A 57671-nucleotide genomic window follows, 5' to 3' on the forward strand; every position below is an offset into this window, starting at 1 on the left:
CTGCGCAACCTCGACGCCGAGACCGGCGAGCAGGAGTGCAGCTCCGACCGATGAAGCGTAGGCCCCGGCTCGCGACTTACTCTCGGACTTGCGCGTCATCGGTGCAGCGGCGCCTTACGGCGCCGCGACGGCGAGGTTGACGAACTTCTCGCGCGACATCCTGCCGAGCAGCGAGGCGAGCTCGTCCCGGCCCATCGCCTTGTCGAACTGGAGACGGAACATGCCGCCCTTGGCATCGCCGATGATCGAAGCCTGGTAGCTGTCGAGCAGCGCGGTGATGTCGGCGACGCGCGCCTCGGGCGTGAAGCGCACCAGCGCGCGCGCAGGTGGAGCTCCAAGCTCACGCGTGATCGGCGCGCCGACCGACAGCGAAGCGGTCTCGAAGGTCGCGGGCTGGGTCTTCATCAGCACGGCGCCAATGATGCCGGCCTGGAGCAGCAGCGCGATGGCACCCAGGCTCGCCGACCAGGCCAGCGTACGCGGCGACAGGCTCGAGAAGAAGGTCGCGATGCGCGCCGAGAGCGGCAGCGAACCGACCGGCCGCGCCGGCTCGGCGTCGATCGCGGCGAACAGCTTCTGCATCGCCCGCGCCGACGGAGCCCCTAAGCTCTCGTTCAGATGGATGGTCTCTTCGTACTCGCCGCGGATCGCGGCATATTGCTTTGCGAGCGCCGGATCACGCGCCAGCGCTTCCTCGACGCGGCGAGCGTCACGCGCGTTCAGCGTGCCGGCGGCGTGCCAGGGCAGCAGCAGTTCAATTTCACTGGGCTCTTGCTCCAGCATCTTTTTGCTCAATGCCATCATGGCCAGCCTCGCTCAACGCCGGCTGCCTTCAGCAGTTCGGCCAGTTTCTTGCGCGCATAGAACAAGCGCGTCTTAACAGTGTTCTCTGGAATACCGACGATTTCGGCCACTTCTTCCACGGATTTCTCGTGGTAGTAGACGAGATCGACGATTTCCCGGTGGTCCGGCGAGAGGCCCGTCAGACACTCCCGCAACGCTTCACTGGTATCCTTTTTCTGCACCGCGATTTCCGGATCGTCAGACGAATCCTCGATCGCGTTGGCAGCTTCGTCGTCCAACCCAACGTCCTTCCTGCGCCGGAGCGCAGACAGGGCCTTGAATCGGGTGATTGCCAGCAGCCAGGTGGAAACGGCGGATCGACCCTCGAACTTGCCGGCTTGACGCCAGACGTCGAGAAACACCTCGCTGATGAGGTCTTCCGCCGCCTGCTCGTCCCGCACGAGCCTTAGCCCGAACCTGTAGACCCTGACATGGTGCCGCCCGTACAGCACCTGCATGGCGAGCCGGTCACCTTGAGCGATCCTGGCGATGAGGACCTCGTCCGAAGCCGCCTGTGTCACGCTCAATGCCCGTCTCGCAAAGTTGGTCGGGTCGGCGCGGCGGACGGTTCGACGGGCGGGGCGAAATTCTTCAGCCTACCGCAGTCACACGGGGGTCTGTGTGATCTACCCCACATACGCGAATTTTCCTTTTGCCACCCGCGGCGGTTGGCCGGCTCGCTCGATAACGGTAACATAGTAATGAAGCATTCCCTGCGCAATGCCGTCCGGCGCGGACGGCCCGAGATGATGGAACCATAGCAGCCCTGCACGACGTATGTCTCACCAAGCCCTGCTTTGGCTCGACCCCGTCGCCAACGATGCCTAATCGCCGGCAAATTTCCCCGCCGGCCGCTGTCACCCTGTCGCGCGCTGCACCGTTTGGATTCGATTTCGAAGGATACCAAACCTAAAGGCTTGCCGCGTAGATTTTTGGGCTGGACATCCACCCTTGGCGGGACAATGGGCACGGCCGCGACGACCTTACCGGAGAGGAATGCCGCTGAGGTCGCGGATCTCGTTCTCATGCCCGACGCGGCTGCGCCCGAGGTGCGAGCGCGCCGGGTCCGGCAACGCCGGCAGATGTATGTCGGCCAGGTCGCAAGCTACTCGCTCGGCGCCTTCGTGCTGCTGATCTATGCCCATGACGGCGTCGTCCCGATGAACGTTCCGTCGCTGTTCTGGGTCGGCGGCCTGATGATCATCGGCATCTTCGTCGTGATGTCGGAAGCCGGCGTCGGCGACAGGCACAGCGACCATTATCTCACCGTCTTCCAGATCTCGGCGCACATGGCGCTGCAGTTCATCTTCCTGGTGTCGGTGCCGACCCTCGGCATCGCCTTCATCAGCGTGCTGTTCCTGATCTTCGCCTTCGGCACGCTGCGCATGACCTCGGCGCAGGCGATGTTCACCTGGGCGATCGCGACGACCTGCCTCGCGGCCGTCTTCCTCGCCTCCGACCTGCCGATCGGCATGCCAGTCGCCACGAAGCTCCAGCGGGCCGCCTCGATGCTGTGCTTCGTCCTGGTGATCGGCCAGTGCGCCTTCCTCGGCCTGTTCGGCGCCACACTGCGAAAGGTCCTGTACCGGCGCAGCATCGAGCTGAAGGCCGCCTATCAGCGCATCGAGGAGCTCGCCGAGCTCGACGAGCTCACCGGCTCCTACAACCGCCGCTGCATCATGCGGCTGCTCGATGCAGAGGTCGAAAAGTCGCAGCAGGCGTCCGCACCTTGCGCCATCGCGCTGATCGACCTCGACTGGTTCAAGCGCATCAACGACGCCCACGGCCACCCCGTCGGCGACGAGGTGCTGCGCACCTTCGCCATCACCATTTTTGCAAATATCCGCCCGGCCGACTTTTTCGGCCGCTATGGCGGCGAGGAATTTCTGCTGCTGCTGCCGGGCACCGACGGCGGCGCGGCGGGGCGCATGCTCGAGCGGCTGCGCGGCATCGTCGCCGATCTCGACTGGAGCGCATTTTCCCCCGGCATGCGGGTGACGATTTCCGCGGGCGTCGTGACGCTGCGCGACAACGATACTGCCGACACGTTTCTCGCACGCGCCGACAGCGCGCTTTATTCCGCCAAGGCGCAAGGGCGCAACCGTATTGCAACGAGCTGACTAATCCATTTTTTCCTGGCTGCACAGAAGCCGCAGCCGGACCGAACGCTCCAGGACAGGGCCATGAGATCGAAATCCGAAAAACCATCCGAGAACCTGCTTGAGGAATTGCAGACCGCGCTCTCGCACGGCACCGTCGCGCGCCGGGTCGAGGCCCTGCGCCGCGTCACTGATCTCTTCATTAACAATGCGGTGGATTATTCCGACGAGCACATCAGGGTGTTCGACGACGTGTTCCAGTGCCTGATCGAGCAGATCGAGGCCTCGGCGAGAACGCTGCTCGCCAACCGTCTCGCGCCGATCGCGGCTGCGCCGCCCAAGATCATCCGCACCCTCGCGCTCGACGAGGTGATCGAGGTCTCCGGACCCGTGCTCACGAAATCGGAACGGCTGGACGAAGCGACCCTGATCGAGATCGCGCGCACCAGGGGCCAGGCGCATCTCAAGGCGATCTCGCTGCGGCGGGTGCTGTCGGAAGCGCTCACCGACGTGCTGGTGGCGCGCGGCAACGAAGACGTCGTGCAATCGACCGTCAGCAATCCGGGCGCGCAGCTCTCCGAGGGAAGTTTCACCGACCTCGTCACGCGCGCCGAACGCGACGATGACCTCGCCACCTGCATCGGCCTGCGGCCCGACCTGCCGCGCCATCACTACCTGAAGCTGATCGCCAAGGCGTCCCTGAGCGTGCGCAGGAAGCTCGAGGCCGCGCATCCGGAACTCGCGGACGAAGTGTCCAGCGTGGTCCAGGAAGCGACCCAGCGGGTCCGCGCCGCCGCCATGACCAGGCAGACCGAAATGGCGCGCGCGCTGGTGAGATCGCTGCACGAGGACGGTCGTCTCAACGAGTTCCAGGTCACCAGCTTCGCCGAGCAGGGCAAGTTCGACGAGACCAATGCAGGGCTCGCAGCACTCGCGGGCGTCGCGGTCGAGACCGCCGAGAACATGATGATCGAGAGCCGCAACGAGGGCGTGATGGTCCTCGCCAAGGTCGCGGGCATGCAATGGTCGAGCGTCCGCGCGATCATCGCCATGCGCGAAAAGCTCTCGGGCGGCTCGAAGACCGACATGCTGACGCTGCGCGATGCCTACGAGGCCCTGCGCTCATCGACCGCGCAGCAGGTGCTGCGCTTCCACCGCATGCAGCAGGGCACGACGCCGGCGGCGTGAGGCCGCCGCCGCTAGTAGCGCAAAACTTTCGAACCCGCGTAGGCGCCGATCGCGGTTACGAGCGCCGTCGCGATCGTATACCAGGTCGCGACGAACAGCGGCGAGTCGTCGGTGCAGTGCGAGGCGTAGAGCGTTGCGGCAAGGCCGGCCGACAGCAGGCCGGCGAGCGCGCCGGCGAGTGCAGGATGCGACGGCGCGCCGTGGCGCAGGCCGAACAGCGCGCCCGCAAGCAGCGGCAGCGACATCGCGGGGATCGCGAGCATGCACACCCGGGAGTTCTTGCCCACCAGCCGCATCGTCATCGGCATCGCCGGGGCCATCATGGTCTCGCTGCCGATCGCAACCGCAAGCAGGCCGACGGGAAGCAGCAGCAGCCAGCCCCAGCCGCGCATCAAGGCTTCGGGCCGCGACAGATGCAGGCTGACGATGATCGCGGGAATCGCAAGCGACAGCGTGACCGCGAACTTCGTGTCGAAGAACGGATTATGCATCGCGGTCATCACGTCGGGCCGCACGCCAAGAAAGCTGGCGAAGATCAGGATCGAGAACGGCGCCGCCACCAGCAGCGCCATCGTCAGCACGGCGCCGACGCGCGGCGCGCGATGGGCGTTGTCGGCCGCAAGCGAGCGAATGAGTTGATCGGTATCCATGACTAGTGGTCCCGCAGTTTGGCAGTCAGCGCCGCAAGTCCGCGATGCAGCGCGACCCGCACCGCACCTTCGCTCATCGAAAACTTTGACGCCGTGTCCTTGATCGAAGCGCTGTCGACGGCGATCGACTGCAGCACCTCGCGCTGGCGCTGCGGCAGCGTGTCGAGCTGCGTTGCGACCTCGGCCGCCGAAGCCGTCTCCTGCGGCGCCTCGCCCGGCAGCGTCTCGGCGAAATCGTCGATGTTGACGAAGACCCGCCGGCCCCGCCGCCGGAGCGCATCGATCAGCTTGTTGCGCCCGATCGCAAACAGCCACGGGGCGAAGGGGGCTTCGCTGTCCCAGGTGTGCCGCTTCAGATGCACCGCCAACAAAATCTCCTGCACGATATCCTCGGCCTGGTCGGGAGGCTGCCCGGCCCGCGCCAGACCCCGCCTCGCGGCAGCGCGCAGCACAGGCGTGACCGCCTTCAACAGGCGATGATACGCCGCATCATCGCCTGCCATGGCCGACCGCATCAGGCCGGTCCACTCGTCCTCACGTCCGCGCACGCGCCCTCACCATGCAATTCGGCAGCTCTTTCAGTTTGTTACGCCGGCACCAGAAAGATCACGACTTCGTGATTTACGCCGTGCCTCGCCACGCGATGCGGCCGTCGAAACCCGCGACGGCTCATAACACCGATCGGTCCCGTCCGCATCCGGCGGCCGGTTGCGAGGCGGTGGTTTGCCCCGCTTTTGCCCGGGATAGCCCGAAGATTCCCATTTTTTGCCCCGCTGTGGTCACGCCCCAGGGGCTCTGTTCGGTCCCGGGACAGGCGGAATTGGGGAGATCGTCAACATGATGAAAGCCAGCGGGCGCGCCGCACTGATTCTTCTTGCCGGCCTTTTCGTGCTGGTCGGAGCCGCTGCACAGGCGGCACCGAGTTCAGCCGCAAGCAGCAAATCGGACAGCGCGAGCAACCAGGCCGACGCAGTCAAGCCGAGCAAGCAGCGGCGCCATGCATCGCGCCACCGCGACAGCGGCAAGACGGCGCAGAAATCCGACGACAAGGCCGACAAGAAGGACGGCGCGGCGAAGGCCGAAAACGACGTGCCGGCCTTGAGCCAGATGCCGCCGGCAGTCGCCAACGCCAACGCGCAGATCGCCGCAGCCGATACGCCGACGGCTGCCGCGGCCTCCGCGTTGACCGGCCGCGCCAACGACAACCTTCAGGCTGCAGCCGATAATGCCACCGCGCCGAATGACGAGGCTCAGGTGGTGGCGCCCGATCAGCTCAACGACATCGACCGCGCCCTGCAACAGGACCCACCGGCACAGAAGGCGGTGATCGCCGCAACCGACGCGCGGCCGGCGCCGGTGATGGCGAGCAGCCACAGCTCGGCCTGGGACCAGAGCTCCCTGATCGGCAAGATCTTCATCGGCGTCGGCACGCTGCTGACGCTGGCCTCTGCCGCACGCATGTTCTTCGCTTGATGCTTGGCCTGATTTTTGGCCTGATTTTGGGGTGAGGGACCTCGTCCGGAACGCGCGTCTCGCCGCGCGTTCCGGACGGCCTCGTTCCGACAGCTTTTCGGCCCTTGAAGCCCACCGCGCCAGCGGGCACATTGCCCGCCCAATCAAACGCGTGGGTGGAGCATGAGCACGTTCGAACACATCATCGTCGAGAGCAAAGGCGCGGTCGGCATCATCAAGCTGAACCGGCCGAAGATGCTCAATGCGCTCTCCTTCGGCGTGTTCCGCGAGATCGCCGCGGCCGTCGACGACCTCGAGGCCGATGACGCCATCGGCTGCATCGTCGTGACCGGCAGCGAGAAGGCCTTTGCCGCCGGCGCCGACATCAAGGAGATGCAGCCGAAAGGCTTCATCGACATGTTCTCCGAGGATTTCGCCGCGATCGGCGGCGACCGCGTCGCGCGCTGCCGCAAGCCAACCATCGCCGCGGTCGCGGGCTATGCGCTCGGCGGCGGCTGCGAGCTCGCCATGATGTGCGACTTCATCATCGCCGCCGACACCGCCAGGTTCGGCCAACCCGAAATCACGCTCGGCACCATTCCCGGCATCGGCGGCACCCAGCGCCTGACCCGCGCGATCGGCAAGTCGAAGGCGATGGACCTCTGCCTCACCGGCCGCATGATGGATGCGGCGGAAGCGGAGCGCTCAGGCCTCGTCAGCCGCATCGTGCCCGCCGACAAGCTGATGGACGAGGTCATGGAAGCCGCCGAGAAGATCGCAGCGATGTCGCGGCCCGCCGTCGCCATGGCCAAGGAAGCGGTCAACCGCGCCTTCGAGACCACGCTCGCCGAAGGCATGAGCGTCGAGCGCAACCTGTTTCACGCGACTTTCGCGCTGGAGGACCGCTCCGAGGGCATGGCGGCCTTCATCGAGAAGCGCAAGCCTGTCAACAAGAACCGGTAATACCCGCGAGCGGTCAGGCTGGTGTAAGGCTTCGCCGCCCTGGTGCAGAAACCCTGTGACGCACCTGCAACAAGCACGGAATAGATGGGGGTTTTCCCCGCGGCAGTTTGCCTGCGGGACCCCGGCTGGTTAAACAGTTAAGAGGCCACCGTCGGCGGGGGCGGACAGCCGGGGTTTAGCAGGATTACATGATTGGGCGTGCCGCCAGAGTTGGTCGCGTGATGACGCGGCATCGATCGGGCGTGGGTCCTGTGCTTGCGACATGGACCACGCTGGCGCTCTGTTGCGCCCTGCCCTCCGCCGCATGGGCGGAAGCCCTGCCTGAGGCGCTCGCCAAGGCCTACCAGACCAACCCGCAGCTCAATGCCGAGCGCGCGCGGCAACGCGCCACGGATGAAAACGTGCCGCAGGCGCTCGCCGGCTACCGGCCGCAGATCGTGGCAAGCCTCAGCGCCGGCCTGCAATCAGTGCGCAATTTGCTGCCCGACAACACGATCCAGACCGCCAATCTGAAGCCGTGGATCATCGGCGTCACCGTGACGCAGACCCTGTTCAACGGGTTCCGCACCGCCAACAGCGTTCGCGCCGCGGAACTTCAGGTGCAGTCCGGCCGCGAGGCGCTGCGCAATGTCGGCCAGGGCGTGCTGCTCGACGCGGTCACCGCCTACACCAACGTGCTCGCCAACCAGTCATTGGTCGAGGCGCAACGCTCCAACGTCGCGTTCCTGCGCGAGACGCTCGCCGTCACTCAGCGTCGCCTCAACGCCGGCGACGTCACGCCGACCGACAGCGCCCAGGCCGAGGCGCGGCTCAGCCGGGGGCTCGCCGATCTCAACGCCGCGGAAGTCGCGCTGGCGGTGAGCCAGGCGGTCTATGCGCAGGTGATCGGCAATGCGCCAACGCAGCTTCGGCCCGCCGAAGTCGTCGACCGCTATCTGCCGAAGAGCCGCGAGGATGCGCTGGCGATGGCGATCCGCCAGCACCCGGCGGTGATGGCGGCGGGCTTCGACGTCGATGTCGCCTCGACCAACATCCGCGTCGCCGAGGGCGCGCTGCTGCCGAGCGCCAGTCTCCAGGGCAGTGCCAGCAAGAGCCGCAGCAACGACCCAACGCTGAGCACCATCGCCGAAGACCAGGCCTCGATCGTCGCCAACGTCACCGCGCCGATCTACGACGGCGGCCAGGCCGCCGCACAGACCCGACAGGCCAAGGAGATCACGGCGCAGAGCCGGCTCGTGCTCGACCAGGTCCGCAACCAGGCGCGCACGGCGGCGACCAGCGCCTGGGTCGCCAATGAGGGCGCCAAGATCACGGTCTCCGCTTCCGAATCAGAGGTGAAGGCGGCGACCGTCGCGCTCCAGGGCGTGCAGCGCGAGGCCGCCGGCGGGCAGCGCACAACGGTGGACGTGCTGAACTCGCAGGCCGATTTGATCCAGGCCAAGGCCCGCCTGATCGGCGCACTGCGCGACCGCGTCATCGCCTCCTACACGCTGCTCAGTGCCGTCGGCCATCTCGACGTCAAGACGCTCAGCCTCAACACGCCGGACTATCTGCCCGAGGTGCATTACCAGCAGGTCCGCGACGCCTGGCACGGCCTGCGCACGCCGTCGGGGCAGTAGTTTCAAATCGTCTGGCCTGATGCCGTTGAAGAGCCGCCGCATCCATCTGATGGGAGCTTCGGGCTCCGGCGTGACGACGATCGGTCGCGCGCTCGCCGGCCGGCTTGCGCAGCCGCATCACGACAGCGACGATTATTTCTGGCTGCCGACCGTGCCGCCCTACCAGACGACGCGCCCTGCCGCGGAGCGCCTGCGCCTGATGCGCGAGATGTTTCTGCCGCGCCGCGACTGGGTGCTGAGCGGAACCGTCACCGGCTGGGGCGACGAGCTCGCCCCGTTCTTCGATCTTGTCGTCTTTGTGACGACGCCGCGCGAGCTTCGCTTGCAGCGCCTGCGTGGCCGCGAGGCTACGCATTTCGGAGCTGATGCCGTCGCACAGGGTGGCTGGCGTCATGAGGAGACGGAGTCGTTCGTCGAATGGGCCTCGCGCTACGAAGCCGGCGATCGCGAGGGCCGCAGTCTCACAAAAGATGAAGCCTGGCTCGCGGGCCTGCCCTGCCCGGTCGTGCGCATCGACGGCTCACGCCGGCTTGCGGATCTTGTCGAGCAGCTATGCAGCGAAGCGGAGCGGTTACCCGGCTGATGTGATACTGTTCCGGTCCCACCTCAAAAATAACGAAGCAGGGAGAGAACCATGCTCAACCGACGCAGCGTCCTGCTTGCCTCCCTTGCCGCCGGAGTAGCCATGACCAACAAAGCTCACGCCCGTGCGGCGCAGCCCGCGACGCCGGTCGATTTCGACGTTCCGGCCCTTGCCTGCGATTGCCACACGCACATCCATGGTGACGTCGAAAAGTTTCCGTTCTTCGCGGGGCGCGTCTATACGCCGGAACCGGCAAGCCCCGAGGAAATGGCGGCGCTGCACAAGGCGCTGCATATCGAGCGCGTGGTGATCGTGACGCCGAGCGTCTACGGCACCGACAATTCCTCCACCTTGTTCGGCATGAAGGCGCGCGGCGCGACAGCGCGCGGAGTGGCCGTGATCGACGACAAGACGACCGAAGCACAGCTCGACGCGATGCAGGCGGACGGTTTTCGCGGCAGTCGCATCAATCTCGCCACCGGCGGCGTCAGCGATCCGAATGTCGGCCGCGCGCGCTTCACCGCCGCCGTCGAGCGCATGAAGGCGCGCGGCTGGCACGTGCAGCTCTACACCACGCTGCCGATGATCTCGGCGATCAAGGAGCTCGTGCTGGCTTCGCCCGTGCCGGCCGTGTTCGACCATTTCGGCGGCCTCGAGGCGTCGCTCGGACTGGAGCAGCCGGGATTCTCCGACCTGGTCGCGCTCGTCAAATCCGGCAAGGCCTATGTGAAGATCTCGGGAGCCTATCGCTCGTCGAACCTCGCGCCCGACTATCAGGACATGGTGCCCTATGCCCGGGCGCTGATCGCGGCGAACCCGGACCGCATCGTCTGGGGCACCGACTGGCCGCATCCGGATTCCAGCCCCGTCGAGGGACGCAAGCCCACCGACATCGCGCCCTTCTATCAGATCGAAGACGGCCGGCTCCTCAACCAGCTTCCTGTGTGGGCGCCGGATGCGGAGGTGCGCAAGAAGATCCTGGTCGACAATCCCGCGCGTCTCTACGGATTCTGAGGCGCGGCGACGGCGCGCGATCAGCGCGCGCGGCGGGAGAAGAAGGAGATTAGGACCGGCAAGGTCACCAGGATCACGACCGGCGCGAGCATCATGCCGGTGACGACGACGACGGCGAGCGGCTTCTGCACTTGCGAGCCGATGCCTTCCGACAGCGCCGCCGGCAGCAGGCCGACGCCGGCAACGACGCAGGTCATCAGCACCGGCCGGAGCTGCAACTCGCCGGTGCGTATCACCGCGCTCACGCGGTCCATGCCTTCTTCGATGAGCTGGTTGAACTGCGACAGGATGATGATGCCGTCCATGACCGCAATGCCGAACAGCGCGATGAATCCGATCGCGGCGGAGACGCTGAACGCAGTGCCGGTGATCAACAGCCCGAGCACGCCGCCGAAGATCGCCATCGGAATCACGCTCATGGCGAGCAGCGTGTCGGTCATCGAGCCGAAATTGAACCAGAGCAGCACGCCGATCAGCGCCAGCGAGATCGGCACCACGATCGACAGCCGGCGGATGGCGTCCTGGAGATTGCCGAACTCGCCGACCCAGTCCATGTGCGCGCCGGGCGGCAGCTGCACCTGCTCGGCGACCTTCTGTTGCGCCTCGCGGATCGCGCTGCCGAGGTCGCGCTCGCGCACCGAGAACTTGATCGGCAGATAGCGTTCCTGCTGCTCGCGATAGATGTAGGCGGCACCGGAGACGAGGCTGATGGTGGCGACCTCGCTCAGGGGAATCTGCGTGACGGTGCCGTTGGGGCCGGGCGCGCCGATGCGCAAATTCTGGATCGCCTCGGCGCTCCTGCGATATTCCGGCGCGAGGCGGACGATGATCGGGAAGTGACGATCGGAGCCCGGCTCGTAGAGATCGCCCGCGGTATCGCCGCCGATCGCGACCTTGATCGTGGCGTTGATGTCGCCGGGCGCGAGCCCATAGCGCGCGGCCTTGGCGCGGTCGATGTCAATCTGAATGGTCGGCTGCCCGAGCGAGGTGAACACCGCAAGGTCGGTGACGCCTTGCACTGTCGCCAGCACCGACTTGATCTTGTTGGCGGTGTCGGTGAGCGCCTGGAGATCGCTGCCGAACAGCTTGATCGAGTTCTCGCCCTTCACGCCCGAGACGGCTTCGGAGACGTTGTCCTGGAGATATTGCGAGAAGTTGAATTCAACGCCGGGGAAGCGATCGTCGAGCTGCTTCAACAGCTGCGCGGTCAACTCTTCCTTGTCGTGCGTCCCCGGCCATTGGCTCGCGGGCTTGAGGGGGGCGAAGAACTCGGCGTTGAAGAAGCCGGCAGCGTCGGTGCCGTCATCGGGGCGGCCATGCTGCGACACCACGGATTCCACCTCGGGCCGGGCACGGATCAGCTTGCGCATCTCGTTGACGTAGGTGTTGCCTTCCTGGAGCGAGATGGTTGGCGGCAGCGTGGCGCGGATCCAGAGATTGCCCTCTTCCAGCTTGGGCAGGAATTCGAGGCCGAGCAGGCGGCTGAGCGCCACCGTCATCAGCACGAGACCGACCGCGCCGCCGAGCATGATGCCGCGGTTGGCGACGGCCCAATTCAGCACCGGCATGTAGATCCGGTGCAGGATCCGCATGACCCTCGTCTCGGTCTCCTCGAGATGCGCAGGCAGAATGATCGCGGACAGCGCCGGGGTCACCGTGAAGGTCGCGAGCAGCCCGCCGGCGAGCGCATAGGCATAGGTGCGCGCCATCGGCCCGAAGATGTTGCCCTCGACGCCGGACAGCGTGAACAACGGCAGGAACGCCGCGATGATGATGGCGGCGGCAAAGAAGATCGAGCGCGACACGTCGGCGGCGGCGCTGAGGATGGCGTGGCTCTTCATGCCGAACAGCGTCTCGGGCGACATCTGCTCGGATTCCGACACCGGCGTGGTCTGCGTCAGGCGGCGGAAGATCGCTTCCACCATGATCACGGTGGCGTCGACGATGAGGCCGAAATCGATCGCGCCGACCGACAGCAAATTCGCGGATTCCCCGCGCAGCACCAGGATGATCACGGCGAAGAACAGTGCGAACGGAATCGTGGCGCCGACGATCAGCGCACTGCGGAGATCGCCGAGGAAGATCCACTGCAACAGCACGATGAGCAGGATGCCGACCACCATGTTGTGCAGCACGGTGTGGGTGGTGAGGTCGATCAGGTCCCCGCGATCGTAGATGCGCTCGATGCGCACGCCGGGCGGCAGGATGCTGGAATCGTTGATGGTTTGAACGAGCTGGTGGACGCGCTTGATGGTTGGCGAGCTCTGCTCACCGCGGCGCATCAGGACGATGCCCTGCACGATGTCGTCGGAATCGTCGAGGCCGGCAATGCCGAGACGGGGTTTTTGACCGACAGTGACGGTGGCGACGTCCTTGACCAGCACCGGATTGCCGTTGGTCTGCGAGACCATGGTGTTGGCGAGGTCGTCGATGGAACGGATCAGGCCGACGCCGCGTACCACGGCCGATTGCTGGCCGATATTGACGGTGTTGCCGCCGACATTGACGTTGGAATTGCTGACCGCCTGGAGCAATTGCGGCAGCGTCAGGCCGTTGGCGACGAGCTTGTTGAAATCGACCTGGAGCTCGTAGGTCTTGCTCTTGCCGCCCCAGCCGGTGACGTCGATGACGCCGGGCACGGCGCGGAAGCGGCGCTGCAGGATCCAGTCCTGGATGGTCTTGAGGTCGAGCACGCTGTAGTTCGGCGGACCGACGAGGCGGTAGCGGAAGATTTCGCCGATCGGGCTGAGCGGCGAGATCTGCGGCTGCACATTGCCCGGCAGCGGCGCGAGCTGGGCCAGGCGGTTCAAGACCTGCTGCTGCGCCTCGTCATAGGTGTAGGCGAAGGAGAACTGCAGTTTGATGTCGGAGAGGCCGTAGAGCGAGATGGTACGGATCGTCGTGAGGTTCTTCAGACCCGCGACCTGGGTCTCGATCGGAATCGTGATGTAGCGCTCGATCTCCTCCGCCGACAGGCCCGGGCTCTGCGTCACGATGTCGACCATCGGCGGCGTCGGATCGGGATAGGCCTCGATGTTGAGCTGGTTGAACGCGATCACGCCGCCGATCAGCACGGCGACGAACATCCCGACCATCAGGAAGCGCCGGTTGACGGCAAGGGCGACGAGACGATCCATTCAGGTCTTCAATTTTCTTGGGTCGTCGATCAGCTACCGGACGCCGCGCGGTCGATGAACAGGCTGCCCTTGGTGACGACCTGCTCGCCTGGCTTCAGATTGCTGGTGACCTCGACGAAATTGCCATTGATGAGGCCGATCTTGATCTGGCGCAGCTCGACCGACTTGTCCTCGCGCGCGACCCAGATGCGGACCTTGTCGGCCTCGTAGATCAGCGCCTGCTTCGGCACCGCCGGCGCGGCACGGTCGCCGGCCGAATAGATCGTGACGTTGGCGAACATTTCCGGCTTGAGCAGGCCGTCCTTGTTGTCGATGGTCGCGCGAACCAGCAGGCGGCGCGTGTTGGGATCGATGGCGGCGGCGACGTAGTTGATCTTGGCGGTCAGGGGGTGGCCCGGCAGCGCCATCACGTTGACGCTGATGTCCTGCCCGATGCACACCGCGGCCGCATCGCTCTCGCGCACGAAGGCGGTGAGCCAGACCGTGGAGAGGTCGCCGATCACGAACACCGGATCGCTGGCGCCGGAATTGACGTACTGGCCCGGGCCGATCTTGCGCTGCACGACGGTGCCGGAGATCGGCGAGTAGATCGTGATCTCCCGATCGATGACGCCCTTGTCCTGGAATGCCTTGATGGTCTCGTCGGTGAAGCCGAGGATGCGCAGCTTGTTGCGCGCGGCTTCCAGCGCCGTCCCCGAGGAGCGCACGTCGTTCTGCGCCTGGACCTGGGTCGTTTCGGCCTGCTGATAGTCCTTCAGCGGAATGGCGCGGCCCTCATAGAGGTCCTTGGCGCGCCTGAACTGGATGTCGGCAAGATCGATCGCAGACTTCGCCTTGTTCTGCGAGGTCATCGCCGCGATGAAATCGTTCTGGGCCTGCACGGTGTCGGCGGCCTCGATCGTGAACAGCGGTTGACCTTGCTTCAGCATCTCGCCCGGCTTGGCGAGCAGCTTGGTCACCCGGCCCGCATAGGGCGAGAACACCGGCGTCGAGCGATCCTCATCGACCGCGACCTTGCCCTCGGTGACATATTCGGCCCGGAAGGTCTTGGCCTTGACCGGCTCGATCGTCAGCGTCGCCCACTCGGACGGCGTCGGCGTGAAATTCTGCGCATTCCTGCGCGACTGGCTGGAGACCTCGGAGTGGCTCTTTTCCTTGGCCCCCGCGCGCAGGAAGCCATAGGTACCGGCGCAGGCGAGTGCCAGTAAAACTACGGATGTGATCACCCGTTGTTTTGTAAACACCTGCAATCGCTTGGTATTTTCAACTACCATGGGGCCCGGTCAAGTCTGCGACGATCTCGGCAGACGCCTGCCTTATCGGTCGCGCTAATAGTGCTGAATTGGGATTTCAAACAACCTAAAAAACGCCAGCCACCTTTCCGTTTGCGTTAAAATATTGCATCGCGTCAGCTTCACGTCAGTTTCGCGCCGGCCATTGTGGCGGATGACTGCCGAGCGGCATCGCCGGGCGGCTCCATCGCGCCGGCGTGGTCGACAGCAGCGCGGAATGGCGCACCGCCTTCAACGTGCCGAAGCCAGATGGCATGGACTCGATGAATGCAGCATGTACGGCCTCGCCCGTAAGATCCGGGGTGTCCAGGCCGCCATCGAGCCGGCCCAGATTCCACAGCCAGCGTCCGGTCTGCGCCAGCGACACGCGCACGTGCCAGCTCCCGCCCTCGCGGGCCTGGCGTGCCTTGGCCATCATCGCACCGAACGCCATCAGATAGCCGGTGGCATGGTCGAGCATCTGCGCCGGCAATTCCTTCGGACCGTCGACGCCCGCGGCCTGCCCCTCGGCGTGGTTGAAGCCCGTCGTGGTCTGCACCAGTGAATCGAAACCGCGCCGCTCCGCCCAGGGGCCGGCATGGCCATAGGCCGACAGCGTGACATAGACGATGCCCGGATTGATGTTCGCTGCATCCTCCGGCGCGAACCCGAGGGCTGCAAGCGCGCGCGGACGATAGCCTTGCGAGAAGATGTCGGCGCCCTTCAACAGCTCGCGCAGCTGCGCCCTGCCCGCCTCGCTATTCAGCTCGACCAACGTGGTGAGCTTGCCGCGGCCGGTGTCGATGGTGAGCCAGGGAATGGCCGGCAGCTCCGGCCCCGAGACGAGCAGCACATCCGCGCCGTGCGCGGCGAGCGTGCGACCGGCAACGGGGCCTGCGATGACGCGCGAGAGATCGAGCACGCGCAGGCCGGAAAGCGGACGATCGCCGTTCGACGATCCCTGCGGCCATGGCTTGGGCGGGGCCTCGCCGATCTTCTCGATCGAGACCAGCGGCAGTTCGGCGAGCGCGCGCGCCTGCGGCAGCGCGGACCATTCGTCGTAGGAACGCATCAGGGCGACAACGCCGCCCGCGGCATAGGCCGCAGTTTCAAAATCCTCGCCCTTCCATTGCATCAACGCGGCCTGAACCTTGTCGCGCTCGGGCTCGCAGCCGAGCACGTTGCAGACGGCGTCGCGATGATGCGGGAAATTGGTGTGGCAGCGGACGAAGCGGTTGTCGCCGGTCTTGTAGACACCGGCGATGGCGTCCCAGGCTGGCGGCGGCGGCTTGTCGTCGAGGCGCAAATAACGCTCTGAACGGCATTCGGCGACGGCGTGGCGCATGTCGACGGAGACGTCCTGCGTCTCACCGCTGCGCAGTCTCCGGATTTCGGCGGCGGCAAGACCGGCGGCTGCGATCGTCGTCTGTCCGGCGACGGCGACGCGAAACGAGGACGGAATTTGCGGCTCCTCGCCGGTCAGCCGCACGCGCTCGAGCGCGGCCTTGTCGCCGCCGATGGAGGTCCAGAGATCCTTGAGAATATCGGCGGGGCTTTGCATGACCGCTTCTCTCCCATTCAGATTTAAGCATGATCTTTTCGGAAATCCGCTGCGCATTTTCCGGATCATGCTGTAGTTTTCGCGACCATGTCATGATCGCAGAAAGGAATGCAATGGCCGCCGTAGATCCCCTCACCGCAGGCGCCGTGTTCATCGCAACGGCGGCCACCGACGCAGTCTATGTCATGTTCACCTCGGCCGTGATCGCGCGCAAGCGCGTGCCGGCGGCGAACTGGAGCGCGGTCTGGTACCTGCTCTCCTCCTACGCCGTGATCAGCTACACCGAAAACCCGTTCTATGTCGCTTTCGCGGCGATCGGCTCGTGGGCCGGCGCCTACGTGTCGCTGACCTTCCTGCACCGCCCGCCCGGTGGCCCGCCGGTGGGGGCGGCACCGGAGTGAGGGAACCGCCTCTCCGCGTCGTCATTGCGAGAAGCCTTTGCGACGAAGCAATCCAGACTGTCTCTGCGGATGCCTTTCTGGATTGCTTCGCTACGCTCGCAATGACGAATTGGAGAGTTCAGCATGTCTCCTGAAACGGCTACACTCTTTGCACCAACAAAAAGGAAAACCAAACAATGGATCTCGGTCTCAAAGGCAAGAACGCCATCGTCCTCGGCGGCACGCGCGGCATCGGGCGGGCGATTGCAACGACGCTGGCCGGTGAAGGCGCCAACGTCGCGGTGTGCGCGCGCAACGCCGATCAGGTTGCGGCGACCGTCACTGAACTCAGGGCAAGCGGTATCCGTGCCAGCGGCGGACCGGTCGACGTCACCGATGGTGCGGCGCTGAAATCCTGGATCGAGACTGCTGCAAAGGAGCTTGGCGGCGTCGACCTGCTGTTCGCCAATGCCGGCGCGATGGCGCAGGGCCACGATGCGGCGTCCTGGGAACAGAACTTCCGGCTCGACGTGCTCGGCGCCGTGCATGCGTTCGACGCCGCGCGGCCGTTCCTCGAAGCCAGCGGCGAAAAGAGCGGCGATGCCGCCTTCGTCATCATCTCCTCGATTTCGGCGGCGCAGGCCGATCTCGCCAGCTCCTACGGCCCGATCAAGGCGGCGCTGATCCACATGGCCAAGGGACTGGCGCGGCAATACGCCAAGAAGAAGATCCGCGTCAACGTGGTGTCGCCCGGCACCGTCTATTTCAAGGGCGGCGTCTGGAACGTGATCGAGCAGAAGATGCCGGAGCGCTACAACGACGCGATGAAGCGCAACCCGACGGGCCGCATGGCAACGCCGCAGGAGATCGCAAGCGCGGCGGTGTTTCTGGCAAGCCCGGTGTCGGGGTTCACCACGGGCTCCAATCTCGTCGTGGACGGCGCGATCTCGAACCGGGTGAATTTTTAGAGCGGGTACACTGTCGTCGCCCGGCTTGACCGGGCGACCCAGTATTCCAGAGACGGCTCGGCTAGTGCCGAGGGGCCGCAGCGTACTGGATACCCCGCTTGCCGCCTACGCTAAAGCTTCGGCGGCCCTGGACCTCAGCCCCGGCGAAGCCTTGGCGTAGCCGGGTCGCGGGGTATGACACCGAGAGTGTGACACGGACCGGCTCAACAAGCTCGTCATTGCGAGCGCAGCGAAGCAATCCAGAGTCTTTCCGCGGGCGGCAGTCTGGATTGCTTCGCTGCGCTCGCAATGACGGTGTGGCGACATTCTGCGTCACACCCTCAATGAAAATCCCGCGATGGCGGCAGGATGCGGACGTTGCGGGGGTGGCGGATTTTTTGCGCCGGCATATCCGCGTGGGCGCGGGGATCGTCGTTGAGGGGCTCGATCAGGTCGGCGCCTGCCGGCACCGGATGCTTGCGGCTCAGCGCGTCGTTGGCGAGGCCGACCAGATCGTGCGAGCGGTCGACCATGCGCTGGGCGATGAGATGCGTCACCTTTTCGGGGCTGCTCTGGATATAGCCCTCGACCAGGATGAGGCGTGCGCCCATCACTTCCTTGCGGTACTGCTCCATGATCTTGGGCCACACCACGACATTGGCGATGCCGGTCTCGTCCTCCAGCGTCATGAACACGACGCCGCTGGCGCTGCCCGGCCGCTGCCGCACCAGCACCACGCCGGCGCAGCGGACGCGGCGCCGCTCGTTCTCATGGCTGATGTCCCTGCAGGCCACGACACGCTCGCGCGAAAACATCTCGCGCAAAAACTCCATCGGATGGCCCTTCAGCGATAACCGGATAGTCTGGTAGTCCGCGACCACCTGCTCGGCCAGCGGCATCTCCGGCAACGGTTTTGCATGCTCGTCCGGCTGCTCGCGCGCGGTCGCGGCCTCGAACAGCGGCAGCGGCACGTCGTCGGGCAGCCGCCGCACCTGCCACAGCGCCTCGCGGCGGTCGAGGCCGAGCGAGCGGAAGGCGTCGGCATCCGCGAGCAGGATCAGCGCACGCTTGGGCAGGCCGGTGTCGCGGGCGAAGTCTTCGAGCGAGGTGAACCGCTGGCGGTCGCGAGCCTTGATAATGCGGTCGGCCCAGTCTTCCTGAGTGACATAGACCTTGCCCTGCCGCTCAGCCTGCTGCCTCTTAAGCTCCTCCTCATCCGGATCGAGCCAGTGGAAGCCGTCGATCTGGCGAAAACCCAGACGCACGGCGCAATATCCGTCGTCCATATTCTCCAGCGTATTCTGCGCAAAACTGCAGGACACGTCGATGTCGCGCACCTCGACGCCATTCTTGCGGGCGTCGCCGACGATCTGCGCGGGCGCGTAAAAGCCCATGGGCTGCGAGTTCAACAGGCCGCAACAGAACACATCGGGGTGATGATATTTCAGCCATGACGAGATGTAGACGAGCTGAGCAAAGCTCGCGGCATGGCTCTCTGGAAAACCGTAGGAGCCAAAGCCCTTGATCTGGTCAAAGCAGCTTCTGGCGAAGTTGGGATCGTAGCCGCGCGCGACCATGTTGCCGATCAGCTTCTCCTCGTACTGGCCGATGGTGCCGACATTGCGGAAGGTCGCCATCGAGCGGCGCAGGCCGTTAGCCTCCTCGGAGGTGAATTTTGCCGCCTCGATCGCGATGCGCATGGCTTGCTCCTGGAACAAGGGCACGCCTTTCGTCTTGTGCAGCACCTTGTAGAGTTCGTCCGCGGGACCGTGTTCGGGTGATGGCGAGGGATAACTCACCTTTTCCTGGCCGTTCCGTCGTCGCAGATACGGATGCACCATGTCGCCCTGGATCGGTCCGGGCCGCACGATCRCGACTTCGATGACAAGGTCGTAGAAGGTCCGCGGCTTCAACCGCGGCAACATGTTCATCTGGGCGCGGCTCTCGACCTGGAACACGCCGAGGGATTCCCCAGCACACAGCATGTCGTAAACCTTGGGATCGTCCTGAGGGACACTCGCCAGAACCCAGCGCTTGCCCTTGTGGTGGTCGATCAAATCAAAACATTTCCGGATGCAGGTCAGCATGCCCAGCGCGAGCACGTCGACCTTCATCATGTTGAGCGCGTCGACGTCGTCCTTGTCCCACTCGATGAAGGTGCGGTCGTCCATCGCGGCGTTGCCGATCGGCACATAGGTGTCGAGCCGGTCCTGGGTGAGCACATAGCCGCCGACATGCTGGGAGAGATGACGCGGGAATTCGATCAGCTCGGTCGCAAGCTCGACCGCGAGGTTGATCATGGGATTGCTGGGATCGAGCCCGGCCTGCCTGACCTGCATGTCGTTGAGGCCCTTGCCCCAGCTTCCCCAGACGGTGTCGGCGAGCGCGGCGGTGACGTCCTCGGTCAGGCCCAGCGCCTTGCCGACGTCGCGAATGGCGCTGCGTGGACGGTAATGGATCACGGTGGCGATGATCGCGGCGCGGTGGCGGCCGTAGCGGCGATAGACATATTGCATCACCTCCTCGCGCCGCGAATGCTCGAAATCGACGTCGATGTCAGGCGGCTCCAGCCGCTCCTTGGAGATGAAGCGCTCGAACAGGAGATCGACGCTGGTCGGATTGACCGAGGTGATGCCGAGCACGTAGCAGACCGCTGAGTTCGCCGCCGATCCCCGCCCCTGGCACAGGATGTTCTGGCTGCGCGCATAATGTACGATGTCGTGCACGGTGAGGAAGTAGTGCGCGTATTTCAGCTCGGCGATCAGCGCGAGCTCTTTCTTCAGGGTCGTGCGCAGCTTGTCATCGATCTTGCCGCCGAAATATTTGTCGACGCCGGCCCAGGTCAGATCCTCCAGATGCCCTTGCGCGGTCTTGCCCCGCGGCACCGGTTCGTCCGGATACTGGTATTTGAGCTGGTCGAGCGTGAAATCGATCTTGCCCGCAAAGCGCATGGTCTCCGCGATCGCCTCGGGAAAATCTCGGAACAGCCGCGACATTTCGCGTGGCGTCTTCAGGAAGCGCTCGGCATTGGCTTCGAGCTTCCGTCCGACCGCCTCGATCGTGGTCTTTTCCCGGATGCAGGTGAGCACGTCCTGAAGCGGACGGCGGCCGGGATCGTGATAGAGCACCTCGTTGGTCGCGAGCAGCGGCACGTTTGCCTTGGCGGCGAGATCATCGAGCCGCGCCAGGCGGCGGCGGTCGTCGCCGCGATAGACCAGGCTCGCCGCCAGCCACACGCCCTCGGCGCGGCTCGCCCTGAGCTTGGCGAGAACATCCAGCGCCTGCTCGGGCTCGAAGCGATGCGGCAGCGTCAGGACCAGGAGCTGGCCCTCGGAAAACTCGAGAAGGTCGGCAAAAGTGAGATGGCATTCGCCCTTCTCGATCCGCGTGATGTCGTCGCCGCGCTTGCCCCTGGTGAGGAGCTGGCACAGCCGGCCATAGGCGGCGCGGTCGCGCGGATAGACAAAAATGTCGGGCGTGCCGTCGATGAAGACGATGCGCGCGCCGATCAGCAATTTCGGCTTGTGCAGCACCTTGTCATTGTCGAGCTCCTTGTAGGCGCGCACGACGCCGGCGAGCGTGTTGTGGTCGGCAATGCCGATCACGGGAATGCCGAGGATGCTCGCCTGATGCACATAGGCGCGCGGATCCGAGCCGCCGCGCAGGAAGGAGAAATTGGTGGTGATGCCGATCTCGGCATAAGCGGGCGTGGTCATGCGAAGAGACCGTGCACATACCAGTTGGGAGGAATGGGTTTGCCTTCGTCGTCGAACACCTCTCCTTCGTAAAGACCGTCGCGAAAGATCCAGAAGCGCAGGCCTTCGGCATCTTCGATACGGAAATAATCCCGCGTCAATTGCTTGCCGTCCTGCCGCCACCATTCCATCGCGATACGCTCGGGCCCTTCCACCCGCACGACCGCATGCAGCGCGCGCCGCCAGGTGAACTGATGCGGCGGGCCGTCCGGCACGGTCGCGAACGGCACCTTGATCGGCTCCGGTCTGTCGAACAGCCGCAGGGGGCGCTGCGGCGGCTCGCTCTCGGCGCGCGCCGGCCATTCGGCCTGCATGGCCACGGCGAGATGGTGCTGGGCCGGCGCGGCCAGCACCGCACATTCCGGGATATGGGTATCCTCAGGCAAATGCACGACGACGCGCTTTCCGCCGATGCGCGCGGCGATGCGGTCGATCAGCGCGGCGAGCTCGTCATTGTCGTGGACATGGGCGTCGAGATCGCGCTGCTCCTGCACCACGATCTCGGTGCGGCTCGCCGACAGCCGCACCATGTCAAAGCCGAAGCCGGGATCCAGCGGATCGGCGAGCGCATCGAGGCGCTCGCGGAACAGCCGGTCGATGACTTTGCTTTGCGTCACAGGCCGCCCGGTCTCGACCATGATCGCGCGCACCACGCCGTCGGTACGAAAGAAGGCGGCTTCCAGCCGCCGCGCGCCCTTGCCCTGCTTCTCCATGGACGCGATCAGCGTATCGGCGAGCCGCGACAGCGTCATCGCGATCATGGTGTCGGTGGCGATCGGTTCGGCGAAGCGCTTCTCCACGATGTAATCCGGCAGCGGTTTGCGCGGATTGATCGGGGCATCGCCATGCCCCTGCGCATGCGCGAGCAGCGTGGAGAACCGCGCGCCGAACCGCGCCGTGATCTCATGCGGCTCGCGCGAGGCGACATCGCCGATGGTTTTCAGGCCGGCGCGGCGCAGACCAGTGGTGATGGCCTCGCCCGCACCGAGCGCGGATACCGGTAGCCGGCTGATCGCCGCCGCCTCCCCGCCATCGGCGACGATGGTGCCGGAGGCCTGCCGCGTCAGCGTGTGCGCACAGACCGAGGTGCCGGCGATCGCCGCGCTGACGGCAAAACCCTGACGGGCGAGCGCGCGGACGAAGGTCTGCAACAACGCAGCCTCGCCGCCGAACAGATGCGCGCAGCCGGTGATGTCCAGAAACAGCCCGTGCGGCGGATCGAGCGCCACCAGCGGCGTGAAGCGGTCGCACCAGTCGGCGACGTCGCTGAGCGTCTTCGCATCGGCCACGACATCGGCGTCGAACACTTTCAAGTCCGGACACATCGCCCGCGCATTGGCCAGGGGCTGGCCGATATACAAGCCGAGGCGCTCGGCGGCTTCGTCCAGCGCATGGATCACCAGCGCATTGTTGTCCTTGATGACAACGATGCTCGGATCATTGGTCTTACCCAGCGCGCCGAAGAACCGCTGAATCCGATCGATGGGCAGGCGCGGCAGCCACAGGCTGAGGATACGTCGACGGTTCAGAGAACTGGCACTCATCACATTTCCATTCCATGATCCACCGGCCGCACGGGCCATGACGATTGCGCAAGAGCTCCGCATCGAAGCGCGGCGCGCCCCAGGCACTCCATGCCGGGCCCGGCGGCGAATGCGCCGCGCGCAGCATCCATCGCGTCTCCGCGGTCGAGGGCAGCGGCTGCGCGGCCATCCGCAACATCAGGCCGGTGACACCGGAGCCTTGCGCGGCCAGCGTCAGCTTGCGGCTCGCCACGAGATCGAATTGCCGCGTCTCACCCCAGAGCTCGAGCACGACGGCGCCAAGCGCGTCGCAGGCGAGCGCATCGGCCGAGGTCCGCAACGCGCTCTCGACATCGGCGGCGCGCACCATCACCACGCGGCGCGGATCGAGACCGATCTCGGCAAGCCCGCTCATCGACAACGCGCCGGTCTCGAGTTCCGAAAAATCCTGCCGCACCCACAGCAGCGGCCGGCGCCGCGAGACACGCCCCGCAAGCCCCATGACAAAACCCGTCGCAGCGGTTCCCTGCCGGCCCTCGCAAAACACCTCGTGGATCACCGCGCGCGCGAGCCCGCCCTTCAGCGCGCTGTCGACCTCGCCGTGGCCGAGCGCGACGCGATCGTGCTGATGCACGACCTCCGCCGTCTCGATGCGCTCGATCTGGCCGCGCAAGGTCGCAAGCGCGTTCATCCGTGCGCCGCTCATATACGCCGCTCCTTCAGAGGTGATTGCCGAGGTTCTCAAAAATAAGAACCTGCGGCTGGCTCATTTGTTCATGATATGTTCTAATATAAAGCTAACAGCGGCCGGGGAGTCAATCGAATTGGTGCTCATCCGGATTCGTAAGCTGAATCAAAGGGATTCCACGATGGACGTACAACGCAAGCTGGAGATTCTGGCTGATGCCGCCAAATACGACGCGTCGTGCGCCTCCAGCGGCACCGAGAAGCGGGATTCCAGCGATGGCAAGGGCATGGGCTCGACCGCACCGGGCCTGGGCATCTGCCATTCCTACGCGCCGGACGGACGCTGCATCTCGCTGCTCAAAGTGCTCCTGACCAACGCCTGCAACTACGACTGCCTTTATTGCGTCAACCGCGCCTCTTCCAACGTGCCGCGTGCCCGCTTCACCATCGACGAAGTGGTCAAGCTCACGCTCGACTTCTACCGGCGCAATTACATCGAGGGCCTGTTTCTCTCCTCCGGCATCATCCGCAGCCCCGACTACACCATGGAGCAGGTGGTCAGCGTCGCGCGCAAACTGCGCGAGGAGCATCACTTTCGCGGCTACATCCATCTCAAGACCATTCCCGAGGCCGACGACGCGCTGATCGCGGAAGCCGGCAAATATGCCGATCGCCTCTCCATCAACATCGAGATGCCTGAGGAGACGAGCCTGCAGCAATACGCACCGGAAAAGGATGTGCGCGCGATCCGCCGCACCATGGGCCGGCTGCGGCTGAAGCTCGACGAGGCCGAGGAAAACCGCAGCACAAAGACGAAGGCCAGGCCGCAGCGTTTTGCACCGGCCGGGCAAAGCACGCAGATGATCGTCGGCGCCGACACGGCCTCCGATCACACCATCCTGCACACCAGCGCCAATCTCTACGGCTCCTACAGGCTGCGGCGCGTCTATTACTCCGCCTTCAGCCCGATCCCCGATGCCAGCCGCGCTTTGCCTCTGGTACAGCCGCCGCTGCTGCGCGAGCACCGGCTCTACCAGGCCGACTGGCTGATGCGGTTCTACGGTTTCGACGTTGCGGAGATCGTTGACGACAGCGCGATGCTGTCGCTCGACATCGATCCGAAGCTCGCCTGGGCGCTGCGCCATCGCGACCGCTTCCCGCTCGACGTCAACCGCGCCAGCCGCGAGGAGCTGTTGCGCGTGCCCGGCTTCGGCACCAAGGCGGTCGAACGCATCATCGCGACACGACGCACCACCACGATCCGCCTCTCCGATCTCGCGCGGCTGCATGTGCCCCGCAACAAGGCGCTGCCTTTCATCGTCCTCAGCGATCACCGGCCCGCGCCGCACCGCCTCGACGAGGCGCGGCTGATCGAACGGTTCAAGCCGAAGGCAACACAACTGGGGTTTGGCTTCTGATGCAGTACATCACCCTCGACACCGAAACCGATTTCGACGGCTGGCGCAAAGCCGCGCGGTCGCTCGTGCTGCATCATGTGCAGCCGACCGATGTCACCTGGACCGTACAAGGCGGCGAAGCCGAGTTGTTCGCACCGCCCGCGCCGTCTCCGATACTTGAGGTGAACGACGGCACCTTCAACGTCTCGGCAAAATTCGTCGAGCTCGCCAAGGCCGCGATCCTGCATCGCGACGGCGAGCGCTTTGCGATCCTCTATCGCCTGCTCTGGCGCTTGAAAGACAATCACGATCTCATCGAGGTCGTGACCGATCCCGATGTCGCGCAGGTCACGGCGATGGCACGAGCGGTTCATCGCGACGAGCACAAGATGCATGCCTTCGTGCGCTTCCGCGAGATCGGCCGCGAACGCGCGGCGCATTACGTCGCCTGGTTCGAGCCGGAGCATTACATCGTCGAGCTCGCCGCACCGTTCTTCGCCAAGCGCTTCGCCGACATGCCCTGGTCGATCCTGACACCCGATCTGTGTGCGCATTGGGATGGCCACGCGCTCTCGTTCACGTCGGGCGTGAGCAAGAACGAAGCACCCGGCGAAGACCGGCTCGAGGAAACCTGGCGGCGCTACTACGCCAGCATCTTCAATCCGGCGCGGCTGAAGGTGAAGGCAATGCAGACGGAGATGCCGAAGAAATATTGGAGGAACCTGCCCGAGGCGTCGATCATTAAGCCCTTGATCGAGGACGCCGAGCGCATGACCGGCGCCATGATCGCCAATGCTGCAACCGATCCGCACAAGCCCCAGAGGCGGCCGGAGGCTCCGATGCCACGCAAGCTGGTTGCCGACGATCTCGAAGCGCTCCGCGAGGAGGCCGCCCATTGCCGCGCCTGCCCGCTCTACAAGGACGCGACGCAGACCGTGTTCGGCGAGGGCCCGAAAGACTCGACCATCATGCTGGTCGGCGAGCAGCCCGGCGACAAGGAAGACCTCGCCGGCCATCCGTTCGTCGGCCCGGCCGGCCAGATGCTCGATCGGGCGCTTCAGGAAGCCGGCGTCGACCGCAACAAGGTCTACGTCACCAACGCGGTCAAGCACTTCAAATTCGTGCCGCGCGGAAAGATCCGTCTGCACCAGAAGCCGGCGACGCCGGAGATCCGGGCGTGCCGGCAATGGTACGAGCGGGAAGTTTCGGCAATCCAGCCCGAGCTCATCGTGGCGATGGGCGCCACCGCCGCGCAAAGCGTGTTCGGCAAGATCACCCCGATCGGCAAGACCCGTGGCCGGCTCATAGACCTGCCCGACGGGCGCAAGGCGCTGGTGACAGTGCACCCGTCCTATCTGCTGCGACTGCCCGATCCGGAAGCCAAAGTGCTGGAATATCAGCGCTTTGTCGAAGACCTGAAGATTGCCGCCGGTTTGCAGAAGAAAGCCGCACGCGCCGCCTAAATACTGGCAAATACTGGAGGGAAAGCGACTTTACGACGCAGCTGTCATCCAGCCTTCAAATCCATCGCGGACAATAGCCCTTCAAATTAGTTAAGGGGGCGTCTAAAAATGACAGATGTTGCATTCGACCGTGCGGTAGGCGATCCGACGCCTGTCCAGCCGGCTTCCAGGCCAAATCTCGACAAGGGTTTTAACCCGCTCACGATGATCCTGTTCTTCGGCATCCTTGCCGCAGGCCTGCTGTTCGTTGCCTACAGCATCTATGTCGACGTCAACGCGACCGGCACGAAGGTGACGACCTTCCTGCCCTACATCCTCCTGTTCGTCGCGCTGCTGATCGCGCTCGGCTTCGAATTCGTCAACGGCTTCCACGACACCGCCAACGCGGTGGCGACCGTGATCTACACCCATTCGCTGCCGGCTGAATTCGCGGTGATGTGGTCGGGCTTCTTCAACTTCCTCGGCGTGCTGCTGTCCTCCGGCGCGGTCGCGTTCGGCATCGTCTCGCTGCTGCCGGTCGAGCTGATCCTCCAGGTCGGCTCCAGCGCCGGCTTCGCCATGGTGTTCGCACTGCTGATCGCCGCGATCATCTGGAACCTCGGTACCTGGTATTTCGGCCTGCCCGCCTCCTCCTCCCACACGCTGATCGGCTCGATCATCGGCGTCGGCATCGCCAATGCCGTCATGCGCGGCCGCGACGGCACCTCGGGCGTCGACTGGAGCAAGGCCACCGAGATCGGCTACGCGCTCCTGCTGTCGCCGCTGTTCGGCTTCATCTGCGCCGCCGTGCTGCTGCTGTTGCTCAAGTTCATCGTGCGCAACCCGGCGCTCTATGCCGCGCCCGAAGGCAACAAGGCGCCCCCGCTGTGGATCCGCGGCCTGCTGATCGCGACCTGCACCGGCGTCAGCTTCGCCCACGGCTCGAACGACGGCCAGAAGGGCATGGGCCTCATCATGCTGATCCTGATCGGCACCGTGCCGACGGCTTACGCGCTCAACCGCGCGCTGCCGGAGAGCCAGGTCGCCCAGTTCCAGAAGGTCTCGGACGCAGCCTCCAAGGTGATCGCGGCCAAGGGCGCCGGTCACTCGATCATCGGCGATCCCCGTCCTGCGGTGACGCAGTACATCACCTCGCACCACATCAGCGAAGGCACCTACCCCTCGCTGTCGGTGCTGGTGAAGGATGTCGGCGACCAGGTCGCGAAGTACGGCTCGCTCAACAAGGTACCGGCGGAAGTGGTCGGCAACACCCGTAGCGACATGTACCTGACCTCGGAAGCGATCCGCTTCCTGATGAAGGACAAGGAAAACGACCTCAACAAGGAAGAGGTCGCGACCTTGAACGCCTACAAGGGCGGCCTCGATAGCGCCACGAAGTTCATCCCGACCTGGGTGAAGGTCGCCGTCGCCATCGCGCTCGGCCTCGGCACCATGGTCGGCTGGAAGCGCATCGTCGTCACCGTCGGTGAGAAGATCGGCAAGACCCATCTCACCTACGCACAGGGCGCCTCCGCCGAGCTGGTCGCCGCCGCCACGATCGGCGCCGCCGACGTGTTCGGCCTGCCGGTCTCGACCACCCACGTGCTGTCGTCGGGTGTCGCCGGCACCATGGCCGCGAACGGCTCGGGCCTGCAGATGGCGACCATCCGCAACCTGCTGATGGCCTGGGTGCTGACGCTGCCCTGCGCGATCGCGCTGTCGGCCACGCTCTACGTGATCTTCTCGCGGATCTTCTGAAGCCGATCACGCGCCTCAAAGACAAAGGGCCCGTGCGATGCACGGGCCCTTTTCGTTTGTGCTTCGGGGGTCGGCGTTAAGACGCCGCGAGCGATTCCTCGACCAGCTTGACCCAATAGGACGTGCCGAACACGATCGCCTCGTCGTTGAAATTGTAGGCGGGGTGATGCAGGCCGGCGCTGTCGCCGTTGCCGCAGAAGATGAACGCGCCGGGCCGCGCTTCCAGCATGTAGGCGAAATCCTCGCCGCCCATCAGCGGCGGCATCTCGTGCACATTGGCCTCGCCGGCAACGTTCCTGGCGATGCGCCGCGCCACCTCGGTCTCCGCAGCGTGGTTGTTCACGACAGGGTAGTTGCGCTTGTAGTGCAGGTCGATCTTGGCGCCGGTGATCTGCGCCACGCCCGCCACCACCTCGTGCACGCGCTTCTCGACCAGCTTGCGCACCTCCGGCGACAACGTGCGGATGGTGCCCCTCAACGTCGCAGTCTGCGGAATGACGTTGCGGGCATTGCCGGCGTGGAATTCGCAGATCGAGATCACGGCCGATTCCAGGGGATCGACGCTGCGGGCGACGATCGACTGCAGCGCGGTGATCACCTGCGCGCCGACCAGCACGGAATCGACGCATTTGTGCGGACGCGCGGCATGGCCGCCGAGCCCCTCGATCATGATGTCGACTTCGTCGGTCGCCGCCATGATCGGACCCGGCCGGATCGCGAACGAGCCGATCGGAATGCCCGGGCCGTTGTGCATGCCGTAGACCTGCTCGATGCCGAAGCGCTCCATCAGGCCGTCCTTGACCATGGCCGCGCCGCCGGCGCCGCCCTCCTCGGCCGGCTGGAAGATCACGACAGCATCACCGGCGAAGTTGCGGGTCTCGGCGAGGTAGCGGGCCGCACCGAGCAGCATCGCGGTGTGGCCGTCATGGCCGCAGGCGTGCATCTTGCCCGGAGTCTTGGAGGCGTAAGGCAGGTTGGTCTGCTCGTCGACGGGCAGCGCGTCCATGTCGGCGCGCATGCCGATCACCTTGAGCCCGTCGCCGGCCGGCTTGCTGCCCTTGATCACGCCGACCACGCCGGTCTGCCCGAGGCCGGTCACAACCTCGTCGCAGCCGAACTCGCGCAGCCGGTCCGCAACGAATGCTGCGGTGCGGTGGACGTCGTACAGCAGCTCCGGATGCTGGTGGATGTCCCGGCGCCAGGCCTGAATATCGGGTTGGAGGTCGGCGACGCGGTTCACGATGGGCATGGAGGGTCTCAAGCCTTGTTGGGAATACAGGACTGTCTACCATGCAAGCACCAGTCCACCTAACTCCCGTGGATCGAGGGCCCCCTGTGCTCTCGTCATGGCCGGGCTTGTCACCAGCTTGTCTTGGCCATCCACGTCTGACTATTAGGACGGAAAGCGCGTGGATGCCCGGGACGAGCCCGGGCATGACGCCTGTTTGGGTGGAAGCAGAATGCCGAGGCGCCTCGAAGGTGAGTTTGACTACATTGTCGTCGGAGCCGGCACCGCCGGCTGTATCATCGCCAACCGCCTCTCGGCCGCATCGGGGAATCGCGTCCTCATTCTCGAAGCCGGCGGCGACGACAACTGGATCTGGTTCCACATTCCGGTCGGCTATCTCTTCGCGATCGGCAATCCGCGCTCGGACTGGATGTTCAAGACCGAGGCGGAGCCGGGCCTGAACGGCCGCTCGCTGGCCTATCCCCGCGGCAAGGTGATCGGCGGCTCTTCGGCGATCAACGCCATGATCTCGATGCGCGGACAGGCCGCCGATTACGACCACTGGCGCCAGCTCGGCATGACCGGCTGGGGCTATGACGACGTGCTGCCGCTGTTCAAGAAACTCGAAGATCACTTCCTCGGCGCGAGCGAGCATCACGGCGCCGGCGGCGGCTGGCGCATCGAGGCGCCGCGGCTGTCATGGGCCGTTCTCGACGCCGTCGGCGACGCCGCCGAGGAGATGGGCATCAAGCGCATTCCGGATTTCAACACCGGCGACAACGAAGGCACCAGCTATTTCCACGTCAACCAGAAGCGCGGCCGGCGCTGGTCGTCGGCGCGCGGCTTCCTCAAGCCGGCGCTGAACCGCCAAAATCTGCGGCTCGAGAAGAACGTGCTGGTCGACCGTCTCATCATCGAGCAGGGCCGCGCCGTCGGCGTGCGCTTCATCCAGAATGGCGAGGTTATCGAGGCGCGCGCCAAGCGCGAAGTGATCCTCTCGGCGGGCTCGATCGGCTCGGTGCAGGTGCTGCATCGTTCCGGCATTGGTCCCGCCGACTGGCTGTCGCCGCTCGGCATCGACATCGTGATGGACAAGCCCGGCGTCGGCCGCAACCTCCAGGACCATCTCCAGCAGCGCGCGATCTACAAGGTCGAGGGTGTGCGCACGCTGAACGAGACCTACTACAATTTGTTCCGCCGTGGCCTGATGGGGCTCGACTACGCCTTCCGCCGTCGCGGTCCGCTGACCATGGCGCCGTCGCAGCTCGGCATCTTCACCCGCTCAGACGCGACGCGCGCCCGCGCCAACATCCAGTTCCACGTGCAGCCGCTGTCGCTCGACAAGTTCGGCGATCCCCTGCACCGCTTCCCCGCGATCACGGTGAGCGCCTGCAATCTGCAGCCGACCTCGCGCGGCACGGTGCGGCTGCGCTCGGCGAGCCCGGACGAGAAGCCGATCATTGCGCCGAACTATCTGTCGACCGACGACGACCGCCAGGTCGGCGCCGACGCCATCCGCACCACGCGACGACTGATGCAGCAGAAGGCGCTCGCCAAATATCGCCCGAGCGAATATCTGCCCGGTCCCACCGTCGGCGACGACGATGCCTCTCTCGCCAAGGCCGCCGGCGACATCGGCACCACCATCTTCCATCCCGTCGGCACCGCGAAGATGGGCGCGGCGAATGATCCGATGGCGGTGGTGGACGAGCGGCTGCGTTTCTACGGCCTGAGCGGCCTGCGCATTATCGACGCGTCGATCATGCCGACGATAACGTCAGGCAATACCAATACGCCGACAGCGATGATCGCCGAGAAGGGCGCGACGATGATTTTGGAGGACGCGAAGTAGCGTCCCGTCCCCATGATCAATCCACATCGCTTCTCCATCGGCTCCACTGACGCGCAGATCGCGATGCTGCAATGGGGCGAGAGCGGGAGGCCGCCCGCGCTGCTCGTGCACGGCACCGGTTTCGTCGCCGACGTCTGGGACGAGGTCGCGCGCGAGCTTGCATCGACCTACACCGTTTACGCGCTCGACCGCCGCGGCCACGGCGCGAGCCACAAGCCCGATGCCTATCATTTTCTTGATTATGCCGAGGATGTCTGCCGGGTGATCGATGCGCTCGATCTGCGCGACGTCTACGGCATCGGCCACAGCGCCGGCGCGACCGATCTTCTGCTCGCGACGAAACTTCGGCCCGGGCGCTTCACGCGCCTGTTCGTGATGGAGCCGACCGTGATGGACCCGCGCGCGGCGCGGCCCGGGGGATTGAACGAAGACTCCCTCACCCGCGTCCAGGGCACGCTGCGCCGGCGGGCCGAATTCGACAGTGCCGACACCGTGTTCGAGCGCTACCGCGCTGCGCCGGCGTTTGCCGATTGGACCGAGACCTCGCTCCGGGCCTATGTCCAACACGGCTTCGTGCCGCTCGAGAATGGCCGGGTTCGGCTTTGCTGCACGCCCGAGATCGAATTCGCAATCCTGCGTCCGATCTACGAGGCGATGGAGCAGGTCTATGTCGGCGATGCCCGCGGCAATCCGTTTGTCTCGCTCACCGAGATCGACTGCCCGGTGCGCGTCACCACTGCCGAGAAGTCGGGACCGATCTACAAGGAGATGGCGCGACGCGCCGTGTCGCTGATTCCGCGTGTCAGCACGATGGTCTTCGAGGGTGCCGGGCACTGCGTGGCGCAGGAAGTGCCGGAACGCGTGGTAGCCGCCGTGCGGGAATTCGCGAAATAAGTCTCGCGCCCCGGACGCGCTGCAGCGTGCAACGCTGCTGCGCAGAGCCATAACGCGTCGAAGACGCGCGTGAACCCGCTCTTGGGCGCTGCATCGCGTCCGGGACACGAGACCCCCACCTCACGAAAACGTCATCGCATCCGGGAATAAGTCCACCCCTCCCCCAATCAACTCCCCGAAGCCCAATTCCGGGCGAAGTGGAGACGTGCGATGAGCGGACACGATCACGGGGACGGCGTCAGCCGCCGCAAGGTGCTGGAATGCATGACCTGGGCCGGCACCGGGGTGCTCTGGACCATCACGGGCGGCGTGCCGCGCTCGCTCGGCATCATCGATTCCGCGCAGGCCGCCACGGCAGCCGCGCCCGGCATGACCTTCCTCCAGATCAGCGACAGCCATGTCGGGTTCGACAAGCCGGCGAACCCCAACGCGCTCGGCACGCTGGAGGAGGCCATCAACAAGATCAACGCAATGCCGGCAAAACCCTCCTTCATGATCCACACCGGCGATATCACGCATCTGTCGAAGGCCGCCGAGTTCGACAATGCCGACCGCATCATCTCGCAGAGCAAGCTCGACGTGCACTACGTGCCTGGCGAGCATGACTTTCTCGACGAGGAGGTGAAATTCTATCGCGAGCGTTACGGCCGCGGCACCAAGGGTGCAGGCTGGTATTCGTTCGACGCCGGCGGCGTACACTTCATCGGCCTCGTCAACGTCGTCGACCTCAAGGGCGGCGGTCTCGGCAATCTCGGCGCCGAGCAACTCGCCTGGCTCGAGGACGATCTGCGCGGCAAGTCGAAATCGACACCGATCGTGCTGTTCGCGCATATCCCGCTCTGGACGGTCTATCCCGAATGGGGCTGGGGCACCGAGGACGGCGGTCGCGCGCTCGAATACGTGAAGGGCTTCGGCTCCGTCACCGTGCTGAACGGCCATATCCATCAGGTGATGCAGAAGGTCGAGGGCAACGTCACTTTCCACACCGCGCGCTCGACTGCGTTCCCGCAGCCCGCGCCGGGGACCGCGCCCTCGCCCGGACCGATGAAGGTCGAGGACGCAAAGCTGCGCGGCATGCTCGGCGTCGCCAGCATCAACTTCAAGCAGAACGAGCAGCGGCTCGCGATCATCGACACGCCACTGCAGGGTTGATCCAAGATTGAACGGAAAAAGGCTGAACGGAAGCTGACAATGAAAACACTCAATCGCCGCGACTTCGGTGTCGCCGTCGTCGCGGCCATCCTGTTGCCCGCAACGACGGCCCGTGCCGACGACATGGAAGTGCATATCGACAATTTCGTTTTCCAGCCGGCCGAGTTGAAGATCAAGCTCGGCACCACCGTGACCTGGACCAACCGGGACGACATCCCCCACACCGTGGTGTCGGCCGGCAAGTTCAGGTCCAAGGCCCTGGACACCGACGACAAGTTCTCGTTCACCTTCACCAATGCGGGCGACTACAAATATTTTTGTTCGTTGCACCCGCACATGACGGGGATGATCAAGGTTGAGTAACGTCTCAAACCAAGGCATCAACGTCTTGCCCGGCCGGTGGTCCCACGCCGGCCGGGCTCGTGTGCCTTCCGTCACACACGGGGACGAAACAAACAGGGACGAAACAACGCGACGCGCAGAACAAGAGGCAAAGCGAGGAGCGATGCCCGCCAACGACGATTTGCAGAAGGCGCAGCGCTTCCGTGAAGCCGCGCTGCCCTATCTCGACGACGTCTACACGCTCGCGCGCTATCTGCTGCGCGATGCCTCTGATGCCGAGGACGCGGTGCAGGAGTGCTATCTGCGCGCGCTGAAGCACTTTGACAGCTATCGCGGGCCGGCGATGAAGCCCTGGCTGTTCGCGATCCTGCGCAACGTCTGCAACGCAGAGTATGCTCGGCGCGCGCACAGGCCCAGCGCGATCGAGGACACGCCCGGCGCCGCCGAGCAGACGCCGATCTGGCAGGAGAGCGAGGCGAGCCCCGAGACCGAAGTGCTGCGCAGCCGCGATGCCGGCGCCATCCGCAAGCTGATCGACGCGCTCGCCGAACCGTTCAAGGAAACATTCGTGCTGCGGGAGATCAACAACCTGTCCTATCGTGAAATCGCCGAGGCCGTCGGCGCCCCCGTCGGCACCGTGATGTCCCGCCTCGCCCGCGCCCGCGCCATGCTGCGCGCGGCCTGGACGGCGGAAGAGGAGCACTCGAGATGACCTGCGACGAAGCAAAAATCCTGCTTCACGCGCTGCTCGACAACGAGCTCGATGCCGGCCACGCGCGCGAGGTCGAAGCCCACATTGCCAGTTGCCCGGACTGCGCCGCGGAGTTTGCCGCACAACGCGAGATGCAGCGCGTGCTCGCCGACACCGATTTGCGCTATGCCGCGCCGGCTAGCCTGCGCGCCCGGATCGAAGCCTCGCTGCCACAGCCGCAGCGCCGGCAACCGACCCGCCGCTCCGTGCTGCGCGGCTTTGCGATGGGCTCTGCCGTGTCCGCGCTCGCCGCCTCCGGCGTCGTCGCCGTGGTGCTGCGCCAGGACGACCAGCAGCGCATCCTTTCGGAGGTCGTCTCCGCGCATCTGCGCTCGCTTCAGGCCGGCCATCTCATCGACGTGGTCTCCACCGACCAGCACACCGTGAAGCCGTGGTTCAACGGCAAGCTCGACGTCGCCCCGCCCGTGATCGATCTCACCGCGCAAGGCTTCACGCTGGTCGGCGGCCGGCTCGACTATATCGACGCACGCGCCATCGGCGCGGTCGTCTACAAGCGCCGGCAGCACGTGATCAATTTGTTCGTGTCGCAGACATCGAACGCGGAATATCGCGCGCCGAAGACCGAGACCATGCAGGGCTTCAACTGCCGCCGCTGGGGCAATCGCGGCCTGAACTTCTGGGCCGTCAGCGATATCGGCGCCGACGAGCTCGCCGAGTTCGTCGACAAGTTCGAGGCGGCGATGAAGGCGAATGTAGAGGGGTAGCTGGCACCACCGTCATAGCGTGCGGAGCGAAGCAACCCAGCCCGCATCCGCAGAGGGATATTGGATTGCTTCGCTTCGCTCGCAATGACGACCGCTGAGATAGATCGGCGAATTTACGCCGACCGCCGCACCGCGTTGTCCACCAGCGTCTTGCCGAGCGACCAGATCGCGCCGGGGACCTTGTGGCTGCCGGCGATGACGTCGTCAAAGGCGCGCTCGATCCAGCCGCAATCTTCCTCGGTGATGGTGAGCGGCGGCAGCAGCTTGATGGTGTGGCTGCCGTGACCGGCGACTTGCGTGAGGATCTTGTGGTCCTTGAACAGCGGCACGGTGATGAGCTGGCAGAACAGGCCCTTGTTGGCAGCTTCCAGCACGTTCCAGGACGCCCGCAGCCGCAGCGACTTCGGCGGGCCGAACTCGACGCCGATCATCAGGCCCTTGCCGCGCACTTCCTTCATCAGCTCGTAGCCAGGCACCATGCGCGTCAGCGCGAGGCGCAGCTCGGCGCCGCGCTTGGCGGCGGACTCGATCAGCTTCTCGGATTCCATGACGTCGAGCGTCGCGATGCCCGCGGCCATCGCCAGATCGTTCTTGGAGAAGGTGGAGCCGTGCACCACCGCGCGGTCCATCTGGTTGAAGATCTTGTCGAAGATGCTCTTGCGCGTCAGCACGGCGCCGACCGGCACGTGGCCGCCGGACAGCGACTTCGACAGCAGCACCATGTCGGGCTCGACGTTCCAGTGCTCGACCGCCAGGAATCGGCCGGTGCGGCCCATGCCGGTCTGAATCTCGTCGGCGACGAACAGCGTGCCGTATTTCTTGCAGAGCGCGGCAGCGCCCGGCAGGAACTCGTCGGTGGGCATGTTGACGCCCTTGCCCTGGATCGGCTCGACGACGAAGGCCGCGACCTCGCGTGAAGCCAGCGCCTTTTCGAGCGCGGCGAGGTCGTTGAACGGAATCGAGGTGCAGCCGGGCAGCAGCGGCTCGAAGCCGGTGCGGAAGTTCGAATCACCCGTCAGCGACAGCGCGCCGTAGGTCAGGCCATGATAGCCGTGGGCGCAGTAGACGATGCCGGGACGGCCGGTGGCGCCGCGCGCGAACTTGATCGCGGCTTCGACGCATTCGGCGCCGGAATTGGCGAAGAACGCCTTGTCGAGATAGGGGACGTATTTCAGCAGCCGCTCGGCGAGCACGCCGGCGAGCACCGAGACGTCGAACTGGACCAGATTGGGCAGGTCGGCATCGAGCACGCTCTTGAGCGCCTCGCGCATGACAGGGTGATTGCGCCCGATCGCGAACACGCCAAAGCCGGACAACAGGTCGAGATAGCGCGCCCCCTCGCGATCGTAGAGGTACTGCCCCTGCCCCTTCTGGAAGCCGACATCGTAGCCGATGGTCTTGAGAACCCGAACGAACTGTTCGTTCAGATACCGATTATGCAGGGTGCTGCGCTGGGCCTGACGGTCCGCGAATAGCTGAGACATGTCTGGATTTGGGCTGTGCATCCGCTACATACTTCGCTTGAGGGCCGGCTCGTCAACTGAAAAGGGACCGTTACCGAAAACGGTCTGTGCGGCCTTTTGCCCTTTTTCGGACCATCTTCGCAAGCACAGCTTTAAACCATGTTGCACTGCCAAGGAACTATCATGCGTTTAGCCCTTTACACCGGACTAATACTGGCTGGTGGTTACACCTGCCTGACACCCGCGCTCGCCGCCGATCCCACCGGCGACTGGCGGGTCGCCGACGCCGTCGCCAACATTCGTGTCGCCCAATGCAATGGCAGCATGTGGGGCGCGGTTTCCTGGGAAAAACAGCCCGGCGGCCGCGATGAATACAATCCGGATCCGTCGAAAAAGACCAGGCCGACGCTGGGCATGGCGACCCTGATCGACATGAAGAAGAAGCCCGGCGTCGATCAGTGGGAAGGGCAGGTCTACAACGCCAAGGACGGCCAGCTCTACAGCGCAACCATCACGACCGTCGGCACCGACCAGCTCGAAATCAAGGGCTGCGTGATGGGCTTCCTCTGCGGCGGCGAGACCTGGACCCGCGTCGCCCCGCCGATTCCTTTGAGCACCGCCAACGCCATGGCCAAGGGCGCGCCGAAGCCCACCGGCGCGGCGCCGAAAGCCCAAGGCAACAACGGCGGCACCACAGGCGGCCCGACAACAGGCGGCACGACCGGCGCCAGCGCCACAGCGCCGGCCCCTGCCCCCGCAGCCCAGAAGACCGCCACCACCACCGCCAAGCCCGGTCAGAAGAACGCCGCCGACCCGGTCGGCGACATCTGCCTACTCCCTGAGATTGCGGGGTTTGCCCATTAGGGCCGGCTGGAACAGCAGCACTGCGGCAAGCGTCGTCACCAGCGAGAGTGCGAGCAGCTTGCCCATGCTGGACGTTCCGGGGTGGCTCGACAGCCACAGGCTGCCGAACGCGGTCGCCGTCGTCAGCGCGCTGAAAAAGATCGCGCGCGTCAGGCTGGTCTGGAGCAGGTTTGTCCTGCCCGAGCGCCAGGCCACGACATAATAGATCTTGAAGGCGACGCCGACGCCGAGCAGCAGCGGGAACGCGACGATGTTGGCGAAGTTGAGCGGCAGGCCGATCAACACGCAGATTTCGAGCGTCACCGCGCCGGCGACCAGCAGCGGCACCAGCGTCATCAGCACGTCGACGAACCGCCGCAGCGTGATCCAAAGCAACAGGCCGATCACCAGCAGCGCGTAGATGCCGGCGTGGATGAACGCCTTCACCACGGTGTCACCGGATTTCAGGATCGAGACCGGCCCGCCGATCGCGGTCGGCTCGGCAGCGAGCACGGCGGCTGCAAACTTGCGCAGCGTGTCGTTGTCGTTGGGATCGCCCTTCGGCTGCGCCTCGACGCGGATGATCCCGTCCTTGCTCTTCCAGGCGCTGACGAGCTCGGGGGGCAGTGAGGCCAGGGTGACCGGCCCGGCCTGCATCGCGTTCCTGAGCTGGCCGAACGCGATCTTCAGCGGCGTGACGAACACGTCCTGCGCCTTGTTCCGCGTGGCCTCGTCGCCATTGGCGAGCTTTTCGAGCGCGTCCGCCAGCCGGCGCGAGGCGACGGCACCCGGGCCCTTCGTGTCACCGGCGGTCCGGCGCAGATTGTCGACCGAGGATTTCAACGCCTCGACGTTTTCCTTGTCCGTTGGCGCAGCGTCGACCTGGTCAGGATTGAGCGCGGGGTTGAGCACCTTGGCGCCCTGCGCGAGCAGCTTCAGCTTTGGCGCCTGGTCGGTCGGCACGAAGCTGTCGAGCGACATCACGCGCAGCACCTCCGGCACCTTCTCCAGCTTCGCCTCGACCTGCCTCGCCTGCTCCTCGGACGTGGTCATCACGTTGATGGCATTGGCGCCGGTGTTCGGATCCTTGCGCAAATCGAGGAAGGTCGCGATCGACTCGGCCTTCGGGTTACGCAGGTTCATCGGGTTGAAGTCGAACTTCAGGAAGTAGAGCAGCGGCAGGCCGGCGAGCGCCAGCAGCAACGTGCCGCCCACGACCAGCACACGGTGCTTCTCCAGAAAGTAATCGAGCGGCGCCAGGAAGGCATAACCGACGGGCTCCTGCTCACCGGGCGGGTTCAACAGCTTCAGCATTGCGGGCAGTACGGTGATGCTGGAGAGGAACGCCACCAGCATGCCGACGCCGGCGATCTGGCCGAGCTCGGAGATGCCCTTGTAATCGGTGGGTAGGAAACAGAGGAAGCCGGCGGCGGTCGCCATTGCCGCCAGCGACAGCGGCACCGCGGAGCGCTTGGCGGCAAGCACCAGCGCGCCGGAGAGATCGTTGTGCTTGTAGCGCTCCGAGCGGTAGCGGACGCTGTACTGGATACCAAAATCGACGCCCAGTCCCACGAACAGCACGGCGAACGCGATCGACAGCAAATTGAACGAGCCGACCATCATCAGGCCGGCAGCGGTCGTCAGCGCAAGGCCGACGAAGAGATTGACGAACACCGCGAAAATGATCTTCGACGAGTGCAGCGCCATCCACAGGATGAGCAGCACGACCAGCACAGTCCCGACGCCGTTGACGACGGCGCCTTCCTGGACGGTGGCGTATTCCTCGTTGGCGATCGGGACCGGACCGGTCAGTCGCACTCGTGCCTGGTACTTGTTCGCAAAATCCAGATCAACTGCCGCCTTGCGGATCGCGTCGGTGGCGCCCTTGCCGGGCTCCAGCGCGTTGTAGTCCAGGATCGGCTTGAACTCGATGAAGGCGCGCTTATCGGAATCCGTCAGCGGCTCGTCGCTGACGAGCTCACGCCAGGAGAAGCTCGCTTTGCCCTTGTTGAGCACGGTCTCGACCGTTTGCGCGATCTGATTGAAGGGCCGCGCGGTATTGTCGAGCTTGACCTGGCCGCGCTTGACGCCGGCAAGTCCCGTCTCCAGCGCGCCGGTCAGGCCGCGGATCGAGGGATCACCGGCCATGATCTCGACCAGGGGCGCTGCGGATTCGAACTGGCTGGTGATCTTGCCGACCTCTTCGGTCGGCAGGAACAGCAAGCCGTTCTTCTCAAAGAACTCGCCGGTGCCGAGCTGCTGCATCGACTGGAAGTCGGTCTTGTTGTCCTTCAGCTTGGCGAAGAGCGCATCCGCTGCCGCGGTCGCCATCTCCGGCGTCCTGGCCTCGACGACCGCGAGAATCGTCGCGTCGCGGTCGAAGGCACGGTCGAATTGCTGGTCGCGCTGGCGCCAGTCCAAATTCTGGGCAATCAGCGAATTGATGTCGGTGTTGATGGCGAAATGTTTAGACGTGTAATAGCCCGCCCCGACCGAAAGCAGGAGCCCGAGAACGACGACGAGGGAGGCAAACCGGGTGCAGGCCCTGACGATGGCAACGACTACGCTTTGCAGCATCTTTTCTTTCTGCGGTTAACAGCTTGCCGGAAACGCCCGCTGTTTATCGGAGTTCCCCGGCGAAACCTATTGCTGTTTTGAGTGGTTCTCGCCGCACGAAGGTTCGAGGTAAACGGCGACAGACCTAGGCAAAATCATGCGGGGCGGTCGGTATAGCCGGTGACTTGAGGCGGGAAAGTGGCGAAGCGGTGAGCACAAATGTCGCCATTTTGCTCAGAGCGCATGCCCTATTATAATACCGCGGATGCGCACGGTAACGGAACCAGGGTTTCATCCGGTCTTTCCTTTTTGCCGATTTTTTGACACAAAGTGCTGTGCCTCCATGCGCCGGGGCCCAGGTAGGGTGGGCGGTTACCGCGTGCGCGAAACCAATGGTGCGGTTATTGCAACTCATTGGACAGTATCGAAGTGCCGCCGGGGACTTGAGAAGCGGATTGGTGCAAATTGCGTGATGGGCGTCCTATGGAAGTTTATCTAGCGCAGCCGCGCGGCTTTTGCGCGGGCGTGGTGCGTGCGATCGAGATCGTGGAACGGGCGCTGGAGAAGTACGGCCCGCCCGTCTACGTGCGCCACGAGATCGTGCACAACAAGTACGTGGTCGAGAGCCTGAAGAACAAGGGCGCGATCTTCGTCGAGGAACTGTCCGAGGTTCCGCCGAAAGCCGTGACCGTTTTCAGTGCCCATGGCGTCGCCCGCAGCGTCGAGGAAGAGGCTGCCGCGCGCGACCTTCCGGTGCTCAATGCCACCTGCCCCCTGGTCACGAAAGTTCACAATCAGGGGAAACGCTACATCTCCAGGGGCCGCACCCTGATCCTGATCGGCCATGCCGGCCACCCCGAGGTCGAGGGCACGATGGGCCAGGTTCCCGCCCCGGTGCTGCTTGTCCAAAGCGTTGAAGAGGTTAAGGCCTTGACGCTGCAGGCGGATACGCCAGTGGCCTACATCACCCAGACCACCCTGTCGGTCGACGACACCAAGGACATTATTGCGGCCCTCCAGGCCCGCTTTACAGATATTCAAGGCCCGGATATCCGGGATATCTGCTATGCGACACAGAACCGCCAATCTGCGGTAAGGGACTTGAGCAAGCTGGTCGACGTGATCTTGGTGGTGGGCGCTGCCAATAGCTCGAACTCGAACCGGCTCCGCGAAATCGGCACTGAGGCCGGCGTCGCGAGTTATTTGATTGCCGACGGCAGCGCGCTCAATCCGGAGTGGTTGAAAGATGCCAAGACCGTCGGCGTCACGGCCGGCGCTTCGGCGCCTGAGGTACTCGTGGATGACGTGATCGAAGCGATGCGGCGGATCGGACCAGTCAAGGTCTCGGTGCTGCCGGGCCGCGAGGAAAACATCGAATTCCGGCTTCCGGCCGAACTGGCTGCGAGCTGACCCACCCGAATTCCTAGCCCAGAAAGAAACTTGTAATGGCTATCCCCTTCTTCAAGGAAATGCGTATCGGCGGCTATTTGCTCAAGCAGAAACTGCTTGGCCGCAAGCGCTATCCGCTCGTGCTGATGCTGGAGCCGCTGTTCCGCTGCAACCTCGCCTGCGTCGGCTGCGGCAAGATCGATTATCCGGATGCGATCCTCAACCGCCGCATGACCGCCCAGGAGTGCTGGGACGCGGCCGACGAGTGCGGCGCGCCGATGGTCGCCATTCCCGGCGGCGAGCCGCTGATCCACAAGGAGATCGGCGAGATCGTGCGTGGCCTGGTCGAACGCAAGAAGTTCGTCTCGCTCTGCACCAACGCGCTGCTGCTCGAGAAGAAGCTCGACCTGTTCACGCCCTCCCCGTACCTGTTCTTCTCCGTGCATCTCGACGGCCTGAAGGACCATCACGACAAGGCTGTGTCGCAGAAGGGCGTGTTCGACCGCGCCGTCTCCGCGATCAAGGCGGCCAAGGCGCGCGGCTTCACCGTCAACGTCAACGCCACCATCTTCGACGGCCATCCGGCCGAGGAGATCGCGAAATTCCTCGACCTCACCGTCGAGCTCGGTGTCGGCGTCTCGATGTCGCCGGGCTATGCGTATGAGCGTGCGCCGGACCAGGAGCACTTCCTCAACCGCACCAAGACCAAGAAGCTGTTCCGCGACGTCTTCGCGATGGGCAAGGGCAAGAAGTGGAACTTCATGCATTCCGGCCTGTTCCTGGACTTCCTCGCCGGCAACCAGGAATACGAGTGCACGCCGTGGGGCATGCCCGCGCGCAACATCTTCGGCTGGCAGAAGCCCTGCTATCTGCTCGGTGAAGGCTACGCAAAAACCTTCAAGGAGCTGATGGACACCACCGACTGGGAGACCTACGGCACCGGCAAGTACGAGAAGTGCGCCGACTGTATGGCCCATTGCGGCTACGAGCCGACGGCTGCGACCGCTGCCATCAGCCACCCGCTGAAGGCGATGTGGGTGTCGCTGCGCGGCGTCAGGACCACGGGCCCGATGGCGCCCGAGATCGACATGACCAAGCAGCGTCCGGCGCAGTACATCTTCTCGGCGGAAGTGCAGAAGCGCCTGTCGGAGATCCGCAAGGACGAGGCGGCCGCGGCGCAGGAGAAGGCAGCCCGCAAGGCTTCGACCGCCGCCTAAGCACGCAAGTCGGTACGAACGAAAAAGGCCCGGTCGCCACCGCGACCGGGCCTTTTCATCTTCGGCGCGAACGCCCCGAGGCAACGATATCCGTGCTGCGCCCACACCATGTGATCCTTGCGGGACCCGGCCTGCAGGCATTCGACATGATGCGCCGCGCCTATGAGGAGCGACTTGAGCAACCGGTGTTGCCATGGCTGCTCAAGTCCACGGCGATCTATCTGCGTCCAAGCGAGTCGGCGGCAATTGTCGGAGGCATGATGCGACGGACGCTGTGGGTCGTGGACAGAAACCGCATGGAAGCGACCGAGTGAGCAGGCACCAAAACGCAAAGGGCCCGGTCGCCAACAGCGACCGGGCCCTTTGCTTTATCGCATCAAGAGGTCAGGCCGCCTTTGAGACCAAGGCCTCGCTGTCGACGAGCTCGGTGCCGATCAAATAGTCGCGGCAGCCGCGCAAGCTACGCAGCGCGCGGTTGAAGTCGATGCCGGTCGAGACCAGCGCATGCAGCGTGGTCGGATTGCGCACGATGCCACGGAACACGGCGGCGAGATCGATCTGGCCGTTCGGCTTGATGGCGGCGCGGGCGAGCGCCGGCAGCGCGCGATGGGCGGGATCGCTGATGACGCGGACCGCGGCAAAGGGCAGCCCCGCCTCGGCGGCGTAGGCGGCCGCGATGTGGCTCTCCATGTCGACGGCAGAGGCGCCGGTTTCCGAATGCAGCGCCGCCTTGCAGGACCGCTTCGTGACCACCTCCTCGGCGCCGGCAAGGCTGCCGCGCACCACGCGGCGGCGGCCCGACGTCAGGCGGTCGATCAGGTCGTCGCCGAGCGACAGGCCCGCGGCCCAGCGGGTATCGCCGGAGAGCACCTCGGTCGCCAGCACGACGTCGCCGGAGCGCAGCGTCGGGTCGAGCCCGCCGGCCACGCCGAACGAGATCACGCCGCGAATCGTCTCGGGATCCACCACCGTCAGCAGCGCCCGCAACTGGGTCGGGCTGCTCGACGAGCAAATGACCGCCATTCCGGGCCCAGCCGCGATACGGGCCTCCTGAACCAGCCCAGTCACGATCAATATCGGCCGCGGGTCGATGGCATTACCCACGGTCAGATAGTCCCCCGTCCCCAAAGTCACATCCCGACCCCTACCACCCTGCTGTTGGTGTTCCGCAAGTTCCGATACCGCGCCAACGCCCACAGCGGGAAGAACTTCGGGTAACCGTGATAACGCAGATAGAATACACGAGGAAAGCCTGTGGCGGTGTACCGCTGCTCGTCCCACAGTCCTTTTTTGTTCTGTGTTGCAATCAGGTACTCCACCCCGCGGGCGACGGCCGGGTGATCAACCTCGCCAGCAGCCATCAGGGCAAGCAAGGCCCATGCCGTTTGCGAGGCGGTCGAGGGAGACGCCTCCCAGCCCTTGTAGTCGAGACGGTAGCTGACGGCGTCCTCGCCCCAGCCGCCGTCCTTGTTCTGGATCGAGGCCAGCCAGTCGGCGGCTTTCCGAATCATCGGGTCGTTATGGCGGACGCCGGCCATGTTGAGGGCACAGAGCACCGACCAGGTTCCGTAGATGAAGTTCATGCCCCAGCGGCCGTACCAGGACCCCTCCGGGTGCTGGGTCTTCCTGAGGTAGGCGACCCCGTCGGCCACATGCTTGCTGGACTTCTCGGTCTCGCCGAGCTGGGCCAGCATGGAGACGCAGCGCGCGGTGACGTCCTCGGTCGGCGGATCGAGCAGCGCGCCATGGTCCGAGAACGGGATGTTGTTCAGATAGTATTCGAGGTTGTTGACGTCGAAGGCGGCCCAGCCGCCGTCGTCGCTCTGCATGCCCTCGATCCACTCCCGGCCGCGGTCGATCGCGGCGTCATAGCCGGTCGCACCGTGCTCCCGTCGCATGCGGTCCATCGACATCACCACCACCGCGGTGTCGTCGAGATCGGGATAATGGGCATTGTTGTACTGGAAGGCCCAGCCGCCCGGGCGTACGTCGGGCCGCTTCACCGCCCAGTCGCCCTTCACCTCGAGCTCCTGCTTCGGGATCAGCCAGTCGAGGCCCTGCTTGGCCGCAGGCACGGCTATGTCACCGCCGGCTTCCAGCAGCGCGTGGGCGGTCAGCGTCGTGTCCCACACCGGCGAGACGCAGGGCTGGCAATAGGCCTCGTCGCCGTTGAACACGAGCAGCTTGTCGATGCCCCGGCGCGTGACCGCGCGCGGCGGATAATTCTCGTCCTTGCCGAGCGCGTCATACATCATGACGATGTTGGCCATCGGCGGATAGATCGCGCCCATGCCGTCCTCGCCGTTGAGCCGCTCCTCGGTGAAGGCGAGCGCCGCATCGATCGCGCGCTGCCGCAGGCTCTTCGGAAACATCGGCTCGATCACGCGCAGAATGCCGTCGAGTGCACGAAACAGCACGAACCAGGCCATGCTCTGGTGCGGCGCCTTCGCGGTCATGCCGATCGAGCGCGGATCCTGGAGAAACAGCTCGTCGATCCCGACGCCCTTGGGATTCTTCGCCAGCGGCTTCAGCGCGGCAAGAACCATCAGCGGCACCATGGTGGTGCGGGCCCAGTAGGAAATCTTGTTGATGTGGAACGGCGACCAGAACGGCAGCAGCACGATCTCGATCGGCAGCACCGGCACCGCGCGCCAGGTCACCACGCCGAACATCGCAAGCAGGAAGCGCGTGAAGACGTTGCTGTGGATCGCGCCGCCGCGGGCATGGATCGCCTCGCGCGCACGCACCATGTGCGGGGCGTCGACGGAATCGCCGATCATCTTGAGCGCGAAGTAGGACTTCACGCTCGCGCTCATGTCGAACTCGCCGTCATGYACCAGCGGCCAGCCGCCATGGGCGCCCTGTACGCGGCGGAGATAATTGCCGATCTTGGCCTCGAGCACGGCGTCCACGGGCTCTGCGAGGTAATGGCGCAGCAGGACGTATTCGGCCGGAATCGTGCAGTCGGCCTCGAGCTCGAACACCCAATGGCCGTCGGATTGCTGGAAGCCGAGAACGCCTTGCGTCGCCGACGCAATGCTCGATTCCAGGACGCCCGATTCCAAGGCTTCGCGGCTGGTCGCGTTCACGGCATCCATGTCGCTCGATTGCTCCGATAGTCGATTGAAGTTTGACCGGGACAATGCCCGTCAGGGCCGCTTTGCGGCCAAAACCAGATCGGCGGCGCGATCACCAGACCGTACCGATCCCTCGATGGTTGCAGGCAATCCCGTAGCAGTCCAGTCGCCGGCAAGAAACAGGTTTTTCAGCGCTGTCGCCGGCCCCGGACGCAGGGCATTCTGGGCCGGTGTGGCCGCAAATGTGGCACGGCGCTCGCGAACGATCTGCCAGGGGGGCAGCTCGCCGGACACCCCGCCCGCCTTGCAGACGTCGTTCCAGATCGCCTGCGCGAGTTCCTCGCGCGGCATGTCGACCAGGCGGTCGCCATTGCTGATGGTCACGGAGAGCCGGTTCGGGAACGCGAACAGCCATTCCACGACGCCGCCGATCACGCCGAGGATCGGCGCCGAACCGGGCGGCGGTTCAAAGCGGAAATGCGCGTTCACGATGGCGCGGAATTCGGTCGGCGTCTTCAGCCCGGGCAGCAGGCTCGCGGCGGCGCGCGGCGGCACTGCCATCACGACGACATCGCCCTCACCGAGCTGGATCACATCCTCGCCGCCGAAATTCAGCGCACTGGCCTTGCCGTCACCGGTCGTAAACGAACGCAGCTCATGGCCGAGCTGAACGGTGTGGCCGCGCTCCTGCAAGAACTTCACGGCAGGCTCGATCAGCACGGCGCTCAAGCCGTCGCGCGCAATCAGCGGCCGGCACGCCTGTCCGCCAGCAAGCAACGTCTCGCGCACGATCGCGCCGGCAAGCCCGGCCGAGCCCTCGGGCGGATCGACGTTGAGCGCTGCAAGCAGCAGCGGCTGCACCAGCCGCTGATACAGGATGCCTTCGCAGGGAATGGACTTGCCGACCAACGTCTCCTCCGACGCCCAGATCAGCGGCGCCAGCTTGAGATAATCGCTGAGCCCGGTGTCGGGAACGCGGCGGCTCTCGTCGAGCACCCAGGTCGGCAGCCGGCCATCGCCGAGATCGATCTGCCAGCGCTGCCCGGTCTTGATGTCGACGAACGGAAACTGCGCGCGCTCGGGGCCGACGAGGCCCGCCTCGGTGCCGATCGAGCGCGCATAGGCGCGCGCATGGCTGTTGCCCGACAGCAGCAGATGATTGCCGTTGTCGATGGTGAGATTGGTGGCGCCGTCGAAATAGGAACGGCAGCGGCCGCCGGCCTGGTGCGTCGCCTCGTGCACGGCGACCTTGAAGCCGGCATTGGCGAGCCGCACGGCGGCGGAGAGGCCGGAAATTCCAGCACCGATGATGTGAGCTGTCTTTTGCATCAGATGAAAGCGTAACGGAGCAGGATCAGGATGCGCGTGACCTTCGACACACGCACCGGCTCGCGCGGCGCGTTGAAGCCGCGTGCGATCAGGAGGTCCAGAATGGAATGGTAGTATTTCGACATGATCCGCGGCGCGCGCACGGCGCGGCGCTTGTTGCGGTTCATGATCTCGTCAGACTTCTCGAAATGCGCCTTCGCACGCTGCGTCAGCGGCTGGCAGACCTTCGGCAGCGCGCGCTCGGTGATCACGCGGTTCGGGTCGTTGGAGGTGATGCCGGCATGCAGCAGCGCCTCGCGCGGCAGATAGAGCCGGCCGAGGCCAGCGTCCTCGTCGATGTCGCGCAGGATGTTGGTGAGCTGGAGCGCGCGGCCGAGATGGTAGGCGAGCTGGACGCCGTCTTCCTCGGGCAGGCCGAACACCCGCACCGACAGCCGCCCCACGGCGCTGGCGACGCGATCGCAGTAGAGATCGAGCGTCGTCATGTCGGGCGCGCGGATGTCCTGCGGCACGTCCATCTCCATGCCGTCGACGATCGCAAGGAAATCCTCGCGCTTGAGGCCGAAGGTCTTCACCGAGGCGACGTAGTCCTTCAGCCGCGGCGGCGGATGGCCCTGATAGAGCGCGTCGATGTCGTTGCGCCACTCCTGAAGCGCGGCGAGCCGCTCGTCGCGCGGGCCGTCGGAATCGGCGATGTCGTCGACCTGGCGGCAGAAGCTGTAGATCTGGAACATCGCTTCGCGCTGGTCATGCGGCAGGATGCGCATCGCAGCGTAGAAGGAGCTGTTCGATGCGGTCGAGCCGTAATTGGCGCTGGGCGAGGTCGCCTCAAGCGTCATGTGCAGTCCCCGGTCTGGAAATGGCCTTGCGTCCGATCGCGCGGCGGCCGACTTCGCCGATCATGCCGGCGAGGCTGAAAGTGAGAAGCTCGAACTTGTTCAGATGCACGCGCTCGCGCAGGGGATCGCGCACCTTCAACAGGCGCACGATGCGATCGGCATAAGCCTGGATCACCGCGACGTCGACGCCGAGGCGGAAATCGCGGATCTCCACGCTGAGCGACCTGCCCTCGTCGAGCAGGGCTGCATTGCGCACGGCGAGCGCCTGAAGGCAGGCCAGCATCGCCGGCGGCGACTGCGTCAGCCCGAGCTGCTCGACCGACGCGCCACTCGCGGCCAGCGCGTCGCGCGGCAGATAGACGCGATTGAGCTCGCGAAAATCCTTGCCGCAATCCTGGAGGTGGTTGTTGATCTGGAGGCCTGCGCAGAGCGCGTCCGAGGCCGCCCAGGTTGACGTGCTCTCGCCGTGGACGTCGAGCATGAAACGGCCGACCGGCATCGCCGAGTAGCGGCAATAGTGGATGACCTCGTCCCAGTTTTCGTAGCGCAGCTTGGTCACGTCCATGCGGAACGCGATGAGCACGTCGAGCGCGTGGCGCGGCGCCATGCCTCGCTCGGCCAGCGCCCGCCGCAGAATGACGGCTTCGGCCTGGGTGTCGCCCTCGCCGAGCAGTTCCGCCTCGAGCAGGTCGAGATAAGCGAGTTTCTGGTCGGGAGGCAGCGTCGCGTGATCCGCGATGTCGTCGGCGGTGCGGACGAAATTGTAGTACGCCAGGATCAGCGCGCGATGGCGCGGATGAATGATCCAGGACGCGACGGGAAAATTCTCGTCGCGGTCACCCTTGCCGGATCGCAATTCGCTCGCAGAGGTCATCGAGGGCTGGTTTACTATCGTTTGGACAGGAAGGGCTTTTTTCGCTCGCGCGGGCTCATGCCGACGATGCCGCCGCGGCCCCCATATAGGGGAATACGGCCGCAAAACCAATCCTGTCTCTCGATGGCTGCCCTTCCGGATCCGGCCCGAAAAGGCGGCCCCAGGGCCGCCCTTGGTGGGCCAGTGGCCGAGCTTACTGGTTGTGGGTCTTCAGGACCTGGTCGCAGGCCTGCGAGATCTTGGCCCGGTTCTCCTTGAGGCAGGCCAGGATGGTGAAATCGCCCTGGTCGATGACCGGACGGCAGAACTTCTGCACATCGCGCGTGCAGGCCTTCTGTTCGGCATCCGTGCCGCGTCCTGCCTGGGCGAATGCCGCCGTCGAAAGGGAGGCCGACAGCAGGGTGAGAGCGACGAGAAGCTTACGCATTGTATTCCTTCATTCTGACGGCAGAACCGCACCGATCCCGGACAGCACAGGGCGGACGACCGGAACGGATTGTTCTGATGGCAAGTCGCCGCGGAACGTGCGGCCTCGGAGAAGGCACAAGCACTGGCAAATGCGGCCAAATTGGCGCCACAGCCACCAAATCAGGTCTTCCCTCGCTCTTCATTGGCAGATGTAAGAGATTGATACTACGTCATAATTCTGGCACACCGCGTTTTGATGCGCACCTGTTGCAGAGCTGCATCTCTCCGCCCTGCTTTTGCCGCCAGAAACACACCGAAACAGAGAGAATCGCGCAGCCTGACCTGGCGCGACGACGTCGTGAACCGCCGTCCCCGGCTGCCAGGCTTTGAACCAGACACAGGCTCGGAACACTAAACTTTCGATGTGGCGAGACGTTCATCCTAAGCGAACGTCGTTCGAAAACGGGATATTCAAAATGCAATTCTTTGGGCGATCTGGACAGGCAATCAAGGCGGCCGGCATCGGGGCTGCGCTGCTCTTCTCAGTCTCGGCAAGCCATGCTCAGTCGTCCGGACCGTTTGCAGGTTTCGACGGTGCGTGGAGCGGCACCGGCACGGTGTCGCTGTCCGATGGCAGCACCGAGCGCATCCGCTGCAAGGCTGACTACAAGGTCGCCGGCACCGGTCTCAGCCTCAAGCAGGCCCTTCACTGCGCGTCCGACAGCTACAAGTTCGACCTCACCAGCGACGTGACGAGCCAGGGCGAGCGAATCTCCGGCAACTGGAGCGAGACCAACCGCAACATCTTCGGCAATCTCCAGGGCACCGCCGGCGGCGGCCAGATCGAGGTGTTCGTCGAGGCCAACGGCTTCGCCGCCAACCTGTCGCTGCGCACCAACGGCACCAAGCAGACGGTGCAGATCAGCTCGAAGGGCGAGATCCGCGGCGTCAACATCACGATGACGAAGGGCTGACGCCCTTCCCAGCGGATAAGGAACACGCCCCCGGTTCTCGCGAGCCGGGGGCTTTTTGCTGACATTGTTGCGGACATGGACCCAATTCGCAGACATCTGCTCAAGGCCGCCGGGCTCTTCGTGGCCAGTCGCGCCTTCGCCAATGACCAGCAGGGTACGAGCATGCAGCCTTCGTCGGTGAAACCACGTCACGTGCTCTGCTTCCTCGGCAAGGACGAGAGCCTGCTGCACCCGCCGAAGGCGGTGGCCAAGACGATCGCGGATTTCAACTTCGAGATCGACCGCACCTATTCGCAAGCCAAGCCCGATCCGCACATGGAGCGGTCGTTCGGCGTATGCTGGGACCGCGTCTTCCCGAAAGCCTGGTCTGCCGCGGACGAAGCGGCCGTGGCCAACCACAAGGCGGTGCTCTATTTGCTGAGCCCGCCGCTGGAGCAGCAGAAAGCAGTCGCCTTTTCGGCGGCGGCCTTGCGCATCGTCGAGGAGATGATCGAGGCTGGCGCCACCGCCGTGAAGGGCGAAAGCGCCGGCGTTGCCCACGGCCTCGAGCGGTGGCGCAGTCTCGGCGATCAGGCACGCAAGGGCGCAAAGACCAGTCAGGGCCTTGGCATGACCCTCGCCGTCGCCAAGGCGTGTCGTCTTGCTTTCGCCAAGCGTCCGCTCGGCGGCGATCGCTATTACGAGACCGTCGGCTATCACCTCGTCGGCTTGCCGGAGGTCTATGTCGCGAAATCGCGCGGCAACGAATGGCCGGCGGTGATGCTCATGGAGGAGCTTGCCAACGCCATGGCCGAGCGCGGCATCGAAGCGACGCTCCGCGATCGCAAGCTTACGTTCTCGCGGGAGCAGGACTACGCCGAGGACGATTTCAAGTTCAATCCGTACGGGATCGTCCGGGTCGAGGCGTGAGCAAGGGGCGGCGTATGCCGCCGCCCGCTCAGATCGCGGGCTTGTCGGGGCCCTGAAGCTTGGCGTGCAGGTTGATCAGCCACATCGCCGTCGGCCGCAGGATGAAGAGGTCGGCGACGAGCGCCATCACCATCGAGAAGGCGCTGAGCCAGCCGAACAGCCGCAGCGACGGCAGGTCGGAGAACACGGTGACGACGAGACCGCAGGCCAGCACCAGCGTGGTCAGGATCAATGCCGGGCCGACCAGCACGGTTGCGCGCTCCACCGCGAGCGCCGAACCGACGCCCGGCTTGCTCTCCAGCCTGAGGCGATTGAGGAAGTGGATCGTCGCGCTTAAGCCCAGGCCGAACGAAACGGTCAGCGCCACGACACTGGCAAATTGCAGCCCCTCGCCCATTGCCCACAGCACCGTTCCCGACATCACCACGGGGAAGATGCCCGGCAGGATACAGGCGAACATCACGACCCAGGAGCGGAAGGCAAGGCCGATGAAGATCGCGACCAGCGCGAATTCGACGGTGAGGCCGCGGTTGAGCTTCTCGATCATGCCGGCCGAATTGCGCGCGGCAATCGCGGCAAGACCCGTTACCGCGATCTCGTAGCCGGGGTGCTTCTTGCGGACGGCGTCAAGTTCGGAATCGAGCTTGTCGACGATCGGTAGCAGCTGGCTGGAATCCTTGTCCGGCACGCGGCCTGCGACCACGACGGCGTCCTGCTCGGCGTCGATGAAGCGCCGGACCAGATGCTCGGGGATGACGTTGACATATTCCTTCAGCGTCGCGACGTCGGCGCTGCCGGCCTTGTCCGCGAGCCAGCGGCGCAGGGTCTCGAGCGACCAGACGTTGCCGACACCGGCGGCTTTCTCGACGGTCGCATGCACGTCCGCGATGGTCTGGAGCGTCTCCGGCGAATAGAGCGTCTCACCCTTGGGGAACTGGACCAGCACGTTGACCGGATTGGCACCGGTGAGCTTGGCATCGAGCCGGTCGCTGGCGGCGACGGCCTGGCGCTTGTCCGGCACCTGGTCGGCGAGCCGGTAGCGCGGCTCCAGATTGGCGTAGATGACGCCGAGGCCCGCGACGAACAACACCGCAATCAGGCTGAACAGGCCGGGACGACCCACCATGCGGACCGCGATCCAGTAGCAGAAATTGCGCAGCGCCTGGACGCCGGCATCCGCGCTCTGGAACTTGGAAGCAAAGACTTTCTCGTTGCGCACCAGCAGCACGCCGAACACCGGCACCAGCGACAACACCGCGACCAGCGCGATGATGGTGGCGGCCAAGCCCGCCTCGCCGAACTTGCGGATCAGGTCGGAGTCGGAGAACTGGAGCGCGATGAAGGAAATGCCGGCGGTGCCGTGCGTCAGCACGCAGGCCGGTCCCACCACCAGCACCGCGTTCTTGAACGCGGTGAACTTGTCCTGGCCTGCGATCAGCCGGTCGCGCGCAGCGAACGTCAACTGCATCGAGTCCGAGAAGCTGATCACCATGATGAGCGGCGTCATCACGTTCAGGAACATGTTGAGATTGAAATTGGCCCAGCCGAGCGCACCGAGCGCCAGCAGGATCGCAATCATCGGCGGGAACGCCGCCGCGACCATGAACGAGATCTTGCGGAAGAAGATGATGGCGATAACGCAGCCGGCGAGGATGCCGAGGATGTTATAGGTCAGCCCGTCACGCTCGACCGCGTTGCGGATCTCGAGCTGCATCACCGGCACGCCGGAGAGCTGCACGTTGAGGCCGGTATTGCCGAGGTCTTCCTTCATCAGCGCCCGGATGTCGCCGACGGTCTTGGTCAGCTTGCTGGAGGCGACCACCTCCGGATCGAGCGAGAGCACGATCAGCGCCAGCGTGCCGTCGTCCGACAACAGCTTGCCGCGGATGATCTCGTTGTTCTTGACGGTCTCGATGAACTTGTCATAGGCCGCGCCCTCGGGCAGTTCGGGCGGGAACAGCGCCGCCGGCAGCCTGCCCGGCGCCGGCGCCTGCCGCGCCGAGAACAGCGAGACCAGGCCACGCGTGCCTTCGACCAGCTGCATGTCGGTGACGAAGTCGCGCAGCTTCTCGAGGTTATTCCGCGCCAGGAGGGTCTTGCCTTCGACCACGACGAGGACGTCGAATTCCTCGGCCGGGAACTTCTTTGTCACCGCTTCATACTGGCGGAATTCCGGCGTGTTGGACCGGAACAGCTGGGACAGCGAATCGTCGATCTTGATCCGGTGAATGCCGAACACGGCACCGACGATCAGCGCGAGCAGAACGATGCAGGAGACGATCGGCGCCCGGACGGCAATCAGCCCGATGCGCTCGAGCCCGAAGGCGATCGAGGACGTCGGTCCCTGCTCGACCTTGTCGACATGAACCTCATTCTCGCGGTGCTTTTCGAGCATGCCTTGTCCAGTTCCTAATCGGCTCGGGTCTGTGAGCTTATTGCGTCCCGCGAACGGCTTGAAAATGCCATAGAGATGGGAGGCTTGCCCTTTGAAAATGCGCGGAAAATCGCCGCGAGGGGTTTAGCAGGTCCAAACGCCCTCTCGCAAGCGCGCGCAAGCGCACAAATTGGATCAACATGCGGCGATTTCGACCCTTGATACCGGTCATTCCGGCCGGATCGTCCCGATTCGAGCGGGAGGATCGCCGCTCTCGTCTTTCAGCGCCACGCCGGTGGCCTCCCGCGCCAGCCCCTCGCGAACAAGCCAGGCGATTTTGAAGGCGGCCTCGTCATGGCTCAACCCGGCCTTGTGGACGTTCGAGACGCAATTGCGCTCGGCATCGGTGCGGCCCGGCTTCGGTGCGAAGGTCAGATAGGCGCCGAGGCTGTCGGGCGCGGACAGGCCCGGCCGCTCGCCGATCAGCGTCACCACCATGCGCGCACCGAGAATGGCGCCGATCTCGTCGCCGAGCGCGACGCGCGCGCCTGAGGCGACAACGACATGTCCGATCGCGACGTCGTCCCCTTCCGCGAGCAGCGGCAGCAGGTGAGACACCAGCGCCACCGCATGGGCGTGGACCGCAGCCGCCGACAGGCCGTCGCCGATCACGACCGCGAGCTGGCATGGCTCTGCGGCACTTCGCGCCAGAAGCTCCGCTGAACCGGCATCGAGCTGTCGTCCCAGATCCGGCCGCCGCAAATAGTCCCTGCGCTCGACCGCGTGGCTCCGCACCTCGGTGACGACGAGGCCGAGCGCGCGGAGATCGGCAACCAGACGCGGCGCGTCGAACAATGCATGCACGGCATCGCGGGCGCGGGCATGATCCAGCGTGAAATCGAGCAAGGCCCTTGTCGGCACGCTCGCGCCGCTGCGGCCGAGCGCGACGCGCGCAGGCGTCAGCGACCGCAGATCGAGGGTCGGGCGGCGCGGGACGGCCGGATCAGACATGTCGCGTCATTCGGCGGGAACGGAGGCCTCGCGCAGCCGCAGCGAATAGTTCGAGGCGTTCTGCTTGCCGCTGGAGGCCGCGCGCGCGAAGGTGATGAGATGGTGCGCGATCAAGGTGCAGCCGATCAGCCCTTCGAGGTCGCCGCACTTGATGCGCCCGAGCGCAAACTTCCAGAACACGCGCCTGTAGTCGCCGAGCACACCGACCTTCCAGAAGATGTTGCGCAGCATCACGAGACCGCGCCGGATGTTGGGCCAGGTCTTCATCTCGTCCGGCGTCGGTATCTTCAGGCGGTGCACATAGACGTTGTCGCATTGATACTGGAAGCGCGCGTAGACCTTCTCGGGCTCGTAGGCGACGCCCATGGCGTGCTTCCAGGATGCGACGACCTCGTCATAGGGCAACAGGAAGTCGACGTTGGAATCGCGGCCGTCATCCTCGATCAGGCGTCCCTCGCGCTCCAGACGGTCCCACAGCGGCGTCTTCGGCAGCGCCTGGAGCAGGTTGATGGTGAGCAGCGGAATCCGGGACTCCTCGACGAAGGCCAGCAGCGCCTCCGAAGTGTTCGGCTTGTCGGTGTCGAGCCCCATGATGATGCCGGACACGACCTCCATGCCGTAGGAGTTGATCGTTTGCACGCCCTCGAGGATCGGGACCATCATGTTGTGGTCCTTGTGCATCGCCTTCAGCGCGTCGGGATCGGGCGTCTCGATGCCGCAGAAGATGGTGATGAAATAGGCCTCGCGCATCTTCTCGAGGATCTCGGGCCGCTTGGCGATGTTGAGCGTCGCCTCGCAGGCGAGCCGCACCACATAGCCGGTCCGCTTCTGCCATTCGATCAGATGCGGCAGCAGGTCCATCGCCGCCTTGCGGTTGCCGATGAAATTGTCGTCAACGAAATAGACCGTGTCGGTCATCCCGCATTCGCGCAGGCGGTCGAGCTCGGCGATGATCTGCTCGGGCGACTTGAGGCGCGGATTGCGGCCGTAGAGGCCGGGGATGTCGCAGAACTCGCACTGATAGGGGCAGCCGCTGGAATATTGGATGCTGCCGAGGAAGTATTTTTTCACGTCGGCGAGTTCGTAGGCCGGGATCGGAAACTCCGTCATCGGCACGCGGTCCTTGGTGGTGAGCACCACCTGCTCCCCGGGACGCGACGTGTCGCGCGCCAAAATCTCGATCAGCCGATTGGTGGCGTCGCCGAGTTCGCCGACATGGAGATAGTCGAAGGACGGATAATAGTCCGGGCAGGCGCTGACGGAGGGACCGCCGAGCGCGACCGGAAGATCGAATTCATGGGCGCGGCGGCAGATGTCGTTCATCTGCTGGCGCTGGATGTGCATGCCGCTGACGAAGACCGCCTCCGCCCAGGCGAACTCTTCCTCGGTCGCGCGACGGAGATTCTCGTCGACGAACTTGACCTCCCACTCCTCGGGCAGATAGGCCGCGAGCAGCAAAAGCCCCTGCGGGGGCATGAAGGCGCAGACGCCGTCGGTCAATGGATAGGAATGCTCGAACGTCCCGAACGACGAAGTGTACCGCGGAAACACGCACAGAATCCGCCGGGCCGTACCGTTACTTTCAGCTCGCATCAAAGCTCCCCCGCCACGGTCGACATAGCTGCGGAAATTGCCAGCCAGACACATAGCGTAATGCTGTCGCCGGAATTTCTCAATATTGTGGCAGGACCATAATTCCGAGAGGGACCAATGGTTTCCTCAAGCCGCCGGGCGCTCCCGCCGCGTCACGCGATCAGCCGTGAGGCAAAATCGGGCAGCAGGCCTGCGTCGCCGGCAAGACGGAAATCGGCGCCCGCGATCCCCGACTGCACCAGCCAGTCGTCGAATTCCGGCGCGCGGCGCAGGCCGAAGACGTCGCGGACATAGAGCGCGTCGTGAAAAGACGTCGACTGGTAGTTCAGCATGACGTCGTCGGCCCCGGGGACACCCATGATGAAGGTGACGCCGGCGGCCGCCAGCAGCGTCAGCAGATTGTCCATGTCGTCCTGGTCCGCCTCGGCATGGTTGGTGTAGCAGATGTCGATCCCGAGCGGCAGGCCGAGCAGCTTGCCGCAAAAATGATCCTCCAGCCCGGCGCGGATGATTTCCTTGCCGTCGTAGAGGTATTCCGGGCCGATGAAGCCGACCACGCTGTTGACCAGCAATGGCGCAAAGGCGCGGGCGACCGCATAGGCCCGCGCCTCGCAGGTCTGCTGGTCGACGCCGTGATGGGCGCCCGCCGACAGCGCCGAGCCCTGGCCGGTCTCGAAATACATCACGTTCTCGCCGACCGTGCCGCGCTTCTGCGACAGGCCGGCCTGCTGCGCCTCCTTCAGGAGCGCGAGGTCGACGCCAAAGCTGCGGTTGGCGGCCTCGGTGCCGGCGACCGACTGGAAGACGAGGTCGACCGGCACGCCCTGCCCGATCAGCGAGAGCGTCGTCGTGACATGGGTCAGCACGCAAGCTTGCGTCGGGATCTTCAGCCGCGCGATGATCTCGTCCAGCAGCCGCAGCAATTGCGCGATGACAGCGGGATCGTCGCTGGCCGGATTGATGCCGATGCAGGCATCGCCGGCCCCTAACAGGATGCCGTCGAGGATCGAGGCGGTGATGCCCCTGGCGTCGTCGAAGGGATGGTTGGGCTGAAGCCGCGTGCTCATCCGCCCCTTCAGGCCAATGGTGTTGCGAAAGGCGGTGGTGACCTCGCATTTCCGCGCCGCCAGGATCAGGTCCTGGTTGCGCATCAGCTTTGAGACCGCGGCCGCCATTTCCGGGGTGATGCCGCCTGCCAGCCTGCGCAAAACCTCGGATGTCGCCGCGTCCGACAGCAGCCAGTCGCGAAAGGCGCCGACCGTCAGCGAAGCCACCGGCGCGAATGCCCTGGCATCGTGGCTGTCGATGACGAGGCGGGTGACCTCGTCGGCTTCGTACGGGATGACCGCTTCCTGCAAGAACTGCCCGAGCGGGACGTCGGCGAGCGCCATCCGCGCCGCGATCATCTGCTCGGCACTTGCGGCGGCAATCCCGGCCAGCCGGTCGCCGGAGCGCGGCGGCGTCGCCTTGGCGAGCAGGTCGCGCAGGTCCGGGAATGTGTAGGTCGTGGCGTCGATGGTGTGGCGGTAGACCAAAGGGCCCCTCCGGGGTTCATCGGCCAGTGGCCGACTCAAAATCGAATACGCGCTTGGCGGCCGGCGT

The 57671-nt window shown here is 65.0% G+C and carries 47 protein-coding genes and 1 pseudogene (1 of these 48 only partly in view); 24 read left to right on the forward strand and 24 right to left on the reverse strand.

Annotated features, from left to right (window positions below; genetic code table 11):
• The 3 genes in view from AC1DW2_RS08340 to AC1DW2_RS08350 are tightly spaced (at most 15 nt apart) and all read right to left on the reverse strand, a layout consistent with a single transcriptional unit that may run on beyond the window.
• Positions 1-99, reverse strand: partial view of a S8 family serine peptidase gene (locus tag AC1DW2_RS08340; RefSeq protein ID WP_477005692.1) — the beginning only. The gene continues 1608 nt to the left of window position 1, outside the view; only the first 99 of its 1707 coding nucleotides appear in the window; its start codon is at positions 97-99; its stop codon lies beyond the left edge, outside the window.
• A 15-nt stretch (positions 100-114) separates the two neighbouring features.
• Positions 115-804: a hypothetical protein gene (locus AC1DW2_RS08345; protein WP_063984606.1), complete on the reverse strand. Its 690-nt coding sequence runs from the start codon at positions 802-804 to the stop codon at positions 115-117.
• Positions 801-1370 (reverse strand): sigma-70 family RNA polymerase sigma factor, encoded by a 570-nt coding sequence (locus tag AC1DW2_RS08350; RefSeq protein ID WP_008140099.1) that lies wholly within the window; start codon positions 1368-1370, stop codon positions 801-803. Before AC1DW2_RS08350 ends, AC1DW2_RS08345 begins: the two co-directional genes overlap by 4 nt.
• Positions 1371-1805: 435 nt before the next feature.
• Here AC1DW2_RS08350 and AC1DW2_RS08355 point away from each other — a divergent pair, with 435 nt between their 5' ends.
• Both AC1DW2_RS08355 and AC1DW2_RS08360 read left to right on the forward strand, forming a co-directional pair.
• Complete coding sequence (locus AC1DW2_RS08355; RefSeq protein WP_477005693.1) at positions 1806-2963, forward strand: GGDEF domain-containing protein; 1158 nt, start codon at positions 1806-1808, stop codon at positions 2961-2963.
• Positions 2964-3026: 63 nt separating this feature from the next.
• Positions 3027-4130 carry a DUF2336 domain-containing protein gene (locus AC1DW2_RS08360; RefSeq protein WP_477005694.1) on the forward strand — a complete coding sequence of 368 codons (1104 nt, stop codon included), beginning with the start codon at positions 3027-3029 and terminating at the stop codon, positions 4128-4130.
• A gap of 11 nt (positions 4131-4141) precedes the next feature.
• On the opposite strand, the gene AC1DW2_RS08365 is transcribed toward AC1DW2_RS08360, so the two are convergent.
• Together AC1DW2_RS08365 and AC1DW2_RS08370 are read right to left on the reverse strand one after the other, a co-directional pair.
• Positions 4142-4780, reverse strand: a complete 639-nt coding sequence (locus AC1DW2_RS08365) for an NrsF family protein (protein WP_014496784.1) — start codon at positions 4778-4780, stop codon at positions 4142-4144.
• 2 nt (positions 4781-4782) lie between these two features.
• Complete coding sequence (locus AC1DW2_RS08370; protein WP_028169741.1) at positions 4783-5328, reverse strand: sigma-70 family RNA polymerase sigma factor; 546 nt, start codon at positions 5326-5328, stop codon at positions 4783-4785.
• A 289-nt stretch (positions 5329-5617) separates the two neighbouring features.
• Between AC1DW2_RS08370 and AC1DW2_RS08375 the strand changes: the two genes are divergently transcribed.
• The 5 genes from AC1DW2_RS08375 to AC1DW2_RS08395 all read left to right on the forward strand — a co-directional run bounded on the left by AC1DW2_RS08375 (position 5618) and on the right by AC1DW2_RS08395 (position 10411).
• Complete coding sequence (locus AC1DW2_RS08375) at positions 5618-6253, forward strand: hypothetical protein (RefSeq protein ID WP_477005695.1); 636 nt, start codon at positions 5618-5620, stop codon at positions 6251-6253.
• A gap of 162 nt (positions 6254-6415) precedes the next feature.
• Positions 6416-7195: an enoyl-CoA hydratase gene (locus AC1DW2_RS08380; protein WP_477005696.1), complete on the forward strand. Its 780-nt coding sequence runs from the start codon at positions 6416-6418 to the stop codon at positions 7193-7195.
• A 188-nt stretch (positions 7196-7383) separates the two neighbouring features.
• Positions 7384-8814 carry a TolC family outer membrane protein gene (locus AC1DW2_RS08385; protein WP_477005697.1) on the forward strand — a complete coding sequence of 477 codons (1431 nt, stop codon included), beginning with the start codon at positions 7384-7386 and terminating at the stop codon, positions 8812-8814.
• Positions 8815-8839: 25 nt separating this feature from the next.
• A complete protein-coding gene (locus tag AC1DW2_RS08390; protein ID WP_477005759.1) occupies positions 8840-9397 on the forward strand; it encodes a P-loop NTPase family protein in 558 nt (185 codons plus the stop codon).
• 51 nt (positions 9398-9448) lie between these two features.
• Positions 9449-10411, forward strand: coding sequence for an amidohydrolase family protein (locus tag AC1DW2_RS08395; RefSeq protein WP_063984612.1), 963 nt, complete (start codon positions 9449-9451; stop codon positions 10409-10411).
• A gap of 20 nt (positions 10412-10431) precedes the next feature.
• Here the strand turns inward: AC1DW2_RS08395 and AC1DW2_RS08400 are convergent, their stop codons facing one another.
• The 3 genes from AC1DW2_RS08400 to AC1DW2_RS08410 all read right to left on the reverse strand — a co-directional run bounded on the left by AC1DW2_RS08400 (position 10432) and on the right by AC1DW2_RS08410 (position 16380).
• Positions 10432-13548, reverse strand: a complete 3117-nt coding sequence (locus AC1DW2_RS08400) for an efflux RND transporter permease subunit (protein WP_477005698.1) — start codon at positions 13546-13548, stop codon at positions 10432-10434.
• A gap of 29 nt (positions 13549-13577) precedes the next feature.
• Complete coding sequence (locus tag AC1DW2_RS08405; protein ID WP_477005699.1) at positions 13578-14822, reverse strand: efflux RND transporter periplasmic adaptor subunit; 1245 nt, start codon at positions 14820-14822, stop codon at positions 13578-13580.
• A gap of 145 nt (positions 14823-14967) precedes the next feature.
• On the reverse strand, positions 14968-16380 hold the full coding sequence (locus AC1DW2_RS08410; protein ID WP_477005700.1) for a CoA transferase: 1413 nt from the start codon (positions 16378-16380) through the stop codon (positions 14968-14970).
• Between the two features lie 113 nt (positions 16381-16493).
• On the opposite strand from AC1DW2_RS08410, the gene AC1DW2_RS08415 reads away from it, so the two are divergent.
• Both AC1DW2_RS08415 and AC1DW2_RS08420 read left to right on the forward strand, forming a co-directional pair.
• On the forward strand, positions 16494-16781 hold the full coding sequence (locus AC1DW2_RS08415; protein WP_085403970.1) for a hypothetical protein: 288 nt from the start codon (positions 16494-16496) through the stop codon (positions 16779-16781).
• A gap of 176 nt (positions 16782-16957) precedes the next feature.
• Entirely contained in the window at positions 16958-17728 is a 771-nt protein-coding gene (locus AC1DW2_RS08420) for an SDR family NAD(P)-dependent oxidoreductase (protein WP_477005701.1), read from the forward strand.
• 320 nt (positions 17729-18048) lie between these two features.
• Here AC1DW2_RS08420 and AC1DW2_RS08425 read toward each other — a convergent pair whose 3' ends face one another.
• From AC1DW2_RS08425 to AC1DW2_RS08435, 3 genes are read right to left on the reverse strand one after another with little or no spacing between them, the layout of a single operon-like run.
• Positions 18049-21423, reverse strand: coding sequence for an error-prone DNA polymerase (locus tag AC1DW2_RS08425; RefSeq protein WP_477005702.1), 3375 nt, complete (start codon positions 21421-21423; stop codon positions 18049-18051).
• Positions 21420-23006, reverse strand: a complete 1587-nt coding sequence (locus AC1DW2_RS08430; protein ID WP_477005703.1) for a Y-family DNA polymerase — start codon at positions 23004-23006, stop codon at positions 21420-21422. The genes AC1DW2_RS08425 and AC1DW2_RS08430 overlap by 4 nt, the downstream gene beginning before the upstream one ends.
• Entirely contained in the window at positions 22909-23691 is a 783-nt protein-coding gene (locus AC1DW2_RS08435) for an ImuA family protein (protein ID WP_477005704.1), read from the reverse strand. Before AC1DW2_RS08435 ends, AC1DW2_RS08430 begins: the two co-directional genes overlap by 98 nt.
• Before the next feature lie 163 nt (positions 23692-23854).
• On the opposite strand from AC1DW2_RS08435, the gene AC1DW2_RS08440 reads away from it, so the two are divergent.
• The 3 genes from AC1DW2_RS08440 to AC1DW2_RS08450 all read left to right on the forward strand — a co-directional run bounded on the left by AC1DW2_RS08440 (position 23855) and on the right by AC1DW2_RS08450 (position 28269).
• Positions 23855-25090 carry a putative DNA modification/repair radical SAM protein gene (locus AC1DW2_RS08440; protein ID WP_477005705.1) on the forward strand — a complete coding sequence of 412 codons (1236 nt, stop codon included), beginning with the start codon at positions 23855-23857 and terminating at the stop codon, positions 25088-25090.
• The gene (locus AC1DW2_RS08445) at positions 25090-26532 is read left to right on the forward strand and encodes a UdgX family uracil-DNA binding protein (RefSeq protein WP_477005706.1); all 1443 of its coding nucleotides are present in this window, start codon (positions 25090-25092) and stop codon (positions 26530-26532) included. The genes AC1DW2_RS08440 and AC1DW2_RS08445 overlap by 1 nt, the downstream gene beginning before the upstream one ends.
• Before the next feature lie 108 nt (positions 26533-26640).
• Positions 26641-28269 (forward strand): inorganic phosphate transporter, encoded by a 1629-nt coding sequence (locus AC1DW2_RS08450; RefSeq protein ID WP_477005707.1) that lies wholly within the window; start codon positions 26641-26643, stop codon positions 28267-28269.
• Between the two features lie 76 nt (positions 28270-28345).
• Here AC1DW2_RS08450 and AC1DW2_RS08455 read toward each other — a convergent pair whose 3' ends face one another.
• Positions 28346-29518 (reverse strand): M20 aminoacylase family protein, encoded by a 1173-nt coding sequence (locus AC1DW2_RS08455; protein WP_085403878.1) that lies wholly within the window; start codon positions 29516-29518, stop codon positions 28346-28348.
• A gap of 211 nt (positions 29519-29729) precedes the next feature.
• Here AC1DW2_RS08455 and AC1DW2_RS08460 point away from each other — a divergent pair, with 211 nt between their 5' ends.
• The 6 genes from AC1DW2_RS08460 (at position 29730) to AC1DW2_RS08485 (ending at position 35213) form a co-directional block, all read left to right on the forward strand.
• Positions 29730-31349, forward strand: a complete 1620-nt coding sequence (locus AC1DW2_RS08460; RefSeq protein ID WP_208085720.1) for a GMC family oxidoreductase — start codon at positions 29730-29732, stop codon at positions 31347-31349.
• A 12-nt stretch (positions 31350-31361) separates the two neighbouring features.
• Positions 31362-32243: an alpha/beta fold hydrolase gene (locus AC1DW2_RS08465; protein WP_477005708.1), complete on the forward strand. Its 882-nt coding sequence runs from the start codon at positions 31362-31364 to the stop codon at positions 32241-32243.
• Positions 32244-32453: 210 nt separating this feature from the next.
• Entirely contained in the window at positions 32454-33395 is a 942-nt protein-coding gene (locus AC1DW2_RS08470) for a metallophosphoesterase family protein (RefSeq protein ID WP_085403881.1), read from the forward strand.
• A 39-nt stretch (positions 33396-33434) separates the two neighbouring features.
• A complete protein-coding gene (locus AC1DW2_RS08475) occupies positions 33435-33758 on the forward strand; it encodes a cupredoxin domain-containing protein (RefSeq protein WP_028146964.1) in 324 nt (107 codons plus the stop codon).
• 142 nt (positions 33759-33900) lie between these two features.
• Positions 33901-34449, forward strand: a complete 549-nt coding sequence (locus AC1DW2_RS08480) for a sigma-70 family RNA polymerase sigma factor (RefSeq protein WP_028146963.1) — start codon at positions 33901-33903, stop codon at positions 34447-34449.
• On the forward strand, positions 34446-35213 hold the full coding sequence (locus AC1DW2_RS08485) for an anti-sigma factor family protein (protein ID WP_063984628.1): 768 nt from the start codon (positions 34446-34448) through the stop codon (positions 35211-35213). The genes AC1DW2_RS08480 and AC1DW2_RS08485 overlap by 4 nt, the downstream gene beginning before the upstream one ends.
• 113 nt (positions 35214-35326) lie before the next feature.
• Here the strand turns inward: AC1DW2_RS08485 and hpnO are convergent, their stop codons facing one another.
• Entirely contained in the window at positions 35327-36718 is a 1392-nt protein-coding gene (gene hpnO / locus AC1DW2_RS08490; protein WP_028146959.1) for an aminobacteriohopanetriol synthase HpnO, read from the reverse strand.
• 141 nt (positions 36719-36859) lie between these two features.
• On the opposite strand from hpnO, the gene AC1DW2_RS08495 reads away from it, so the two are divergent.
• A complete protein-coding gene (locus AC1DW2_RS08495; protein ID WP_477005709.1) occupies positions 36860-37540 on the forward strand; it encodes a DUF2147 domain-containing protein in 681 nt (226 codons plus the stop codon).
• Here AC1DW2_RS08495 and hpnN read toward each other — a convergent pair.
• Positions 37508-40096 carry a hopanoid transporter HpnN gene (hpnN, locus tag AC1DW2_RS08500; protein ID WP_063984630.1) on the reverse strand — a complete coding sequence of 863 codons (2589 nt, stop codon included), beginning with the start codon at positions 40094-40096 and terminating at the stop codon, positions 37508-37510. The genes AC1DW2_RS08495 and hpnN overlap by 33 nt on opposite strands.
• 462 nt (positions 40097-40558) lie before the next feature.
• On the opposite strand from hpnN, the gene ispH reads away from it, so the two are divergent.
• From ispH to AC1DW2_RS08515, 3 genes and pseudogenes are all read left to right on the forward strand, one after another.
• Positions 40559-41485: a 4-hydroxy-3-methylbut-2-enyl diphosphate reductase gene (gene ispH / locus AC1DW2_RS08505; RefSeq protein WP_063984631.1), complete on the forward strand. Its 927-nt coding sequence runs from the start codon at positions 40559-40561 to the stop codon at positions 41483-41485.
• Between the two features lie 35 nt (positions 41486-41520).
• On the forward strand, positions 41521-42681 hold the full coding sequence (hpnH, locus tag AC1DW2_RS08510; protein ID WP_477005710.1) for an adenosyl-hopene transferase HpnH: 1161 nt from the start codon (positions 41521-41523) through the stop codon (positions 42679-42681).
• Between the two features lie 68 nt (positions 42682-42749).
• Positions 42750-42995, forward strand: a pseudogene (locus AC1DW2_RS08515) (ROK family protein); the annotation flags it as partial.
• Between the two features lie 70 nt (positions 42996-43065).
• Here the strand turns inward: AC1DW2_RS08515 and AC1DW2_RS08520 are convergent.
• The 6 genes from AC1DW2_RS08520 to AC1DW2_RS08545 form a co-directional block, all read right to left on the reverse strand.
• On the reverse strand, positions 43066-43815 hold the full coding sequence (locus AC1DW2_RS08520) for a phosphorylase (RefSeq protein WP_071915696.1): 750 nt from the start codon (positions 43813-43815) through the stop codon (positions 43066-43068).
• Positions 43812-45779 carry a squalene--hopene cyclase gene (shc, locus tag AC1DW2_RS08525; RefSeq protein WP_477005711.1) on the reverse strand — a complete coding sequence of 656 codons (1968 nt, stop codon included), beginning with the start codon at positions 45777-45779 and terminating at the stop codon, positions 43812-43814. The genes AC1DW2_RS08520 and shc overlap by 4 nt, the downstream gene beginning before the upstream one ends.
• Before the next feature lie 51 nt (positions 45780-45830).
• Positions 45831-47087 (reverse strand): hydroxysqualene dehydroxylase HpnE, encoded by a 1257-nt coding sequence (hpnE, locus tag AC1DW2_RS08530; RefSeq protein WP_085403887.1) that lies wholly within the window; start codon positions 47085-47087, stop codon positions 45831-45833.
• Positions 47087-47926, reverse strand: a complete 840-nt coding sequence (gene hpnD / locus AC1DW2_RS08535) for a presqualene diphosphate synthase HpnD (protein ID WP_477005712.1) — start codon at positions 47924-47926, stop codon at positions 47087-47089. Before hpnD ends, hpnE begins: the two co-directional genes overlap by 1 nt.
• Entirely contained in the window at positions 47916-48800 is an 885-nt protein-coding gene (gene hpnC / locus AC1DW2_RS08540) for a squalene synthase HpnC (RefSeq protein WP_477005713.1), read from the reverse strand. The genes hpnD and hpnC overlap by 11 nt, the downstream gene beginning before the upstream one ends.
• A gap of 193 nt (positions 48801-48993) precedes the next feature.
• Positions 48994-49227: a hypothetical protein gene (locus tag AC1DW2_RS08545; RefSeq protein WP_028143219.1), complete on the reverse strand. Its 234-nt coding sequence runs from the start codon at positions 49225-49227 to the stop codon at positions 48994-48996.
• A 457-nt stretch (positions 49228-49684) separates the two neighbouring features.
• Between AC1DW2_RS08545 and AC1DW2_RS08550 the strand changes: the two genes are divergently transcribed.
• Positions 49685-50182: a hypothetical protein gene (locus AC1DW2_RS08550; protein ID WP_028146949.1), complete on the forward strand. Its 498-nt coding sequence runs from the start codon at positions 49685-49687 to the stop codon at positions 50180-50182.
• A gap of 75 nt (positions 50183-50257) precedes the next feature.
• Positions 50258-51091, forward strand: coding sequence for a hypothetical protein (locus AC1DW2_RS08555; protein ID WP_477005714.1), 834 nt, complete (start codon positions 50258-50260; stop codon positions 51089-51091).
• 28 nt (positions 51092-51119) lie between these two features.
• Here AC1DW2_RS08555 and AC1DW2_RS08560 read toward each other — a convergent pair whose 3' ends face one another.
• The 4 genes from AC1DW2_RS08560 to AC1DW2_RS08575 all read right to left on the reverse strand — a co-directional run bounded on the left by AC1DW2_RS08560 (position 51120) and on the right by AC1DW2_RS08575 (position 57604).
• Positions 51120-53486 (reverse strand): efflux RND transporter permease subunit, encoded by a 2367-nt coding sequence (locus AC1DW2_RS08560; RefSeq protein WP_247308264.1) that lies wholly within the window; start codon positions 53484-53486, stop codon positions 51120-51122.
• A 207-nt stretch (positions 53487-53693) separates the two neighbouring features.
• Positions 53694-54476: an ethanolamine ammonia-lyase subunit EutC gene (eutC, locus tag AC1DW2_RS08565; protein ID WP_477005715.1), complete on the reverse strand. Its 783-nt coding sequence runs from the start codon at positions 54474-54476 to the stop codon at positions 53694-53696.
• A gap of 6 nt (positions 54477-54482) precedes the next feature.
• On the reverse strand, positions 54483-56069 hold the full coding sequence (locus tag AC1DW2_RS08570) for a B12-binding domain-containing radical SAM protein (RefSeq protein ID WP_477005716.1): 1587 nt from the start codon (positions 56067-56069) through the stop codon (positions 54483-54485).
• A 152-nt stretch (positions 56070-56221) separates the two neighbouring features.
• Complete coding sequence (locus AC1DW2_RS08575) at positions 56222-57604, reverse strand: ethanolamine ammonia-lyase subunit EutB (protein WP_208085708.1); 1383 nt, start codon at positions 57602-57604, stop codon at positions 56222-56224.
• Between the last annotated feature and the right edge of the window lie 67 nt (positions 57605-57671).

The organism is Bradyrhizobium sp. P3_C3 (genome assembly GCF_056402655.1).

Excerpts from the sequence above, each read along its gene's own strand:
- AC1DW2_RS08345 (WP_063984606.1), bottom strand. The coding sequence starts at position 804 with ATGATGGCATTGAGCAAAAAGATGCTGGAGCAAGAGCCCAGTGAAATT.
- AC1DW2_RS08355 (WP_477005693.1), top strand. The coding sequence starts at position 1,806 with ATGGGCACGGCCGCGACGACCTTACCGGAGAGGAATGCCGCTGAGGTC.
- AC1DW2_RS08360 (WP_477005694.1), top strand. The coding sequence starts at position 3,027 with ATGAGATCGAAATCCGAAAAACCATCCGAGAACCTGCTTGAGGAATTG.
- AC1DW2_RS08365 (WP_014496784.1), bottom strand. The coding sequence starts at position 4,780 with ATGGATACCGATCAACTCATTCGCTCGCTTGCGGCCGACAACGCCCAT.
- AC1DW2_RS08375 (WP_477005695.1), top strand. The coding sequence starts at position 5,618 with ATGATGAAAGCCAGCGGGCGCGCCGCACTGATTCTTCTTGCCGGCCTT.
- AC1DW2_RS08380 (WP_477005696.1), top strand. The coding sequence starts at position 6,416 with ATGAGCACGTTCGAACACATCATCGTCGAGAGCAAAGGCGCGGTCGGC.
- AC1DW2_RS08385 (WP_477005697.1), top strand. The coding sequence starts at position 7,384 with ATGATTGGGCGTGCCGCCAGAGTTGGTCGCGTGATGACGCGGCATCGA.
- AC1DW2_RS08395 (WP_063984612.1), top strand. The coding sequence starts at position 9,449 with ATGCTCAACCGACGCAGCGTCCTGCTTGCCTCCCTTGCCGCCGGAGTA.
- AC1DW2_RS08400 (WP_477005698.1), bottom strand. The coding sequence starts at position 13,548 with ATGGATCGTCTCGTCGCCCTTGCCGTCAACCGGCGCTTCCTGATGGTC.
- AC1DW2_RS08405 (WP_477005699.1), bottom strand. The coding sequence starts at position 14,822 with ATGGTAGTTGAAAATACCAAGCGATTGCAGGTGTTTACAAAACAACGG.
- AC1DW2_RS08410 (WP_477005700.1), bottom strand. The coding sequence starts at position 16,380 with ATGCAAAGCCCCGCCGATATTCTCAAGGATCTCTGGACCTCCATCGGC.
- AC1DW2_RS08415 (WP_085403970.1), top strand. The coding sequence starts at position 16,494 with ATGGCCGCCGTAGATCCCCTCACCGCAGGCGCCGTGTTCATCGCAACG.
- AC1DW2_RS08420 (WP_477005701.1), top strand. The coding sequence starts at position 16,958 with ATGGATCTCGGTCTCAAAGGCAAGAACGCCATCGTCCTCGGCGGCACG.
- AC1DW2_RS08430 (WP_477005703.1), bottom strand. The coding sequence starts at position 23,006 with ATGAGTGCCAGTTCTCTGAACCGTCGACGTATCCTCAGCCTGTGGCTG.
- AC1DW2_RS08435 (WP_477005704.1), bottom strand. The coding sequence starts at position 23,691 with ATGAGCGGCGCACGGATGAACGCGCTTGCGACCTTGCGCGGCCAGATC.
- AC1DW2_RS08440 (WP_477005705.1), top strand. The coding sequence starts at position 23,855 with ATGGACGTACAACGCAAGCTGGAGATTCTGGCTGATGCCGCCAAATAC.
- AC1DW2_RS08445 (WP_477005706.1), top strand. The coding sequence starts at position 25,090 with ATGCAGTACATCACCCTCGACACCGAAACCGATTTCGACGGCTGGCGC.
- AC1DW2_RS08450 (WP_477005707.1), top strand. The coding sequence starts at position 26,641 with ATGACAGATGTTGCATTCGACCGTGCGGTAGGCGATCCGACGCCTGTC.
- AC1DW2_RS08455 (WP_085403878.1), bottom strand. The coding sequence starts at position 29,518 with ATGCCCATCGTGAACCGCGTCGCCGACCTCCAACCCGATATTCAGGCC.
- AC1DW2_RS08460 (WP_208085720.1), top strand. The coding sequence starts at position 29,730 with ATGCCGAGGCGCCTCGAAGGTGAGTTTGACTACATTGTCGTCGGAGCC.
- AC1DW2_RS08465 (WP_477005708.1), top strand. The coding sequence starts at position 31,362 with ATGATCAATCCACATCGCTTCTCCATCGGCTCCACTGACGCGCAGATC.
- AC1DW2_RS08470 (WP_085403881.1), top strand. The coding sequence starts at position 32,454 with ATGAGCGGACACGATCACGGGGACGGCGTCAGCCGCCGCAAGGTGCTG.
- AC1DW2_RS08475 (WP_028146964.1), top strand. The coding sequence starts at position 33,435 with ATGAAAACACTCAATCGCCGCGACTTCGGTGTCGCCGTCGTCGCGGCC.
- AC1DW2_RS08480 (WP_028146963.1), top strand. The coding sequence starts at position 33,901 with ATGCCCGCCAACGACGATTTGCAGAAGGCGCAGCGCTTCCGTGAAGCC.
- AC1DW2_RS08485 (WP_063984628.1), top strand. The coding sequence starts at position 34,446 with ATGACCTGCGACGAAGCAAAAATCCTGCTTCACGCGCTGCTCGACAAC.
- hpnO (WP_028146959.1), bottom strand. The coding sequence starts at position 36,718 with ATGCACAGCCCAAATCCAGACATGTCTCAGCTATTCGCGGACCGTCAG.
- AC1DW2_RS08495 (WP_477005709.1), top strand. The coding sequence starts at position 36,860 with ATGCGTTTAGCCCTTTACACCGGACTAATACTGGCTGGTGGTTACACC.
- hpnN (WP_063984630.1), bottom strand. The coding sequence starts at position 40,096 with ATGCTGCAAAGCGTAGTCGTTGCCATCGTCAGGGCCTGCACCCGGTTT.
- ispH (WP_063984631.1), top strand. The coding sequence starts at position 40,559 with ATGGAAGTTTATCTAGCGCAGCCGCGCGGCTTTTGCGCGGGCGTGGTG.
- hpnH (WP_477005710.1), top strand. The coding sequence starts at position 41,521 with ATGGCTATCCCCTTCTTCAAGGAAATGCGTATCGGCGGCTATTTGCTC.
- hpnE (WP_085403887.1), bottom strand. The coding sequence starts at position 47,087 with ATGCAAAAGACAGCTCACATCATCGGTGCTGGAATTTCCGGCCTCTCC.
- hpnD (WP_477005712.1), bottom strand. The coding sequence starts at position 47,926 with ATGACGCTTGAGGCGACCTCGCCCAGCGCCAATTACGGCTCGACCGCA.
- hpnC (WP_477005713.1), bottom strand. The coding sequence starts at position 48,800 with ATGACCTCTGCGAGCGAATTGCGATCCGGCAAGGGTGACCGCGACGAG.
- AC1DW2_RS08545 (WP_028143219.1), bottom strand. The coding sequence starts at position 49,227 with ATGCGTAAGCTTCTCGTCGCTCTCACCCTGCTGTCGGCCTCCCTTTCG.
- AC1DW2_RS08550 (WP_028146949.1), top strand. The coding sequence starts at position 49,685 with ATGCAATTCTTTGGGCGATCTGGACAGGCAATCAAGGCGGCCGGCATC.
- AC1DW2_RS08555 (WP_477005714.1), top strand. The coding sequence starts at position 50,258 with ATGGACCCAATTCGCAGACATCTGCTCAAGGCCGCCGGGCTCTTCGTG.
- AC1DW2_RS08560 (WP_247308264.1), bottom strand. The coding sequence starts at position 53,486 with ATGCTCGAAAAGCACCGCGAGAATGAGGTTCATGTCGACAAGGTCGAG.
- eutC (WP_477005715.1), bottom strand. The coding sequence starts at position 54,476 with ATGTCTGATCCGGCCGTCCCGCGCCGCCCGACCCTCGATCTGCGGTCG.
- AC1DW2_RS08570 (WP_477005716.1), bottom strand. The coding sequence starts at position 56,069 with ATGCGAGCTGAAAGTAACGGTACGGCCCGGCGGATTCTGTGCGTGTTT.